The organism is Streptomyces jeddahensis, assembly GCF_001642995.1.
GTDB lineage: Bacteria > Actinomycetota > Actinomycetes > Streptomycetales > Streptomycetaceae > Streptomyces > Streptomyces jeddahensis.
In genome coordinates, this window is sequence record NZ_LOHS01000050.1 from 1 (window position 1) to 57345 (window position 57345).

At 70.2% G+C, this 57345-nt stretch carries 48 protein-coding genes, 1 tRNA gene and 3 pseudogenes; 25 read left to right on the forward strand and 27 right to left on the reverse strand.

Annotated features, from left to right (window positions below; genetic code table 11):
- Positions 1–1042 precede the first annotated feature (1042 nt).
- The 3 genes from STSP_RS06805 to STSP_RS06815 all read right to left on the reverse strand — a co-directional run bounded on the left by STSP_RS06805 (position 1043) and on the right by STSP_RS06815 (position 3913).
- On the reverse strand, positions 1043–1615 hold the full coding sequence (locus tag STSP_RS06805; RefSeq protein WP_067273491.1) for an FMN-dependent NADH-azoreductase: 573 nt from the start codon (positions 1613–1615) through the stop codon (positions 1043–1045).
- A gap of 91 nt (positions 1616–1706) precedes the next feature.
- The gene (locus STSP_RS06810; RefSeq protein WP_067273494.1) at positions 1707–3017 is read right to left on the reverse strand and encodes an FAD-binding oxidoreductase; all 1311 of its coding nucleotides are present in this window, start codon (positions 3015–3017) and stop codon (positions 1707–1709) included.
- Positions 3014–3913 (reverse strand): LLM class flavin-dependent oxidoreductase, encoded by a 900-nt coding sequence (locus tag STSP_RS06815; protein WP_067273499.1) that lies wholly within the window; start codon positions 3911–3913, stop codon positions 3014–3016. The genes STSP_RS06810 and STSP_RS06815 overlap by 4 nt, the downstream gene beginning before the upstream one ends.
- A 64-nt stretch (positions 3914–3977) precedes the next feature.
- Between STSP_RS06815 and STSP_RS06820 the strand changes: the two genes are divergently transcribed.
- Positions 3978–4298 (forward strand): winged helix-turn-helix transcriptional regulator, encoded by a 321-nt coding sequence (locus STSP_RS06820; protein ID WP_067273500.1) that lies wholly within the window; start codon positions 3978–3980, stop codon positions 4296–4298.
- On the opposite strand, the pseudogene STSP_RS40000 reads toward STSP_RS06820, so the two are convergent.
- Positions 4295–4525: pseudogene (locus STSP_RS40000) on the reverse strand (IS5/IS1182 family transposase); the annotation flags it as partial. The gene STSP_RS06820 and the pseudogene STSP_RS40000 overlap by 4 nt on opposite strands.
- Before the next feature lie 57 nt (positions 4526–4582).
- Positions 4583–4810 (reverse strand): annotated as a pseudogene (locus STSP_RS40005) (IS110 family transposase); the annotation flags it as partial.
- A gap of 971 nt (positions 4811–5781) precedes the next feature.
- On the opposite strand from STSP_RS40005, the gene STSP_RS06825 reads away from it, so the two are divergent.
- Positions 5782–6360 carry a hypothetical protein gene (locus STSP_RS06825; RefSeq protein WP_067273502.1) on the forward strand — a complete coding sequence of 193 codons (579 nt, stop codon included), beginning with the start codon at positions 5782–5784 and terminating at the stop codon, positions 6358–6360.
- A 223-nt stretch (positions 6361–6583) separates the two neighbouring features.
- On the opposite strand, the gene STSP_RS06830 is transcribed toward STSP_RS06825, so the two are convergent.
- The gene (locus STSP_RS06830) at positions 6584–6946 is read right to left on the reverse strand and encodes a helix-turn-helix domain-containing protein (protein WP_232789543.1); all 363 of its coding nucleotides are present in this window, start codon (positions 6944–6946) and stop codon (positions 6584–6586) included.
- Between the two features lie 197 nt (positions 6947–7143).
- On the opposite strand from STSP_RS06830, the gene STSP_RS36720 reads away from it, so the two are divergent.
- The 3 genes from STSP_RS36720 (at position 7144) to STSP_RS06840 (ending at position 8679) form a co-directional block, all read left to right on the forward strand.
- Positions 7144–7389 carry a hypothetical protein gene (locus STSP_RS36720; protein WP_078066941.1) on the forward strand — a complete coding sequence of 82 codons (246 nt, stop codon included), beginning with the start codon at positions 7144–7146 and terminating at the stop codon, positions 7387–7389.
- A 31-nt stretch (positions 7390–7420) separates the two neighbouring features.
- On the forward strand, positions 7421–8395 hold the full coding sequence (locus STSP_RS06835) for a hypothetical protein (protein WP_067273504.1): 975 nt from the start codon (positions 7421–7423) through the stop codon (positions 8393–8395).
- Between the two features lie 208 nt (positions 8396–8603).
- Positions 8604–8679: transfer RNA gene (locus STSP_RS06840), tRNA-Arg, on the forward strand.
- Positions 8680–8782: 103 nt separating this feature from the next.
- On the opposite strand, the gene STSP_RS06845 is transcribed toward STSP_RS06840, so the two are convergent.
- The 3 genes from STSP_RS06845 to STSP_RS06855 form a co-directional block, all read right to left on the reverse strand.
- Complete coding sequence (locus STSP_RS06845) at positions 8783–9727, reverse strand: fumarylacetoacetate hydrolase family protein (RefSeq protein ID WP_067273507.1); 945 nt, start codon at positions 9725–9727, stop codon at positions 8783–8785.
- Positions 9724–11322 carry an MFS transporter gene (locus tag STSP_RS06850; RefSeq protein WP_067273508.1) on the reverse strand — a complete coding sequence of 533 codons (1599 nt, stop codon included), beginning with the start codon at positions 11320–11322 and terminating at the stop codon, positions 9724–9726. The genes STSP_RS06845 and STSP_RS06850 overlap by 4 nt, the downstream gene beginning before the upstream one ends.
- Positions 11323–11410: 88 nt before the next feature.
- Positions 11411–12349 (reverse strand): MBL fold metallo-hydrolase, encoded by a 939-nt coding sequence (locus STSP_RS06855; RefSeq protein WP_067273511.1) that lies wholly within the window; start codon positions 12347–12349, stop codon positions 11411–11413.
- Between the two features lie 141 nt (positions 12350–12490).
- Here STSP_RS06855 and STSP_RS06860 point away from each other — a divergent pair, with 141 nt between their 5' ends.
- Positions 12491–13138 (forward strand): TetR/AcrR family transcriptional regulator, encoded by a 648-nt coding sequence (locus tag STSP_RS06860; RefSeq protein ID WP_067273512.1) that lies wholly within the window; start codon positions 12491–12493, stop codon positions 13136–13138.
- Between the two features lie 365 nt (positions 13139–13503).
- Here the strand turns inward: STSP_RS06860 and STSP_RS40010 are convergent.
- The 5 genes and pseudogenes from STSP_RS40010 to STSP_RS06885 all read right to left on the reverse strand — a co-directional run.
- Positions 13504–14470: pseudogene (locus tag STSP_RS40010) on the reverse strand (ATP-binding protein); the annotation flags it as partial.
- Positions 14471–14724: 254 nt separating this feature from the next.
- Complete coding sequence (locus STSP_RS06870; RefSeq protein WP_067273515.1) at positions 14725–15423, reverse strand: response regulator; 699 nt, start codon at positions 15421–15423, stop codon at positions 14725–14727.
- Complete coding sequence (locus tag STSP_RS06875; protein ID WP_067273625.1) at positions 15420–16574, reverse strand: sensor histidine kinase; 1155 nt, start codon at positions 16572–16574, stop codon at positions 15420–15422. Before STSP_RS06875 ends, STSP_RS06870 begins: the two co-directional genes overlap by 4 nt.
- Before the next feature lie 27 nt (positions 16575–16601).
- Entirely contained in the window at positions 16602–17390 is a 789-nt protein-coding gene (locus STSP_RS40015; protein ID WP_232789544.1) for a hypothetical protein, read from the reverse strand.
- A gap of 220 nt (positions 17391–17610) precedes the next feature.
- Positions 17611–18270, reverse strand: coding sequence for a hypothetical protein (locus STSP_RS06885; protein WP_067273519.1), 660 nt, complete (start codon positions 18268–18270; stop codon positions 17611–17613).
- Positions 18271–18416: 146 nt separating this feature from the next.
- Here STSP_RS06885 and STSP_RS06890 point away from each other — a divergent pair, with 146 nt between their 5' ends.
- On the forward strand, positions 18417–18683 hold the full coding sequence (locus tag STSP_RS06890; RefSeq protein WP_067273522.1) for a hypothetical protein: 267 nt from the start codon (positions 18417–18419) through the stop codon (positions 18681–18683).
- Positions 18680–19126: a hypothetical protein gene (locus STSP_RS06895; protein WP_067273523.1), complete on the forward strand. Its 447-nt coding sequence runs from the start codon at positions 18680–18682 to the stop codon at positions 19124–19126. Before STSP_RS06890 ends, STSP_RS06895 begins: the two co-directional genes overlap by 4 nt.
- A gap of 73 nt (positions 19127–19199) precedes the next feature.
- Here the strand turns inward: STSP_RS06895 and STSP_RS06900 are convergent, their stop codons facing one another.
- Positions 19200–19508 (reverse strand): hypothetical protein, encoded by a 309-nt coding sequence (locus STSP_RS06900; protein ID WP_067273526.1) that lies wholly within the window; start codon positions 19506–19508, stop codon positions 19200–19202.
- A gap of 194 nt (positions 19509–19702) precedes the next feature.
- Positions 19703–19894: a DUF1059 domain-containing protein gene (locus STSP_RS06905; RefSeq protein ID WP_067273527.1), complete on the reverse strand. Its 192-nt coding sequence runs from the start codon at positions 19892–19894 to the stop codon at positions 19703–19705.
- 187 nt (positions 19895–20081) lie between these two features.
- Between STSP_RS06905 and STSP_RS06910 the strand changes: the two genes are divergently transcribed.
- Positions 20082–20807: a class I SAM-dependent methyltransferase gene (locus STSP_RS06910; protein ID WP_067273530.1), complete on the forward strand. Its 726-nt coding sequence runs from the start codon at positions 20082–20084 to the stop codon at positions 20805–20807.
- A gap of 59 nt (positions 20808–20866) precedes the next feature.
- Here STSP_RS06910 and STSP_RS06915 read toward each other — a convergent pair whose 3' ends face one another.
- The 4 genes from STSP_RS06915 to STSP_RS06930 form a co-directional block, all read right to left on the reverse strand.
- A complete protein-coding gene (locus tag STSP_RS06915; RefSeq protein ID WP_078066942.1) occupies positions 20867–22135 on the reverse strand; it encodes a DegT/DnrJ/EryC1/StrS family aminotransferase in 1269 nt (422 codons plus the stop codon).
- A 127-nt stretch (positions 22136–22262) separates the two neighbouring features.
- Positions 22263–23396 carry a GNAT family N-acetyltransferase gene (locus tag STSP_RS06920; protein WP_067273536.1) on the reverse strand — a complete coding sequence of 378 codons (1134 nt, stop codon included), beginning with the start codon at positions 23394–23396 and terminating at the stop codon, positions 22263–22265.
- Between the two features lie 207 nt (positions 23397–23603).
- Positions 23604–24479, reverse strand: coding sequence for a polysaccharide deacetylase family protein (locus tag STSP_RS06925; RefSeq protein ID WP_067273539.1), 876 nt, complete (start codon positions 24477–24479; stop codon positions 23604–23606).
- A 39-nt stretch (positions 24480–24518) separates the two neighbouring features.
- A complete protein-coding gene (locus STSP_RS06930; protein WP_408646239.1) occupies positions 24519–25025 on the reverse strand; it encodes an ATP-binding protein in 507 nt (168 codons plus the stop codon).
- 85 nt (positions 25026–25110) lie between these two features.
- Between STSP_RS06930 and STSP_RS06935 the strand changes: the two genes are divergently transcribed.
- From STSP_RS06935 to STSP_RS06945, 3 genes are read left to right on the forward strand one after another with little or no spacing between them, the layout of a single operon-like run.
- Entirely contained in the window at positions 25111–25935 is an 825-nt protein-coding gene (locus STSP_RS06935) for a helix-turn-helix domain-containing protein (protein ID WP_067273541.1), read from the forward strand.
- Positions 25935–26174, forward strand: a complete 240-nt coding sequence (locus tag STSP_RS06940) for a DUF397 domain-containing protein (protein WP_067273544.1) — start codon at positions 25935–25937, stop codon at positions 26172–26174. Before STSP_RS06935 ends, STSP_RS06940 begins: the two co-directional genes overlap by 1 nt.
- 35 nt (positions 26175–26209) lie before the next feature.
- On the forward strand, positions 26210–26755 hold the full coding sequence (locus tag STSP_RS06945; protein WP_198547281.1) for a glutathione peroxidase: 546 nt from the start codon (positions 26210–26212) through the stop codon (positions 26753–26755).
- Positions 26756–26798: 43 nt separating this feature from the next.
- On the opposite strand, the gene STSP_RS06950 is transcribed toward STSP_RS06945, so the two are convergent.
- Positions 26799–27107 (reverse strand): trypco2 family protein, encoded by a 309-nt coding sequence (locus tag STSP_RS06950; RefSeq protein ID WP_067273545.1) that lies wholly within the window; start codon positions 27105–27107, stop codon positions 26799–26801.
- A gap of 186 nt (positions 27108–27293) precedes the next feature.
- On the opposite strand from STSP_RS06950, the gene STSP_RS06955 reads away from it, so the two are divergent.
- Genes STSP_RS06955 through STSP_RS06975 form a run of 5 tightly spaced genes read left to right on the forward strand, consistent with a single transcriptional unit; the run spans position 27294 to position 35971 of the window.
- Complete coding sequence (locus STSP_RS06955; RefSeq protein ID WP_198547282.1) at positions 27294–29165, forward strand: S1 family peptidase; 1872 nt, start codon at positions 27294–27296, stop codon at positions 29163–29165.
- Positions 29162–31747, forward strand: coding sequence for a tetratricopeptide repeat protein (locus STSP_RS06960; RefSeq protein ID WP_067273550.1), 2586 nt, complete (start codon positions 29162–29164; stop codon positions 31745–31747). Before STSP_RS06955 ends, STSP_RS06960 begins: the two co-directional genes overlap by 4 nt.
- Positions 31660–33309 carry a VWA domain-containing protein gene (locus STSP_RS06965; protein WP_078066945.1) on the forward strand — a complete coding sequence of 550 codons (1650 nt, stop codon included), beginning with the start codon at positions 31660–31662 and terminating at the stop codon, positions 33307–33309. The genes STSP_RS06960 and STSP_RS06965 overlap by 88 nt, the downstream gene beginning before the upstream one ends.
- Positions 33310–33326: 17 nt before the next feature.
- Complete coding sequence (locus tag STSP_RS39515) at positions 33327–34580, forward strand: hypothetical protein (RefSeq protein WP_232789545.1); 1254 nt, start codon at positions 33327–33329, stop codon at positions 34578–34580.
- Positions 34577–35971: a type 2 periplasmic-binding domain-containing protein gene (locus STSP_RS06975; RefSeq protein ID WP_232789546.1), complete on the forward strand. Its 1395-nt coding sequence runs from the start codon at positions 34577–34579 to the stop codon at positions 35969–35971. The genes STSP_RS39515 and STSP_RS06975 overlap by 4 nt, the downstream gene beginning before the upstream one ends.
- Positions 35972–36064: 93 nt before the next feature.
- Here the strand turns inward: STSP_RS06975 and STSP_RS06980 are convergent, their stop codons facing one another.
- Positions 36065–37810, reverse strand: a complete 1746-nt coding sequence (locus STSP_RS06980) for an MFS transporter (protein WP_408646240.1) — start codon at positions 37808–37810, stop codon at positions 36065–36067.
- A gap of 405 nt (positions 37811–38215) precedes the next feature.
- Positions 38216–41194 carry a serine hydrolase gene (locus STSP_RS06985; RefSeq protein WP_067273635.1) on the reverse strand — a complete coding sequence of 993 codons (2979 nt, stop codon included), beginning with the start codon at positions 41192–41194 and terminating at the stop codon, positions 38216–38218.
- A gap of 206 nt (positions 41195–41400) precedes the next feature.
- Here STSP_RS06985 and STSP_RS06990 point away from each other — a divergent pair, with 206 nt between their 5' ends.
- The 3 genes from STSP_RS06990 (at position 41401) to STSP_RS07000 (ending at position 43875) form a co-directional block, all read left to right on the forward strand.
- On the forward strand, positions 41401–42144 hold the full coding sequence (locus STSP_RS06990; protein WP_067273555.1) for a GOLPH3/VPS74 family protein: 744 nt from the start codon (positions 41401–41403) through the stop codon (positions 42142–42144).
- Between the two features lie 386 nt (positions 42145–42530).
- Positions 42531–43388 carry a helix-turn-helix domain-containing protein gene (locus STSP_RS06995; protein ID WP_067273558.1) on the forward strand — a complete coding sequence of 286 codons (858 nt, stop codon included), beginning with the start codon at positions 42531–42533 and terminating at the stop codon, positions 43386–43388.
- A 277-nt stretch (positions 43389–43665) separates the two neighbouring features.
- A complete protein-coding gene (locus STSP_RS07000; protein ID WP_067273560.1) occupies positions 43666–43875 on the forward strand; it encodes a DUF397 domain-containing protein in 210 nt (69 codons plus the stop codon).
- Positions 43876–44025: 150 nt separating this feature from the next.
- Here STSP_RS07000 and STSP_RS07005 read toward each other — a convergent pair whose 3' ends face one another.
- Positions 44026–44901, reverse strand: coding sequence for a hypothetical protein (locus STSP_RS07005; protein WP_067273563.1), 876 nt, complete (start codon positions 44899–44901; stop codon positions 44026–44028).
- Between the two features lie 94 nt (positions 44902–44995).
- Between STSP_RS07005 and STSP_RS07010 the strand changes: the two genes are divergently transcribed.
- Together STSP_RS07010 and STSP_RS07015 are read left to right on the forward strand one after the other, a co-directional pair.
- On the forward strand, positions 44996–45778 hold the full coding sequence (locus STSP_RS07010) for an SDR family oxidoreductase (protein WP_067273565.1): 783 nt from the start codon (positions 44996–44998) through the stop codon (positions 45776–45778).
- Between the two features lie 349 nt (positions 45779–46127).
- The gene (locus tag STSP_RS07015; RefSeq protein WP_067273567.1) at positions 46128–47693 is read left to right on the forward strand and encodes a sodium:solute symporter family protein; all 1566 of its coding nucleotides are present in this window, start codon (positions 46128–46130) and stop codon (positions 47691–47693) included.
- A 20-nt stretch (positions 47694–47713) separates the two neighbouring features.
- Here the strand turns inward: STSP_RS07015 and STSP_RS07020 are convergent, their stop codons facing one another.
- A complete protein-coding gene (locus STSP_RS07020) occupies positions 47714–48832 on the reverse strand; it encodes an ADP-ribosylglycohydrolase family protein (RefSeq protein WP_067273570.1) in 1119 nt (372 codons plus the stop codon).
- 267 nt (positions 48833–49099) lie between these two features.
- On the opposite strand from STSP_RS07020, the gene STSP_RS07025 reads away from it, so the two are divergent.
- Entirely contained in the window at positions 49100–50515 is a 1416-nt protein-coding gene (locus STSP_RS07025) for an FG-GAP-like repeat-containing protein (RefSeq protein ID WP_067273573.1), read from the forward strand.
- A 66-nt stretch (positions 50516–50581) separates the two neighbouring features.
- On the opposite strand, the gene STSP_RS07030 is transcribed toward STSP_RS07025, so the two are convergent.
- Positions 50582–53209, reverse strand: coding sequence for a bifunctional FO biosynthesis protein CofGH (locus STSP_RS07030; protein ID WP_067273637.1), 2628 nt, complete (start codon positions 53207–53209; stop codon positions 50582–50584).
- A 266-nt stretch (positions 53210–53475) separates the two neighbouring features.
- On the opposite strand from STSP_RS07030, the gene STSP_RS07035 reads away from it, so the two are divergent.
- A complete protein-coding gene (locus STSP_RS07035; RefSeq protein WP_067273575.1) occupies positions 53476–54984 on the forward strand; it encodes a CehA/McbA family metallohydrolase in 1509 nt (502 codons plus the stop codon).
- A gap of 54 nt (positions 54985–55038) precedes the next feature.
- Here STSP_RS07035 and STSP_RS07040 read toward each other — a convergent pair whose 3' ends face one another.
- Positions 55039–56598, reverse strand: a complete 1560-nt coding sequence (locus tag STSP_RS07040) for an APC family permease (protein WP_067273578.1) — start codon at positions 56596–56598, stop codon at positions 55039–55041.
- 376 nt (positions 56599–56974) lie between these two features.
- On the opposite strand from STSP_RS07040, the gene STSP_RS07045 reads away from it, so the two are divergent.
- Positions 56975–57313, forward strand: a complete 339-nt coding sequence (locus STSP_RS07045) for a DoxX family protein (protein WP_067273580.1) — start codon at positions 56975–56977, stop codon at positions 57311–57313.
- The last annotated feature ends 32 nt before the right edge of the window (positions 57314–57345 follow it).

Here is a 57345-nt window from a genome sequence, read left to right on the forward strand (position 1 = left end):
CCAGGTCGACGTCGGCCTCACCACCGAGCGCCACCCGTCCGGACACCTCGCCGGTCGCGGGGTCGGTCAAATCGACGACTGCGCCGTCGAGGGGCTCGCGCCAGGCGCCGTCGATGTACAGCTTGGTGTAGTCACGCATGTTGTCTCCGTCAGAGTCGCGGTTCGCTACATGGGCGGCCATGTGGCGGAGGCGGCCTTTCGTGTGCGAAGGCGCCTTGCGGAATCCATCGTCGTGACAGAGAGCCCTGGCATACAGGGAGGCCTTTTCCTGGGCATCGGTCCCTGGGAAAACCAGTACCAGGCACACCGAGCAGGCTGGACGAACCCTCGAGAGCAGGGCCGACAATGTGGCACGACGAGAGCCCGAACGACAGTCCGAACCGTGCCGGTGAGCCCCGAAGGACAATGGCCCAACCGTGCCGTGCCTCGACGAAAGGCAGCAAGCGTGCGTCATGTCGGCTTCCGAGCGGACGGGGAGATCTTCCTGGCCGCGGGCCGAGCACGGTAAAACATCAGCGGTTCGCCGGATTCACCGGCATCGAGCGGCGATGGAGGTGTGTCGCGGCCTGACGGCCTGCTGCACCCCTTGGACGCAGGAAGCCGACCCGTCGACCACGGTACCGGCGGCCGAAGCCGCCTCCGGATGCAGGCCACGGATGGTCGAGCAGTACGGCCACGTGCTCCCCACCACGGACCAGCGGCTCGTAGACGCGTTCCTACCCCGCCGCCCAGTCCCGCAGCGGGTCGTGCACCCGCTTGGACAGAGATCTTCGCTGCCCACGCCATCACCGGGGTCGGGGGCCCTGCGGTATGCAGGGCCCCCGACCCCGAAGTCACGAGGCGCAGAAAGTAGCCACCAAGCCATCTGCTGACGGCACGTGCCGGGTCAGCTCACGAACTTCGGGATGCTTGTCACGTCACTGACCTGGCCCGTGAAAGCGGCGATGTTTCCTTCCTCGCGCTCCCGCCTTGTGAAACGCCCCGTGAACCGCAGCTAATTAGGCCGACGGGCCTCTCTTTCCTGCCGGAATTCGGGGGCTGCTCATGCGGCGAGGCCCTCGGCGAGGGCCTTGGCTTTGGTGGCCGCGTCCTCAAGGGCGCGGTCGCGGGAGGCCTCAAAGAGCGGGATGAGTTCAGCCATGGCCGGGTTGTGCGGAGCCATGGTCAGCTCCGGGACGATGAAGTCGATGTCGAGGTCGAGCATGTCGGCGAGGGTCGCCGTCAGGTAATTCTGGACGGCGGAGGGGGTCTCTCCTGAGGTGCGGCCGAAGAGGATCACGTTGTCCAGCCATGCCTTGAGGGTCGACGGGATCGCGTAGTTATACATCGGGGCGCCGATCAGCACCGCGTCCGCCTGCTCCAACTCTTCAACGAGCCGCACGCGTTCAGCGAAGGCGGCGGCCTGCTCGGGCGTGCGGCCATGCGGATCGGCGAAGCCCGCGGTGTGGGCGTCGGCGGTGATGTGCGGGACGGGGTCGACGGAGAGGTCGCGGTAGATCACCGTGCCCTCCGGGTGCTGCTCCTCCCAGGTCTTGCGGAAGGTCTCCGTAACGGCCCGGGAGGCGGAGGCGCCGCTCGGGAACACGGAGGATTCGATGTGCAGCAACGTGGCCATGAAGTATCTCCAGTAAGGGTGACATGGAAGAGTGGGCGCGCGCGGCGGCTGCCGCGGGGCTCGTGGTCGGTGAGGCCGATGGGGCGGGCGGTCAGGCCGGCGGCCGAGGGCGCAGGACGCCGTCGGGGTCGTAGCGCTTCCACAGGTCGGTGACGCGGGTGCCCGCCAGTCCCGGATAGGCACGGGCGAACGTCGCCTCGTCCGGGGCGCTCTCGAAGTTCACGTACGCACCGTCGGTGTGCGGGGCGATGCGCGCCCAGGCAGCGGCCAGCGTGGCGCGGTCGTCCGGCGGAAACGCAGAGGCAATGACGAGGGTGTTCTGGTGACGGTGTGCGAACGCCGTGGCCGACGCCGCCGGGTCATGGGTCGCGCCGCCGAGTGAACGCAACTGGGCCAGGACCGGGTCGGGGCCGGCCGACGCCGCTACCAGGGCGCGGGCGGCGTCCGGGGTCATGCCGGTGAGCAGTCCGTTGGTCGTGCTGGAGGGCATCTGCCCGGTGTTGGCGTGTAGGTGGAGCGGTGGGACCAGCTCCGTGTAGGGGACGACGTGGGCCTGCTGGGCCCTCACATCGCCAATGCGGAGCAGCGGTTCGACGGAGTCGCGGATGACGGACGTACTCTCCGAGGCCACGATGGCGGTGATGAACGCGGCAGTGGTGGCGCCCTGCGAGGACAGCATCACCGCCGTCGACAGCTCGCGCGGCGCCCGCGCCATGACGTCGGCCCAGCGCCGCAGCGTCTCCCCGGCCGGGTCCACCACCACGACCAACTGGGCGTAGCCGACGTCGCGAAGCTCCATGGCCTCGATCTCGAAGGCCAGCGCGATCCCGGCACCCGCGCCGGCCCCGCGCATCGCCCACAGCAGGTCGGGCTCGGTCTCCGCGTCGGCGCGTACCGCCGTTCCGTCAGGCAGGACGACCTCGACGGCACGGATGCGGTCGATAGTGAGCCCGTACTGCCGTACCAGCCAGCCGACACCTCCCCCGGTGGCGATGCCGCCGACGCCGACGTTGCCGTGATCGCCCGAACTGATGGCGAGCCCGTGCGGGGCGAGCGCCTGGGCGACCTGGGCCCAGCGGGCGCCCGCCTCGACACGGACCAGGCGGGAGCCGCGGTCGAGGACGTCGACCCGGTGCAGCGCGCTCAGGTCGATGACGAGCCCGCCGTCGTTGGTGCCGCTGCCGGACAGGCCGTGTCCGCCGCTGCGGACGGCCACCCGAAGGCCCGTCTCCCGCGCGAGCCGCAGCGCCGCCGCGACGTCGTCCGCAGACTCGGGCAGGACAACGGCGGCCGGCTGGCCGACGGTGGTATAGGTGGAGCGCAGCAGCCGGTAGCGGCGGTCGTCAGGCGTGACCACCTTGCCGACCAGCTCGGCCGGCAGGGTGCCAAGGACACCGTTCATCGCCCGCTCCGGAGAGCGTCTACGCGCTCGCGCACCGCGGGCACGACCTCGTCGGCGAAGAGCGCGAGCTGCCGCTCGGGATCGCTGGCGGGCCAGAAGACGAAGGTGTCGAAGCCAAGTTCGACGGCCCACTCGGTGAGGGTGTCCACCCACCGCCGCACATCGCCGACGAGTCCGGGCCCCTCGCCGTGGGCGCCGATCAGGCCGATCACGTTGTAGATGCGCCGCAGCGTCCTCGGGTCGCGGCCCGCGCCGGAGGCCGCCTCGTCGATGATCCGCTGACGCGAGGGCACCTCCTGCGGCGGGACGTAGATGTTCAGCGGAGAGATCCAGCCGTCGGCCAACCGGCCGGTGACGGCGAGCATCCGCGGCTTCTGGGCACCCAGCCAGAGCTCGACGGGCTTCGGGGGCACAGGGCCGGCGCGGTAACCGTCGACGGCGTGGTACGGGCTGTGCAGTTGTACGACGCCCCCGGCCATGGCCGTGCGCAGCAGCCCCAGGGACTCCTCGGCGAACGCCACCATGTCCTGGCCGCGTCGCGCCGGGCCGCCCATCGAGGCAATGGCATCGGGGATTCCGCCGCCTCCGACGCCCAGCTGGATCCGGCCATCGGTGAGCACGCTCAGCGACGCGGCGGCCTTGGCGAGCATCACCGGCACACGCAACTGCAGGTCGGCGACATCGGTAAAGAAGGAGATGCGGTCGGTGGCCGCGGACAGATGCGTGATCAGGGTCCAGGCGTCGAGGTGGCCGGGCTGGTAGGGATGGTCCTGGACGGCGAGGTAGTCAAGGCCCGAGTCCTCCGCCGCCCGCGCGAGACGCCGTGTCTGCGCGCCGGCCCCGGCGGAAGGATCAAGACTCACTCCGAAGGAGAGTGGGCGTCGGTAGTCGGTCATGCGTCCACGGTGCGGCGAAACACCTCACCAGCAAAACGGCGGGTAAGGCGCTAATCTTTTATAAGTGGACTCCATTCATGACGACACCTGCCCACGCTTCGAGGACACCCTGGAACTGGTCGGACGCCGCTGGACCGGTTCGGTCCTGCAGGCTGCCGGCCGAGGAGCTCGGCGCTTCGGCGAGTACCGGGCGATGATCGACGGCATCTCCGACCGGCTACTCTCCCAGCGCCTGAAGGAACTCGAGGCCGCGGGCCTCATCGAACGCACGGTCATTCCCAGTACGCCGGTACAGATCCGCTACCAACTGGCCCCGGATGGCCGGGCACTGGTGGACGCACTGGTGCCACTCGCCCAGTGGAGCATGCGACGCTCCAGCACCTAGGTCAGGCTGAGGAAGGCTTCGTGAATGTCGTCGCGGATCTCTCGGCGGATGCGCAAGCGGCGGAACCAGTGCAGTAGTGCGATGCTCTGCTCGGCGACCCAGCGGTGGACGCCGAGTCCTGAGCCGTGTTCGGTGCCGCGGCGGGCGATGACGGGGGTGATCCCGACGGCCCGGACCTGTCTGCGGTGCTTGTCTTGGGCGTAGCCGCGGTCGGCGTAGAGGGAGCGGGCCGGGCTACGAATCCATGAGGTGCCGGTCGACTGGGTCGACGACCCCGGCAGCCACGGATTGATGGCGTAGACGGGGCGGCCCGTCGCCCGCAGCAGGCGACGAGAGCGGCGCGGGGGATCTCGATGGCCACCGGGATGGGATCTGCGGGCTATCGCCAGGTTCGGCGAGCATCCGGAGCAGTCGGTCGAGCCCGTCCGCGGTGTTATCGATGCGAGCCGAGCCAGCAGCGAGCCTGTCTCGTCGACGACGGCTATGTCGTGATGGTCGCTGGCCCAGCCGATGCCGCAGAACGCTCATCGCCTCACGCTTTCTCATAAGACCTGTGTTGTGGCTGGTCACAGCCATGCAGGGCATGCGTCTTTCTAATGAAAGGGCTCAATGGCCCGACATCCGATTAACCGTTCATGACCCCAGCGACCTGCGGGGCCCTCGGTCTGGACTGGAGCTGGTGGCTCGCGAGCACGTAGGGGTGATCCCCGCAGGGGGCTTGGCCCACGATCATCATCGGTGATCAAGCGGTCGCTCTCGACGCCGACTGCGAGCGTCACCACACGTCAGTCTTTGAGGGCTCGAAGGCCCGGATCAACCGGAGGACGTCGTCCTGACACCGGCGGTCGGCGTCAAGGAAGCGCCTTCAGTGGCTCCAGCTGCCGCCCATTAGATCAATTGGCCGCAAGCGGCACGTCGTAGCGGGGCCCTCGCCGGGCCTCTCGGCGGATGCCCCCAGTTGTTCGCCCTTCTGGCCGCCGTGTCCCTCCTCGCAGCAGCCCTCGCACGCACGGCTTCAGCCCGCTGAGCCCCAGGACCGAAACTGTGTGCGCAGGCGTGGGCGACAGCGGATGGGATCAGGCGCTCCACCGACGGCGACTGACGCTGAAAGTGGCTTGGCCGACTGGGACGAGGCGGAACGAGCAGAGCTGACGCCATGGAGGCATAGATCGCGGCTCCTGGGGCGTCACCAGCACTCCTTCCGCACCGCCCATATGGATGGAAGGGACTTTGGCAATGACCAAGTCTCTCGACAACCGGGCTGCGGTGGGGCCCAGCAGGCGCCTGCAGAGGCGTCTTGGGATATCTGAGAGCCCGTAACGCCTGGTCAGAGCCCGCACCTAAAGGCCTGCGTCACCTAAGGGACACATCGCGTCGCGCTCTTAGCGTTGCCGTCCAGATGGTCACAGGGCATCAGCCCACGACCTGACCTGCCGTCAAGCGCGCTGGTCGTGCGCACCTGTGGTGGCCGGGTGACGCCGCGTTGGCGGAGCACGACGCCAACCTCGACCGGCTGACGTCGGGTATGGCGATGCTGGAAGCCGAGATGGCAGCTGTGCGCTCCAGGCGCGAGCAAGTGATGGCCTCCCGCGAGCAGGCACTGCGCGTGCAGGAAGCCCTGTTCGCGGCGGCACGGGCCGGGGCCGCTCTTCGGGACTTGCAGAGCCGCGAGGAAACCAGGCTCACGGTCGTGCGCGATCTCGATGAGCGGGAGACCGTCGGCGACGCCAAACCATCAGCGGACGACGCAGATGTGGCGGCCGCCCCCGTCGCCCCACAGGGCGAAGATTCCGCTGCAGTTGGCGCGCCTGCGAGGCCGGGCGCCGCGACGCTTGTCGCGCAGGTCCTGCAGATCATCATGAGCGAACCCGATCGGCACTGGACCGCGAAGCTGATCGCCGTACAGCTGGAGGGCCAGGGTGCCGAGAGTGATCAGAAGGCCCACGCGCGGGCCAGGAATCGCCTGGACAAACTGGTACAGAAGAGGCTCCTCCTGAAGAGGCACCGGGACGACGACCGACGCTGTCACTTCGTCGCCGCCTCGACCACGGAGGCCGCCTAGAAGGCAACCCGCCACAAAGACGACCGCCACCCGCGCAAGCAAGGTTCCTAGGCCAGTGCTGCAGCGCGTGGTGGCGGTTCACGACTCTGGGCCGCGCCCCCTACGCTACCCGGTCACCCCCGCGACCAGGGCGGTTCGGCCTGCATTTCCCCCGATCGGGAGGCCAACCCCCATGCGTCAGCCATATCGTCACAGCATCCTGGGCCGTGCGGCTCGGGAGGATCTACCCTTCCTTGCTCCGCTGACGCGGCGGAACTGGCTGGTGACGGGCGCCATCGTCACCCATCGGCCAATCCACGTGACGCGGCCAGAGCATCTCCTCGAGCGCCTCCTCCAGGCTGACCAGCGTAAACATGTCGGGCCATACCGCACCGGCGAGGATGTTGGAGATGACCTGCCGGTTGACACCGGAGATCTCGGCCAGCGCATTGGCCGAAAGCTTTGCGCGCTCCATCGCCTCTGACAGCGCCCGGGCGACGGCCTGCCCCACCTGCGCCTGCCGGACGCTGTCCATCACCGCGTACGGCCAGCAGCCGGACAGGACGTAGTCGCGCGGCTTCCTTCCACGTTTCGTTCCTCCGGGCATGCGGACAGTGTGACGGACGGGGCGCCGACTTGCGCACTCCGCCCGATCATGGTTGCTATCAGAATAGCAACCTGGGCCTGGTCACGTCTTCGTCCCGGTCTTCAAGACAAGAAAGGTGTGGTGTGTACGTGTCGGCTCGTCAGACGAGAACCCCGGGTGCCACCGGCCGCTCAAAGTTGGGGCCCGAGGAGCGGCTGATGCCATCACCCAAACTGCGCGCGGATCAGCAACTGCTGGTCATCCGGGCCGCCTGCGCGGCGGTCAATCCCGTGGGGGCTGCGGAGTTGTGCGCGGCGACGGGCATCTCGGCCAAGAACTGCGGACTGGTCCCGATCTTCGCCATCAAGCCTGAGGGCGACCGGCCCCACCCGCAGCAACTGGAACCACTACTTTCGACGCCACCTCAAGCCCGCCCACGACAAGATCCGCGACATCAGCAGTGATCTGTGGATCGGACAGGCACTGGCCCACGGCATGTTGCGCGACACCAGCAAAAGGACCAGCCGCGTCCGTCCCGAGCGCCATCAGGTCCTCCACGGCGACGCTACGGTCGCAGCACCCCCTTCCCGGCACACCGAGCACAAGACGTTCGACGAGAAGACGGGACTGATCCGGACCCATCGCATCGACGAGGACGCCGGCATCACCGTCGAAGGAGGCGGCCGGCAGGTCTACGGCAACAAGTTCCTCTCCACCGCCGTACGCCTGGACAGCACCCCGCACAGCCGCGTGATCCTCGCCCTGGAATCGATCCGGCACAAGTCCCCCCAAGAAGACCCCGATCGTGCGGCAGAAGGCGTCGCCCTGGTCGCGATGGTCAAGCGCATCCTCAAGCGGGCCCCCGGCCTGAAGGCCGTCACGTACGACGCCGCGCTGCGCGGCACTCACCGAGCCCCGCTGATCGCCAAGGGGCTCGTCGTCTTCACCCCGCAGCACTCCGGGCTCGCGCCCCAATCACTCCTACGTCACAAAGACGGCCCCTGCTCACACGACCTCTACGTCGCCGAGGCCAGGGTGTGCGAACGCCACATCACCGTCGACGGCAAGACGCACTACACCCCTCTCCCCGTCCAGGAGCTCGAGTACCGCGAGGGACAAAGCAGCGCCCGCTTCTACCACCGGATCTCCATCGACTGCCCCATCAAGACGCACACCCTGCGGATCCGCGTAGACGAGACCGAAGAAGACCGGCAGATGGACCCGAAGACGAGAAAGAAGCGCTTCAACCGCACCGAACACCTTCGACAGGTTCCGCCCGACACTCCCGCCGGCCGCCGCCTCAAAGGGTTCCGGCAGGACAGCGAATCCCTCCACTCCCGCTTCGACCAGAGCTACCCTCACAAACGAGTCCCGGCGTACGGCGCCCGAGGAGCCCTGCTGATCTACCTCGGCTACGCCTGGCTGAACAACTCGATAACCCGAGCCCTCAATCACATCACTCGCTCCTGACGGCCCCGACAACCACACTTAGCGATCACCGCCACGGCCCAGCCCAAGGGGCCATCACGAGCAGCACTTCGCAGAACCTCGCGTAGGCCACCCGCTACACTGGCCACGGAGAACTGCCCCTTGGGGCGGCTCACCAGTCTGTCCCAGACATGTCAAGCCGCGATCGTGTACCAGGTCCGGTTTTAGACACGTTTGTCGACAGATCCCCGCCTTCGTAGCTCAGGGGATAGAGCACCGCTCTCCTAAAGCGGGTGTCGCAGGTTCGAATCCTGCCGGGGGCACCAGCCAAAACGGCCCGGACCGATCATGGTCCGGGCCGTTTTGACGGCACCATTTGACGGCAGTCGCCTCTCAGGCGGCTGGCGAACGGCGCTCATCCCACGGTGGTCAGCCCCTGCGGCGGGCGGAGGCCAGCGGCACGGGAGCGGCGCCCTCGACGACGGTGTTGCTGATGGTGCCGATGCCCTCGACCGTCATGGTGACGGTGTCACCAGGCACGAGGGGCGGGGGTTCCAGGGCGCCGCCCCGGCCCCAGAGTTCGGCCAGGCAGCCACCATTGCCGCAGGTTCCGGAGCCCAGGACGTCGCCGGGGCGGATCCAGGTGCCGCGGGAGGCATAGGCGGCCATCTCCTCGAACGTCCAGGCCATGTTCGCCAGTCGGTCGTGTCCGATCGTCTCGGCGTTGACGGCGACGGTGAGGGCGAGGTCGAGGAAGCCGTCGAAGTCGCGGTGGGGTTCGAGTTCGTCGGCGGTGACGAGCCAGGGACCGAGGGTGGTGGCGGTGTCCTTGCCCTTGGCCGGGCCGAGTTTGACCCTCATCTCGCGGCCCTGGAGGTCGCGGGCGGACCAGTCGTTGAGGATCGTGTAGCCGAGGATGTGGTCGCGTGCCTGCTCGGGCGTCAGGTCCCGGCCCGCCTTGCCGATGACGGCGGCGACTTCGAGTTCGAAGTCGAAGCGCCCGCAGCCCGGCGGTATCGGCACGTCGTCGTGGGCGCCGATCATCGCGTACGGGTTGGTGAAGTAGAACGCCGGTGCGGCGTACCACTCCTCGGGGACGGTGTCGCCGTATCCCCGTGCGACTCCCGCGACATGGCTCTCGAAGGTCATGTAGTCGCGAACGGTGGGCGGCTGCAGCGGAGGCAGCAGGCGCGCGTCGGCCAGGGGCACGGGCAGGGAGGCAGTCAGGGCGCGTTCTCCCACCCCGCGCAGGGCCTCCTCGCCCTCCACGATCAGGTCCAGCAGGTCGACGGGGTGTTCGAAGGGGTGGAGCCGGTCGTCGGCGACGACTCCCGACTGCCGTTTCCCGTCGTGGACGAAGCTTGCGAACTTCACGCCGCGCTCCCCTCCGCCTCGGCCGGCGCGGTGCCGCCGCGTCGGAAGCCGACGAAGACGGCGGCGATCACGGCGGCGGTCACGCAGGCGGCGGCGGTGAGGAACAGTCCGTTGTTGTAGCCGTGGGCCAGGGCGTCCGTGGTGTAGGGGGCGAGCTTGGCGCTGAGTGGCCCGAGGTCGGCGGTGTGCAGGGCCAGCGGGCCGCCCTCGTGCAGGACGGCGGAGGCGATTCCGTGCTCCTTCGGGGTCAGTCCGGCATCCGCGAGGCTCCCGGTCAATTGGCCGGCGGCCATGCCGAGGGCGACGGCGCCGACGACGGCCGGGCCGAGGGTCTGGCCGAGGTCGCGGACCAGGCTGGTGGTGGCTGCTGCCATGCCGGTCAGGTTCTGCGGTACGACGTTGACGGCGGCGGCGGTGATCGCGGCGACGACCAGGCCGAAACCGACGCCGTTCAGGATCAGCGGGCCCAGCATGGGCAGCAGAGCGGTCTCGTGGATCGGCAGCGCCCGCAGCCACAGCTGGCCCGCGGCCATCGCCAGGAAGCCGGTGACGAGCATGGGGCCGGGTCCGATGCGGTGCAGCAGACGGACCAGCAGGGGCCAGATGAACGGCGTGCACGCCTGGATGATCATGACCGGTATCGCGGCCTCGAAGGGGCCCTGGTGCTGGATGACACCGAGGCGGATGCTCAGGTCGTACGCGCCGCCGAGGAAGCCCAGCATGCCGATCACCGCCATCGCGGCCGACGCGGCGAACGCCGGGATACGGAAGAGGGTCAGCCGCAGCATCGGTGCCGCGCTGCGGTTCTCCACCACGATGAACGCGGCGATGAAGACGGCGAAGGTGACGAAGGACGCGACGATGGGGGCCGAGCCCCAGCCGTCCGAGGGACCCTGGATGATGCCGTACAGCAGGGCGAGCATGGCCACGGCGATGGTGATCTGCCCCGGCCAGTCCAGCGAGCGGCCCTCCGGGGCGCTGGACTCGGTGGCGAGCAGCCAGGCCGCCACGGCGGTGATCACGGCGAGCACGCCGGTCACGCCGAACGCCCACTGGAAGGGCGCGTGTTCGACGATGCCGCCGGACATGAGCGGGGCGATGAAGGCACCCAGCGACAGGGCTGTGGTCCATGAGGCCAGGCCCCTGGCGCGTGCGGCCGGTGTGGTCGTGATCGCGGTGATCATCGTCAGGGAGGCGGGGAAGAGCGCGGCGGCCCCGATGCCGGAGATCGCCTGGCCGGTGATCAGCTGGGCCGGGGTGTCGGAGGTGGCGGACACCAGGTAGCCGACGGCGGCCAGCAGCGCCGCGCCGACGACGAGTTTCTTACGGCCGTAGCGGTCGCCCACGACGCCGAAGGTCAGGGCGAGGACGGCGGCGGGTACCAGGAAGGCGTCACTGATCCAGGTCAGTTCCGCGCCGGACGTCTGGAGCGTGCGCTGCATCTCGCCGTTGATCGCGGCGGGCAGCACCAGGCCGATCTGGGCGAGGCAGACGGCCAGACAGCCTGCGACGATCGTGCCGGTGTGCCGGGCCGGTGCGGTCGGTGCGGCCTCGGCCGAGGCGGCGGGCGGGTCATAGGCAGGGGTGGAGACCATGTCTCCTCCTTGGGGAGGGGTTGGCGGGTCGTACGGCCCGAGGGGATGGAGGGGAGAGCCGTTGGTGCGGGGAGCGGCGTCAGAGGCTTCAGAGGCTGGGGCACAGCTCGGCCATGCAGCCGAACAGGCCGGGGCCGTCGAGCGGGGGCAGTGAGGGGTCGAGCTCCCGGTAGACGGTGTGCACGTTGACGGCGAGGCGTTCGCTCTCGTCCAGGTCGGCGAAGCGGCCCAGGCGGATGTCACGTGCCGCGTCCATGGCGGGCATGCCGGCGGTGAACCGGGCGGTGGCCTGCTCGTGGACGTATTCGAGGTAGTCGCGGATCCCGCGGACGGCCTGCTTGGTGGTGACGGGGCCGTGGCCGGGTACGACGATGTCGGAGTCGAGGCCCAGCAGCAGGTCGCAGGCGGCGAGCCAGCGGGCGAAGGGACCGTGCCAGACGACCGGCGCAGCTCCGGCGAAGACGATGTCGCCTGTGTAGACCATCCGGGCCTGCGGCACGTGGACGATCGTGTCGCCGGTGCTGTGCGCGGGCCCCACGTCGATGAGGCGGACCTCCGTCCCGCCGATGTCGAGGACGGTCTCGCCGTCGAAGACCCGGTTCGGGAGGACGGGTTCGATGCCGGTGTAGTCGAAGCGGCCGAAGATCCGGCGGGCGAAGTGTCCGGCCGGGCTGTCCATGCCGGTCAGCGCCCGCATCTCGGCGGGGCCCACCTGCCGCATGTCCGCCACGGATCCGCGTGCCGCGATGATCTCGGCGTGGGACACGAGTTGGTTGCCGAACCAGTGGTCGCCGTTGCCGTGGGTGTTGACCACGGTGGAGATCGGTGCCGAAGCGGTCAGGGGCGTCAGCGCGTCGAGCATGGTCTTGGTCAGCCGCAGGTCGTACAGGGTGTCGACGAGCAGCGACGCGCCCCGGCCGGTGATCAGCCCGGCGTTGCTCATGCCCCATCCGACATCGCCCGCGATCCAGGCGTAACAGCCGTGTCCGAGCTGGATACAGCCCGTCCGGGATCTCACGGAAGCCACGTTGCCTCCTTGTCAGCGTCCCGCGATCAGCAGCGCGAGACTCTCATCCATTGCTGGACTGGAGTCCAGCAATGGAGAGGAATCTAGATAGACGCCGGGAAGGGGTCAAGGGTCGTGCGGCCTTGTGTTGTACTGGGGGCCATGAAGATCCGGGACGCGGCAGCCGCCTCCGAGGGCGGCGCGGCCGTCGGACGCCAGGAGCGCAGGCGCAGGAAGCTGCACGACCGGCTGTATGAGACGGCGGTCGGCCTCTTCGTCGCCCAGGGATACGAGGCGACCACCATGGAGCAGATCGCCGAGGCAGCCGACGTCGCCCGGGCCACCGTCTTCAACCACTTCGCGCAGAAGGTCGGGTTCCTTGAGGAGTGGGGAGTCCGCCGCCGCGCCCGCGTCGCTGAGATTCTCGGCGCGGAGCACGCGGAGGACCTGCCGGTCGGCGACCGGTTGCGCCGCTACCTGAAGGAGATGGGCGACCTCAACGTCGCCTCCCGTGCGGAGACCACCGTCCTGATGGACGCCTCAGCGCGGTACGGGCACCTCCTGCAGGACCCGTCCCTGGAAATCGAACTCGCCAGGATCGTCGAGCAAGGGCGGCAACGCGGGGAGATCAGGGCGGGCGTCGACTGCGACCAAGCCGGCCAACTACTGGCCGCCTGCTACTTCTCGACGATCCTGCGCTGGATCCGCGAGGAACCGGCCCCCTTCGACCTGCACGAGCGCCTCGCCGGGGCGCTCGACATCATCCTGCTGGGCCTTCTTGCCGACGAGGCACACGCCGGGGAACACTGACGGTTCCCCTCACCTCACCACTGCCTTGAGGCAAGAGGCCAGCCCCCCATCTCAGCGGTTGAGCAACAGCCGGCGCCCCGTCAGACGGTGGCGGGCAGAACAGATTCAGCACACATGAGGCCGGGAAACCGCGTGAACACGTGAGAACTACGGAGGGGTGTTATCCCAGTTCAGGCCCCCTGCAGCTGGTATTTCCGCAGGTCACAGCCCCGCCCAGGGCAAACTCCACTCGGCCTCGGACTCATCGTCCGGGGCCGTTTGCGTGAGCGGGAGGATGTCACCGTCGCTGTGGGCCGGAGGCTCGGCCGACCCGAGTTGGGGCGACGGGCCATAGACACCTGGCACCCACACGGATTTCGGCATGCTCAGGAGGACCACGCCGCGAGGAGGTCCGCCGGGCCGTACGCAGCGTCGAGCCCCGCGCAGTCGGTCCCGCTGCGCGAGACAGCGATCACAGGCACGGGAGCAGGCGTGAGCGCGGCGCGGTGCCGGTGCAGCGCTGCGAGATCGTGCCGGTCGAACGGGGAGTTCTCCAGCCACTTCACCGAGCCGACGAACAACAGCTCCTTGGCGATCGGCGCGCGGTCCGCTCCCACGACGTCGATCTCCACATCGTTGGTACGGGTCCAGTAACCGCCGATGGCGGGGCGGCGGGGAGGTTCGCGTCGGGCAGCAGCCGTGCCAGCGCCTCGCGCACCAGAGGTTCAATGGCCCTGCCACGCCAGCTGGTCCAGTTTTCACGGATGCGCTGCAGTGTCAGGTCACCCCGGCCCCGCTCGACCTCTTCCATCGCCGGACCCAGGAGCTTCAGCCAGAAGCGGAGGTAGGGATCCGCGACCCGGTAGCGACGATCCTTCGAAGGCCGCGTGGACACGGGAAGCTCCGCCGCGATCACCCGCTTGTCCGCAAGGATCCCCAGCGACCGCTGTAGCGGGGTCGCCCCGATCCCGCCGGCGGCGCGGGCAATATTGGAGAACGTCCGCTCACCGCTGCCGATCGCCGAGAGGACGGTGCGCGCTTGGACCTGCTGGGGGCACTCTGCAGCAAGCGAGCGCTCCGCCGACACCAGCAAGGCCGAGACCGGATCGCTGAGCGCCGCCTGCAGGAACTCCCACATCCCGGCGCCGTGCGTCCACTCCGCACAGATCAGAGAGGCAGTCCACCGGTGATCAAGGCCGCATCGAAGGCCGAGGCAGGGTCGAGGCCGAGCATCTCGCCCACCTCCGCCGGGTTGAGCGGACCCAGCACCATCTCCTGTCCGCGCTGGTGGAACGGGCGTCCATAGCTGTTCAGCGCTTCCATCATCGACAGGTCGGAACCGATGAGAACCAGCTAACATCGCGGTTAGTAACATTGACGTTAGTTACTGGGGGCTCGCGGAGATGATGCTCCCCCGGTGCACCCGGAGAAGATCAGCCTTCCGCACCCCAGCATGGTCCGCTATTGGACGCCCCACGGTCACCGGATGCGAGAGCGGCACGTGAGCGGACTGCGCAACAGGAGCCGTCCTGAGCCGATGGGCCGGCCGTGCCACGCGGCGCTGATCAGGCAGAACAGCACCACGCGGCACAACCAAGCACCACCCGTCAGAGATTCCCTCCATGCCGCCGATCGCCCACGAGCCCGGTTTCGTAGGCGACGATCACGAGCTGGGCACGGTCGCGCGCACGCAGCTTGGCGAGCAAGCGCCCGATATGGGTCTTGACCGTGGCCAGGCTCAGATGAAGGTGCTCCGCGATCTCTGTGTTGGACAAACCCCGCGCGATCAGGCCGAGCACCTCCAACTCCCGGTCGGTGACCCCGTCCAGTGAACGGCTGGGCGGACGCGCAGGCTCCGGACGGCGGGCGAACTCCGCGATCAGGCGGCGGGTCACCGAGGGAGCGAGCAGTGCCTCGCCCGCGGCGACGACGCCGACGGCAGCGAGGACCTCGGTCGGCGGGGTGTCCTTGAGCAGAAAGCCCGCGGCACCGGCGCGCAGGGCGGCGTAGACGTACTCGTCCAGGTGGAAGGTGGTGAGGATGAGGACGCGGACGCCGGACAGGGCCGGGTCCGAGCAGATCTGCCGGGTCGCCTCAATGCCGTCGCAGTCCGGCATGCGTACGTCCATCAGCACGACGTCCGGCCGTTCGCGGCGGGCGAGCTCGACGGCCTCCGCTCCGTTCGCGGCCTCGCCCACGGCTGTCATGCCCGGCGTGTGGTCGACGAGGACCCGAAAGCTGCCGCGCACCATCGCCTGGTCGTCGGCGATCAGCACCCGGACCGGGGTCACGTCGGTCATGGTCATGGGTTCCCTTCGGTGGGCAGGCGGACGGACACCGCGAAGCCGCCCTCCGGCCGGGGGCCCGCCTCGACACTGCCGCCGTACATCATGGCCCGTTCACGTATTCCCAAGAGTCCGTGCCCGCCCGGCAGTTCGCGGACAGGCTGCCCGGGTGCGGACGGTGGTCCCTCGTCCGCGATGTCGATGCGGATCTCTCGTTCGTTCGCCTCTACCGTGACCCGGCAGCGGGTCGGGGCGGCGTGCCGGACCGCGTTGGTGAGGGCCTCCTGGACGATCCGGTAGATGGTCAGCTGGGTTCCCTCGGCCAGGCCCTTCGTGGCGTGCACCGTCAGGTCGACGTCCACCCCTGCCTGGTTCGCCTCCGCCGCGAGTGAGTCGAGGCGGTCGAGGCCCGGTGCAGGCCCCAGGGGTGCGCCCTCGGTGCGCAGTACGCCGAGCGTGCGCCGCATCTCGGCCAGCGCCGAACGGCTTGTCTCCTCGATGACTTTGAGGGCGGCCCGCGCCTCCCGCGGGTCAGCCTCCGCCACATGCCCGGCGACGCCCGCCTTGACGGCGATCAGGCTGAGGTGGTGCGAGACGATGTCGTGCAGCTCACGGGCGATCCGCAGACGCTCCTCGTCCAGTGCGCGCTCCGACCGGCGCCGCTGTTCCCGGGCGGTCTCGGCCCGGCGGCCACGCACGGTGAACCCCACGCCCCAGGCCCCGCCGATCACCAGGAGCACAAGCCCGGCCACCCCGACGGCACTCGGCCAGTCTTCTGCGGGAGTGATCACCGCCTCGCCGAGATACACGGCACCGCACGCCACGGGCAGCGTCACGGCGAGTGCGGGCACGGACCGGCGGGCAGGCTCGGCCGCTCCGACGAGGTAGGCCGCAAGCCCGGCGGCGGCGTATGGCTCACGCGGAATGTCGAGGAGCGACGCCGTGGCCAGGGCGGCCAGGACGGCCACCAGGACCGCGAGCGGCCAACGGCGGCGTACGGCGATCGGCAGGCCGACCGCGGAGGCGATCAGACAGCCGAGCCAGAACGGTCCTGTATAGACGGGTTGGCCGTCGCCGGCGGTCAGCCGGGCGAAGCCGATGTACACGGCGGTCAGGGCCAGGGCCGCGCCGAGGTCTAGGGCGTAGAGATGGCCCTGCCGCTTGGGCTTCATGGTCCGACCGTACTTGGACGTGTGCACTCAACCGGCCTGTCCGAGCAGCATCATCAGTCCGAGCGTCACCAGTGTCAGCGGCACCCAGCGCAGCACCACCGCCCGGCTGGGGCGGGGTGCTTCGCACAGCAGCGCCAGGCCCAGCGGCACAAGTGCGGTGCACAGTCCGGCCAGGGCCACCAGAGACAGCGGGGTGGTCCCCTTGAGTACTCCGAGGGGCAGTGCCGCGGTGAGGCCGAGTGCGGCGGCGCGGACCGGGCCGAGCACCCGGGTGCGCCAGGCGCCGAGGGCAACGACAATCCACCCAGCGACAATCGCGAGGTTCAGCGTGGCGAAGACGTGGAAGGCGCTGTAGCCGGTCGAGACGGTTTCGGTGGCCGGCCCGCCCCCTTGAGAGCGCACCAGCTGAAAGGCCAGGTGGTCCACCCCCGCGTGGAAGGCGCGGGCGAACAGCCCGAACATCACCAGGACCCCGCCCCACAGGCCCCAGCCGGCACTCAGCGCGCCGATCCTTGCGGCCAACACCGCCACAGCGGGCCAGAGCAGCAGGCTGCCTGCGGCCAAGAGGCCGTAGGCGGTGGCCATCAGGGTGGGGTGCCGCTCGTACGCGGCGAGTTGATCGGGGAAGAAGAAGTGGAAGCGGGCCCGCAACAACGCGCCGGTCAGCATCAGGAGTGGGCCGAGCACCATGGCAGTGCCGCCCACCCAACGTCCGGGGAAGCCGGTGGCCTCCCACCGCTCCACAGGCAGCGCGCCACGCAGTCGGACACCGATCGTTGTGACCGGGGTGGCCATGGATGTCGTCGGGTTCGTCATGCTGACGACGATGCCTTCACCGTCCCTGCGGGGCGTCGAACCAGGAGCTGAACTGCAGGGTCAGACCTGGGTATGACCCGTCGGGCCGCCTGAACAAGCACCGCTTCCAGCCCGCCGCATGAGCAATTGACGCCTTGCCAGGAAGGCATCTCTGCGGAACACATTCGGCACACACGAGGACGGGAAACTCTGACCGCCGGTACGGCGTGGCATTGCCGCTCTACCGCTCGGCGGTGCCGTCCTCACCGTCAATCTCGTAGATCCGCCCTTGAAGCCGTTCACCGGCCCAGTCCAGCCCGACGCCCAGGTCAAACCAGTGCCGATCCTTGCGGACCTCGGGCGGTGAGAGGTTCACCGCCGCCCAGGAGAACACCCCCAGCAAGATGGAACGCCCGTGCGTTGTGCGCACGGACAACGCAAACGGCGCGGCGAGTGCCGCCCGAGTGACCAACATGAGCTGTTCGTCCTCAGAATGTCGACGCCCACCCGTGAGAAACCGGGGCGTTTCAAGGATCTTGACCCACTCGACCACTGCGTCTGCCACCTGGGCGCGCAAGGAATCTTCGATGCCCTTCCGGACGGCGGTCGCGGGATCATCGCCGAGCCAGCCAAGCCAGTGATCAGGATCAGTGAGCTTGCTGAAGTCGTCCTGTGGCACTCCGTGACGGGGATTCTCCTGGTACTCACCTGTCAGTTTCCCGCTGCTATCCACCAACCACGCGCCGCGGATTGCCTCGGGAGGTACGTAGCCGTTCGGGTCGTCGATATACGTCGGGTCGATCTCGGCGACGCTGCCACCGGGATTCTCAGCAGCCGCAGCCAGTAGCGCCGGCTCGTTCGGTATGCCCTTACGTCGGTTTCGCGAGCCAAAACGCCCCACGTTCCCACCCCCACCGTTGCCCGCCCAGTTGACCGCATTGTGCCGCACCGGTCAGGGCCGCATGAGGCGGGTGTGGGTGACGGCGACGGGTGGGTGGGGAATCTCAGAAGAGTATGCCACGCCACACAGCGTGGCATACTTAAAGTATGGCAACCCGGAAGATCACCATCACCGTGCCGGAAGAGCTGGTGGAATCGATCAAGGAGCGCGTCGACGCACGCGGGGTGTCCGGCTACATCGCGGCCGCCGCCGCTCATCAGGACGCCATGGACCGACTGCGCGAGTTGGCTGAACGCCTCGAAGAAGAGCATGGCGCCGTGACGGATGACGAGCAGCAAGCAGCGCTGGACCGCATCGCCGCCATTGACGGCTGGCATGACGAGAAGCGATCAGATTCGGACGAGGCCGCGTGAGCCGTACCGCCCAAGCGAAGCTGCACCGGCCACGACAGCGCGTCTTCGTGTTCGACTCCGAGGCTCTCTCCAAGGCGGTTCAGGGCGATCGGGAGCTGACTGCGCTGATCAAGACGGCTCCGCGGCTCGACATCCCGATCGTCACCTCGGCGCTCACGACCTTGGAGGCATGGGACCCTCGCGAAACGTCGGGGCAGGCACTCTGGAACGGGACACTGTCCCGGATCCGCGTCGTGCACACGGACGACCAGGTGATCGCCATGGCGCGCGACATGCTGAAGGCAGCCGGCCTGCATGGGCATGAGTACGCCATCGACGCCATCCTGGCAGCTCTGGCTGGGCGGGAAGCCGCGCGGGGAGCTCAGGCAACCGTCTTCACCTCCGACACCGACGACATGAATCAACTCCTCGCGGGGCACTCCGTGCGAGTCGAGAAGGTCTGACGAGACGCGGCCGCACCTCACTCCGACCACTCGCTGGCTCCCCGTGCATCTGGGGAGCGCGCCGCGCGTCGGCCTAAATCCACACCCGTTGGAACTCCGCAGCCGTGGTGACCTCCAGCGGATCCTCTTCAGGAACGATCGGTTGGTCCGTCAGGAAGCCGTGCTCGTCCTCCAGGTGCTCCCAGCTATATCGGTAGAGCGCACCGCCAGAGGTGAGTTCCGCTTGCTTGACGACGATCAAGTCACCGCCGTCAGGCACAGCCTCGAAGTACCACAAGCCGCCTTCCTCGTCGGCGTGGCGAAAGTGGTGCCGCTGGGTGGCGCCCTCATCGAGTGCTCGGAAGTACGCCACGGTCTCTGCTTTGATGCGCCCGAGGTCCACGTACGCATCGTGCCAGCAGGCACGCTCCAGCTGTACTCGCCTGACATCACCAGCTGACATCAACAGCAGCCGACCACGGCGGTCGCAAGCGAACCGAGGTGGCTACGTCTCCGCCAGGTTGGGGGGCGGTTCAGTCGCTGGGGTGACGGGTCCGGAGGCCGGCGTCGGGCCGGTCCGGGCCCGTCCGTGTTCGGTCAGGTGGTGACCTTTTCGTCCTCCAGCATGCCGCGGATCTGTTCGCGCAGTTCCGGGCTGTCGGTGTGGCCGTGGACGGAGACCGCGTGTGCCACGGCGGTCTTGAGGACCTCGTCCTCCTCACCCGAGATGGTGAGCGTGCAGTCCACCTCGCTCGGGAACTTGCGGCAGTCGGCAACTTTCCTGGTCATGACGACCTCCTGTGCTCGCACCTCGGCCGCTCCCCCTCCATTCCAGAATAGTTCCGGGTCCGGCTTCGGGTCCGGGGCCGGGGCCGGGGCCGGGGCCGGGCTGGGTCTGGGGCCGGGCTGGGGCTGGGACGGTTCGGCCGCGAAATCCAGCAGCGGCCGGGCGTCGTCCCCGTATAGCTTCGGCCGCATGGCGGACGAGTGCTTCGGACATCCGCGGCTCGCCGCGATCTATGACCCGCTCGACCCTGATCGCAGCGATCTCGATGCGTACGTGCGCATGGCGGAGGAGTTCGGGGCGCGTCAGGTGCTGGACATCGGGTGCGGTACCGGTGTGCTCGCGCTCATGCTGGCTGATCGCGGGATCGAGGTCGTCGGTGTCGATCCCGCCCGGGCGTCCATCGACGTGGCCCGGGGCAAGCAGGGCAGCGAGCGGGTGCGCTGGATCTGCGGTGATGCGACAGCGCTGCCGCCGCTGCGGGTCGACCTCGCGACCATGACGGCGAACGTCGCCCAGGCCATCGTCGAACCGCAGGCGTGGCAGAAGACGCTGCGCGGGGCCTTCGAAGTACTGCGGCCCGGCGGACGTCTGGTGTTCGAGACCCGGGATCCGGCGAGGCGCGCCTGGGAGGAGTGGAACCGTGAGGCTTCGCACCGCGTGACGGAGATCCCGGGCGTCGGGACGGTGGACAGCTGGGTCGAGGTGATCGAGGTGAGTGGGCCGCTGGTGACGTTCCGCTGGACCTACGTGTTCGCGGCGGACGGGCAGGTGCTGACCTCGGATTCGACGCTGCGTTTCCGCGAGCGGGACGACATCGAGAGCGAGCTGCTCGCGCAGGGGTATGTCGTGGAGGACGTTCGCGATGCGCCCGACCGTCCGGGCCGGGAGTTCGTCTTCGTCTCACGGCGTCCATGAGCCGGCCAGGGCGGCTCAGGCTGAGTGCCGCGTCGGAAGTCGGAATATGGCGCAACGCATCACTGGCCCAAGGGTGCCGGTGGTGGCGTGATGTCCGGGACGGGTGTCGGGGCCGGGGTCGGATTCGCGGTCGGAGTCGGAGTCGGAGACGGGGGGTGCGCGGCCGTCGCCGCCTCCTTCATCAGGGCGTTGGCGACCTTGCGTGCCAGGAGTGGATCGGCCGGAAGCACGTGCGAGGCGAACCAGCGGGCGGCCGACGGGTCAGGAGACGGCTCGACGAACTCCTCGCCCGCGTAGTCGTCGAGCGGAGGGTCGTAGACGTACCCGGCGACCACGCCGTGCCGCACCAGACGCTCTATGAGGGCGTCGCGGTCGTGGACCAGGAGCGGAACCCGGAAGAGGGCAAGCCGGCCGTCGCGCGCGGCCCGGTCGCGGAGGGCCGGGGAGGCCCAGGCGGTACCCGAGAGCAACGAGACACCGGCCCTGCGCCGCACGAGGTCGCCGTCAAGCGCGGCCATCCGCAGCGCCAACGGCCCGTGGACCAGGGCCCCGTGGCGGGACCGGAAGCCGTGCAGGTCGACGCGGACCCACGGCTCGTACGCGGCCAGGCTCGGCGCCTCGCGCGCGGAGGCGGAGAGCCGCGGCGCGTGCAGGGGCATGCGGTAGTCGTCGCGCTCCAGCAGCCCGAGGCGCTGCATCGTCCGCCACACGGGACGCACCAGGTGGAGGGTGCGTACGGCTGAACGCGCCAGTGGCCGCAACGTCGTGGCCAGGTCGCCGTGGAGGCGGCGCGGCACCAGCAGATCGTCGCGCAGCAGTTCCAGCTCCCGCCGGGTGCGCGCGTCCTCGACGGCGAGGAAACCGCCGGCCATCGCCGCCACGTGCTTGGACAGGCTGAATGCCGCCGCCGTCCCGAACGTCCCGATCGGCTGCCCGTCCACGTGCGTGCCGATCGCGTGCGCCGCGTCCTCGATCAGCGGGATCCCCAACTGGTCGCAGCGACGCCGGAGTTCGACGACGCGGTCCGGCACCCCGTACAGGTTCGTGGTCAGGACGGCGTCCACGCTCCGCCAGGTCGACTCCGGTACGGCGGCCGGGTCGATGTTGCCGTCCCATACGGACACGGGGGCGAGGACCGGGCGCAGTCCCGCCGCGAGGACCACGAAGAGGATCACGTCGTCGTTCACCGGCGACATCAGTACCCGTGCGCCCGGCCGGCACCAGCGCCGCAGCGCCAGGTACAGGGCCAGCCGCGCCGAGGGCATGTAGACGCATTCGCGTCCGAGTCGCCGTGTCATCATCGCGGCGAGCCGCGATCCGTACGGCATCGTCACCTCTTCCGTCGAAGGGGTCGAAAGGTCAGAGGACCGGAGGGTCGGAGGACCGGAGAGTCGGAGGGTCAGAGGACCGGAGGACCGGAGGGTCGGAGGACCGGAGGACCGGAGGGTCGGAAGCTCAGCGTGCGTGGGGTCGCGCCCGGCCGGACTCCACCCGGCCCGACGTGCGCAGCGTGCCGACCGTCTTCAGCAGCCGGTCGGCCGGATCCCGCAGCGTGGGATGGGCCAGGACCGTGTTCCGCAGGCCGCGCACCGGTCGGCGCCACAGCCGGTGCGCCGCCGCGACCGGGTGGGGCCGGGTCGCGAATCCCTCGCCCACGCGCAGCTCGCGGGTCTTGAGCCAGTCCTTCCACTCCTTCTCGCCGCGTCCCAGATCCATGAGCCGCACGCCATCGCGGCCCGCGGCCTCGGCCATACGAAGGTGCATGATCAGCCCGGGCGAGTAGTAACGGAGCTCGGGGTCGTACGCGGTGAACCAGGCCGCGAACACCGTGCGCGATGTCGGTCCGAAGTGCGCGGCCACCGGCCGGTCACCGGCGTACAGCACGGACAGCACGCCGGTGAAGTGCTCCTCGCGGACGCGGAACAGGTGGTCCACCAGGTCCACGATCCACGGCCGCGCGAACCGGTCCATCCGTCCCGTCCTGCGGTACTGGGCGGACTTCCACCGCATGAGCGTGTGCAGAACCCGCGGGTCGCGCTCGTCGTAGACGAACCGCATCTCCCCCAGGTCGCGCGCCAGGCGTCGCTCCTTCTTCAGCGTCGTCTTGGCCAGCCCCGGGTACGCGCCCCGCAGCCACTCCGCGTAGCTGCCGTGGCCGCCGCCGACCTTCAGGTCGATCACCGGTGAGGGGAACGTCCCCGTGACGTATCTGCCGAAGGGCTTCTGCTCCTCGACGAGATGGTCGAACTCGAAGACGGACAGCCCGCAGGCCCGCAGCAGTTCCGAGATGTCCCAGGTGATCCCGGGGCGGCTCACGAGTCCCTGGCAGTCGGAGAGACCGAGGCCGATGGCCCGGCCGACGCCCAGGGCATTGCGCTCGTACGGGAAGAACCCCACGGGCTCTCCGCCCTCGTGCAGGACCGCCACCTGCGCCCCGCCTCGGTACCTGCCGATCCCTGCGGCGAACTCCGGCGCCAGGAACGGATTGGCGTTGGCGTTGGCGTGATCGGGCGACTCGTCCATCGCCCGGTGCCAGGCCCCGCGAAGGGACGTGCTCAGGTCCTCCGGTCTGTGGATCGTGATGTGCATGGGCGACCGCTCCCCCCGTTTCCCCCCGACGCGCTGTCCGCGTCCTTTCACCGCGTGGACGTCCCCACGTCCACGCGGTGTACGCACTCGTGCCACGGTCGACTCGTGCCACGGTCGACGACCGACGACCGAGACTCGAACCTTTCGGCAAGGGTCAAACGTCGCGAAGCAGCACGCACGCTGTCAAGGGTGCCTACCGCTTCGGGTTCAGAGGTAGTCGTCCAGTCGCGCCACTGTGAAACCCTGTTCCTGGATGCGCCTGAGCATGGTCAGTGTCATCTCGGTCAGCGTGGTTCCTCTGAGCTCTTCCGGTCCCCGGAAATGGGCGAGAATGATGTCGCCCGGGTGCAGCTTTCCGTCGCCCCGCTGATATCGCATGTTCGCGATCTGCATGGTTTCGCGCCACAGAACGATGGCTTCGATACCGCACGTTTTTGCGGCCGCGCGCGTGTCCTCATTCCAGTTTCCGTACGGCGGGCGGAAGAGTCGCGGAGACGTTGCGTATTCCTCGTTCAGTCTCCTTTGCTGACCACAGATCTCGTTCACCTGAGCCGGGTACGAGAGGGTGAGGAGATCGGGATGGGTCAGCGTGTGGTTCTGGATGCTGTTTCCGAGGGACTGCAGGGGCTTGAAATACGGGTAGCCGTTTCTGATGGCCGCGTCGGTGAGGAACATGGTGAAGGGGACGCGCAGCTCCCGCATCATCCGGAGGAACTCGGGGTCCTTCTCGGCACCATCGTCGAAGGTGAGAAAGACGACCTTGTCCTTTACCGGGATGTCACGGATCACCGGGACAGAGCCGAGAGCCAGCTTCACCGGCTTGGCCTGTGGCGGGGTGGGCGGCGCAGGCAGCGGTTCGAGTCCCCACTTACGGAAGGCGACTGCCCTGTGATTCTGGCCGGGGCCGGGCAAGGGCTTTTCCGAATCGGGTGAATCGGGTACGGACGGTGCTGAGGCTTCCCGTGTCGCAGCCGTAGTCGTAGTCGTCCGCGCCTTCTTCGCCGGCTGGCTCGACTCGCACCCGGACATGAGCATGCACATGGTTCCCACGGCGAGGAGAAGTACCGCTGCTCTGGCGCGCATGAGCGGACCGTATCGATTTCTGGAACGATGCGTCTCCGCTCAGCGGTTCCGACGTGGATCACCATCCCTGAAGGAAGTATTTTCCCTCATAGCATTCCACCCGATGCATTCCCACCGATCCCCCGGCCGATCGACGGCGAACTCACACCACACGATCTTGCCGGGGTCCCTTTCCGCCACACCCCACTTGTCCGCCACGGACGAGACGAGCAGCAGGCCGCGCCCCGACTCGTCCCCGGGCGCCACGACCCTCGGGTACCCGTCGCCACTGTCGTGGACCTCGATCCGCAGCACCTCTCCGTACGGCAGCAGGCGCAGCTGAAAACCACGGCCGGGCGGGACGCCGTGCAGCAGCGCGTTAGTGGCCAGTTCGCTGACGCACAGCAGGATGTCGTCGTACGTCCCGCCACGCACGCCCCAGTCGGCCAGCGCCGCCCGCGTGAATTCCCTCGCCGCAGGCACGGATTGGCGTTCGCGCCGGTAGAAGCGCTCACGCGCCGGTGGATTCTCGCTGTTCATGGAGCGAGGGTGACGCTCCGTGGTCATCATGGGGCAGTGAGCGAGCCCGTACGGATTTCTCGTACGGGTTCACAGCGGTGAACGTACGTCCTGTGGTGGGGAGTTGGTCGTCATGGACCCCAGGAAGCGCCCGCGGAAGAAGAATGCGTCGGCGATGAAGATGCTCGGTGCGCAGGTCGCCGCCTTCCGCAAGGCGGCCGGTCTCACTCAGCGTTCACTCGCCGAGCGCGCCCTCGTGGACGAGGAGACCATCGCCTCGATCGAGCAGGGCAGACGGCCGTTGAAGGAGGACCTCGCGGCACACCTGGACGAACTCCTCGATACCAGGGGTGTGTTGTCGGTTGCGGTGGAGAACATGCCCGAGGTGGATCTCATCCCGCGGTGGGCTGAGGAGTTCGTCGATCGCGAGCGGGAGGCGATCGCGATCTCCTGGTACGAGGGCCTGGTGCTGCCTGGCCTGTTGCAGACGGAGGCGTACGCGCGCGCCGTTTTCCGCAGCCGCATTCCCGTTTACGACGAGGACGAGATCGAGCAGCGCGTCGCCCGGCGTATGGAGCGGCAGCAGATCCTGCATCGCAAGGTGCCGCCGACCACCAGTTTCGTGATCTGGGAGCCGGTGCTCAGGGACCGTCTGGGCGGGACGGAGGTCTACGTAGAGCAGCTGCGTCGCCTGCGCAAGTGGGCCGAACTGCCCGGCCTCGCCCTGCAGATCCTGCCGCTGGGACGCAGCACCCACGCCGGGCTCGCTGGCCCGTTCGTACTGCTGGAGACGCCCGATCACCAGCGTCTCGCCTACACGGAGACCCAGCGCGGCAGTCAGCTCGTCACTGACCCGAATGAGGTGGCGATCCTGGCGCAGAAGTATGCGATGCTGCGGACGCAGGCTCTCAACTCCGAGGACACCATGGGCCTGCTGGACCGTCTGCTGGGGGAGTAATGAGCAGCGCACTGCACTGGTTCAAGTCGAGCTACAGCAGCGACGAGGGTGGCGCCTGCATCGAAGTCGCCTATCACTGGCGCAAGTCCAGCTACAGCGGCGACGAAGGCGGCAACTGCGTCGAGGTCTCCACCCACCCCACCGCCATCCACATCCGCGACTCCAACAACCCCGAAGGCCCCGTCTTCACCGTCCGTCCTGACGCCTGGACCGCGTTCGTGGGGCTCGCTCGTCGCTGAGCTCATGTCGTGCCCGGCGGAGTTAGCATCCGGGCATGACTGCTGACAACACCATGGAACACGCCGGATCCGTCGACGGATCCGGCTCCGTTTACGACGTCGAGATCGGGTCGCTGCAGGGCGGTTCCGCCGATCTCGGGCAGTACCGCGGGAAGGCCGCGCTCATCGTGAACGTCGCGTCGAAGTGCGGGCTCACGCCCCAGTACGCGGGGCTCGAGCGGCTGCACGAGCAGTACGCCGGACGCGGGTTCACCGTTCTCGGGGTGCCGTGCAACCAGTTTATGGGGCAGGAGCCGGGGACCTCCGAGGAGATCGCTGAGTTCTGTTCCGCGACGTACGGCGTGACGTTCCCGATGACCGAGAAGGTCGAGGTCAACGGGGAGGGACGGCACGCGCTCTACGAGCGGCTCGTCGGGTTCGCCGATGAGGAGGGGCACAGCGGGGACATCCGATGGAACTTCGAGAAGTTCCTGGTCTCCGGGGACGGTTCCGTGGTCGCGCGCTTCTCGCCGCAGACCGAGCCGGAGTCGGCGGAGGTCGTGGCGGCGATCGAGAAGGTGCTTCCCCTCTCTGCTGCCTGATCGCTCTCCCGTCTGGTCGGGTCCGGGGGCGGGGGCGGGGTGATCAGTCCCGCCCCACATCCAGCGTCCGGCCGTCCCCTCGGCGCGGCTGCAGCTCCACCTGGATGCGGTGCACCGTGTCGCGGGACAGCGTGCCGCCCGCTCCCGCCGTGACCACGCCGATGCGCAGGCCCGCCCGGCCGGACCCCTCTCGTCGTACCTGCACGGCGAACTCGAGGCTGACCCGCTCCACGTTGAAGCGCACCGGGCTGTCGGCGCCTCTGCGCTGGGCCTCCTCCAGTTCCTCGCGAATCTGGCTCATCACGTCGGCCAGACCTGCCACGGCCGCGTCGTCGTCGGTCCCGTGCCCCATCGCACTACCTCCCCATGCCCCTGCCTCATGCAGCTCAGGAGTCATTGTCCGACCCCGCACCTATCCTGAGGAAGCATGGAGGGGGAAGCGGACGAGGGCGTCCCGGGTGGCAACACCCTTTACGGTCATGGTGGTTGGCATCTTCACAGTCACAGCAGCTGGCGGGTGCGGCTGCGCCGCGGAGGCGTGTCCGGCAGCGGCAACGTGCTCGGGGCCGGCGTGCTGTTGGGCTCCGACCGGGTGCTGACCTGCGCCCATGTGATCCGCGACCCGGAGACGGGACAGCGCCCCGGCCGGGTACAGGTCGACTTCCCTCTGCTGCAGGGACTGCCGCGGACCGAGCGCCGCACGGCGACCGTGCTCGACGGTCACTGGGTGCCGCCGTTCGGGAAGGCGCAAGGAGATCTCGCGCTGCTCGTGCTGGACGAGCCCGCCCCGGTGCCGTCACCGGTCACCCTGCACCGGACACTGGACTACCGGGGCGCGCCCGTCCTCATCGACGGTTTTCCGGAGCAGCGGTCCGGCGGGCAGTGGCTCACGGGTGCCTGTATGGGGCCGGGCGGGCACGGGGACGAGCGGGTCCAGATCGATGTGGCGGATCCGCACGAGCCGGGGCGGCGGCTGACGGGCGGGTTCAGCGGGGCGGGCGTCCTGGAGGAAGGTACCGGCCGTGTCCTGGGCATCGTCGTGCAGGCCGATGAGCGCGCTGGATACGCCTACATGATTCCGGCGGCGACCGTCGCCAAGTACTTCCGCGACGTGGGCAGGGCCTATGTCACCGGGCCGCCCGCGGTCCCCGCCCGGCACACCGTGTCCCCGGACGCCGCCCGCGACGCCCGGCCGCACGGTCTGCAGCGCACCGTCATGCGCTGGCTGCACGAGGAGCCCGGCTGCTGGGACATCGAGGTGCTGTTCCTGCGCGATGACGACACGCGGGCGCGGGAGGCCCTCCACGTCGTGCTGAACATGGCTGACCGGGAGCAGTCGCCGCAGCTGTCGATTCCGCCGGTTCCGCCCGGTGGTCCGGCCACCGGCCCGACCACCGGCCCGGCCGTCGGCCCTGCCATCGACTCGGCCGTCGGCCCCGGTACCGGCGCTCCGCACCTGTCGCAGGCCGGGATCGAGCCCCGGGCGGGCAGCATCAGTCTGGTGCTGGACGTGACGGGTGCGTCGCTGGTGCGCGCCGAGCCGGAGCATCCCGCGGTCGGCGAGGCCCTGGCCGCCCTCCGGCACGAGCTGGCGCACTCGCGGCAGCGCGGCGCCCGCCCCGCCGTCGCGGTCCTCGGCGCCGACCTGTCCGCCACCGAGCCGGTCGCGGCCGTGCACGCCCTGCGGGAACTGGCCGACCGTGGCGCCCGATTACTGCTGGTGGTGCGCGACAGCGGCGACGGCGGCGGGAGCAGCGAAGGAGATGACGGTGGCGGTCTCAGGGGGCGCGGATTCGCGTACGAGCTGGCGCACCGGCTGCTGCCGGACGACCGCGCCGAGCGCTGGCTGGCGCGGATCGTCGACCGCGCCTCGCTGCTGGCCGCCACCGAGGAGCGCTCCAGGGAGGTGTACCGCCGGGTGGAGCGCCGCGTCGTCGATCCGCCCCGCCCGACGGCGTACGGGGCACGGGCCCGGCTGTGGACGGTGCAGCTCGCGAGTGAGGCGGGCACGGAGGTCCTTGAGAAGCTCTCGTACGCCGAACAGGCCGTGGAGACCTATCTGCTACGCGCCGAACGCGCCGAGCGGGAGCTGCGCGGCGTACTGGACGCGCATCTACGGCTACGCGGCCTGCTCGCCGCCCACCAGGCACGTCTCGACGGGCAGGGACTGGCCGAGCACCCCGACGCCGTCCGCGCCTTCGGCAGGGCGCAGCAGTTGCTGATGGGCGGCCCTTGCCCGCTCACCGACGCGGAGAGCGCGGTGGAGGCGTTCACCCGGATGGTACGCGGGCTCACGCGGGATGCGGCGCCGCGGGATGCCGCGCCGCGGGAGGCGGCTCCGCGGGAGGCCGATGCCGCCGATGCTGCGGATGCCGGGTCATCGGCGCCCGACAAGGCTGGTGAACCATGACGCCGTGTCCGCACCCCGGTTGCCCGGGCACGGTCACACCGTCCGGGTACTGCCGGGTCTCCGGCGAGCGCGTCGACCCCGTCGCCGGGCTCCACTCGTCCGCAGCGGTCCCGGGACGCTCAGCGGCGCTGGGACCCTCGGCGGCCCGGGCGACCAGCTCCTCCACTGTGCCGGAGCCGGACGGACCGGAGCAGTCCGAGCAGTGGTACGTCGTCCCCGGCCGCACCGCCGACGTCGAGCTCCCGGACGAGAGCCCGGATCCCACGCTGCTCCCCGAGATCAGACCGCGGGACGGGGCGGCACCCCCGGGCAAACCCGGCAAACATGGCACGCCTGGCACGCCCCGCACGCCTGGTACTCCCGGCGACCCGGAGGCCCAAAGCCCGCCGGACGCCCAAGGCCCCCGGGACACCCAAGGCCCCCGAGACGCCCCCGGCACCGGGGACCCGCTCAGCGGGCAGCTGCTCGCCGACCAATACCGCATGGTCAGGCTGCTCGGCCACGGCGGCATGGGCGAGGTCTATCTGGCCCTCGACACCAAGGTCGACGACCGCGAGGTGGCCGTGAAGTTCCTGCGGCCGGTGCAGGCCGCGGTCCCTCGGGGCGCGCTCGAGAAGGAGCGGCAGGCCTTCGCGGACCTCAACCACGAGGGCATCATCCCCGTGTTCAACTACGGGCATCACGAAGGCGTCGGGGACTTCCTCGTCCTGCCGTACGTGGACGGGCTCAACCTCGAAGAGGTGCGGGCGCTGGCGAGCCGGGAGCCCGAGCGGTTCGGGGGCGCGCGGTTTCACGAGTTCGTCCTCGCGTACGGAGTCCGCGTACTGTCCGCGCTCGAGCATCTGCACGCGCCCGAGCGGAGGAAGGTCTACGGCGATCTGAAGCCGCAGAACGTGATGCACGACGGCACCACCACCAAGCTCATCGACGTGGGCAGCATCCGGGGCGAGGGGGCGCCCGGCCTCACGACCACCGGTTATCGCGCGCCGACCGTGCCCACCGCGACAGGGGCGTCCACCAGCCAGGACGACCTGTTCAGCCTCGGCGAGACGCTGCGCAGCGTGTGCGGCCTTGGTGAGTCGCGGCTCGATCTCGCCGCGCTCGGCGCCCTGGACCGGCTCGCCTCGTCCGGCCCCGACGAGGTGACGGCCCGGGCCGCCCTCCGTATGACCACTCCTGCGCCCCAGGGCCTGGGGCTGGTCTCGCTCGCCCGGGTGCTGGCGCGCGCCACGCGCGAGGAACGGGCCGACCGGTTCGCGACGGCACGGGAGATGGAGGAGCAACTCCGGGGAGTCTTCCGGGAGTTGCGGTCGCTGCGGACGGGACTCGAGACGTTCGAGCCGTCGCCGCTGTTCCTGCAGTCGCCCTACGCCCTCGAGGGCGCGCTCGGCGTCGCGCCGCGGCTGTCGCGGTGGGCGGCTCCACCCGAGGACGACGGGCCGCGGGCGCCCCTGCACGCACCGCCCTCCGCGGCGGATGTGGCCCAGCGGCTGCCGGTGCCGCGGCCGGATCCGGACGACGCGCACCATGCCGAGCTCAGCCGTCTCTCCGACGCCGATCCGGCGGCGTTGCTGCAGCATACGAAGGGGTGGGCGGGCTCTGCGGAGGTTCATCTGCTGCGGTGCCGACTCGAGTTGAGGGTGGCGCTCCGGGCACCCGACTCGCCCGCCACGGAGGCCCAGTTCACCGAGCCCGATCTCGCCGACGCCGAACGCGAGTTGCGGCTTGCCGTCGAGGCCATCGGCGCCCGGCGTGCTCGGCACGACTGGCGTGTCGACTGGCATCACGGGCTGCTCGCGCTCGCGCGGGACCAGGTCGAGGATGCCCGGGACCTCTTCGACCGGGTCTACGCGGCGATCCCCGGCGAGTACGCGCCGAAGCTCGCCCTCGGCTACTGCGCCGAGCGGCTGGGGCGCCGCCATGAGGCGCTGACGTTCCACGAGGCGGTACGGCTGCGCAATCCGTCGCTGGGCGGCGCGGCGTTCGGCGTGGCGCGGGCCTGGCTGGCGCAGGGCGGTCCGAAGGCCGAGCAGCACGCCGTCGAGGCGCTGGACGCGGTGCCGCAGCACTCACGGCACCGCACAGCCGCCCGTACCGCCGCCGTGCGCATCGGGGTCAGCAGGGCGGAGGACGCCGGGCAGCTGGGCGCGGTGCTCCGGCGCCTCGCGCGGCTCTTCCACGAGCACGGCCTGACGGACGAGCAGGCCCGGGTGCGGATGAAGGCGGAGGTCTGGGAGGCCGCGCAGGACCTGCTGGCGCGCGACGCCATCGACGCGCGGCAGCTCGGTGCGCTGTCCGTCGCCCCGGACGCCGCACGGATCGGTTTCCCGGGCGACGAACGGCAGTTGCGCAAGGATCTCTCCCGGTTCTACCTGGGCCTCGCCCAGCAGGCGGCGCGCTCCGCCGCACCGGACGGTGCGCAGCTCGCCGAGCGGCTTCTGGACCGGGCCTACCAAGTCCGCCCGTACGCCTACCGACACCACAGGGACAGCCCATGGTTGGGGAAGAGGATCAGCAACTGGCTGCGGGCCGCGGCACGCACCCCGCCGAAGGTCCGGCCGCCACGATCGGACTCGAGGTGAGCCAGGTCGTCGAACTGCCGAGACCCAGACGGGCCTCCCCGCCACCGGCGGCGGCCCGGCCGGGGACGGCAGGCAGGGCGGGCCCGACGGGCGCGCCGGACGGCCTGCACGGGACGGGCACGGCGGGCCCGACGGGCACACCCGACGGCCCGCACGGGTCAGGCACGGCGGGCCCGACGGGCACACCCGACGGCCCGCACGGCACAGGCACGAGGCACGCGCCCGAGGCGCAGGACACCGCCCGTATGTACGCGGTGATCACGGTCTCCGTACGCCGTCGCCCCCGCGCCGCCCGACCTGCGCAGCACGCCGCGCCGCGTCTGGCCGAGGTGCTGCTCATCGACCACTCCTCCTCGATGGTCAACCCGCCGAGCCGGCTGGCCGCCGCCCGTGAGGCCGCGGCGGCCGCGCTCGACCGCATCCCGGACGGCGCGCGCTTCGCGGTCGTCGCCGGGCGGGACCGGGCCGCCATGATCTACCCGCAGCGGTTCGGGCTCGCGGTCGCGGACGCCCGCTCACGGGCCGACGCACGGATCGCCCTGCACGCATGCACCCCGGGCGGCGGCACAGCGATGGGCACCTGGCTGGAGATGGCGCGCCTGCTGTTCCGCGAACTCCGCGATGTGCCCGGCAAGGACGCCTTCGTACGGCATGCGCTGCTGCTCACCGACGGCCGGAACGAACCGGGATACGAGTCGCAGGACAAGCTGCGCGAGCGGGTCGAGACCTGTGCGTCGGAACCGTCGGAGTTCACCTGCGACGCCGTCGGCATCGGGGACGCGTGGGACACCGACGAACTCCTGCTGATCACGCGCGAGCTGGGCGGCCGGGCGAGCGCCGTGGGTGATCTCACCCGGCTGTCCGGCGAGTTCGCGGCGCTCACCGAGCGGGCCGCGGAGCGCGACATCACCGGGCTGCGGCTGCGCCTGCACCACCGGGCCGACGTCACACTGCACTCCTTCGAACAGGTGCATCCGACACGGCTCGCGCTGCGGCCGGTGCATGTCGACATGTCCGCGGTGGAGTCGGGGGCGGGCGGACCGATCGAGGAGTACGCCACAGCGGCATGGGGTGAGGAGACCCGCGACTATCTGGTCTGCGTCAGTGCTCCGTACCGCCCCGGGCAGCTGGGCAAGGTGCTCTTCCTCACCGAGGTGGAGGTCGACGTCGCCGGGCCCGGGGCGGACGACATCGAGCTCCCCGAGTCGGCCGCCGTGTTGATGCGCTGGTCGGACGAGGCGGATCTGTACAGCAGACTCGATCCGCGGGTCGCCCACTACCTCCACGAGGAGGAGTTGCACCGTACGTTCGAGCAGGGCTGCACCGCGCTCCGCACGGGGGACAGGGCCGCCGCCGAGGCCCACTTCGCCCGCTCCTGGACCCTGGCGACCCGCACCGGCGACACGGCCATGCAGGACCAACTCCGCAAACTCGTCGACGTACACAGTGGCGCGGCGGGCCCGGCCGTCCGGCTCCGCCCCGTCATCGAACGGTTCGACATCGAGGCGGCCCGCATCCAGGCGAGCACGAGCGTCCTGCCGGCAGTGGAGCAGGACCGGTGAGCGGTGGAGCAGGACCGATGAGTGGTGCTCACTGGAGGAGGGTCCTACAAGCCGCCGACACCGTCGGTGCCATCGGTGCCGTCGGTGCCGAGATGGGCAGGCGCCTCTGGCGGTACGCGTGGCCGTCGCCAGCGGTCCGCAGCAACCGGGCCTATCTGCGGGACAGGTTGATCGCGCTTCCGCTGCTCTCGGTCATCGCCTTCGGCGCGTTCGGCTGGGCGTACGCCGACGTCCGCGGGGACTCCGCGTACCTCCGGGACCACATCGCGCCCGCGCTGGTGGATCTCGCCGACGCCAGGGTGTCGCTGCAGATCGCTCAGGGCGAGGCCGGCAGAGACCTGCTGGACGAGGACGGCGCCGTGGAGCTCAGCGGGCTCAGCGAGCGCTACCGGACGCGGATGAGCCGGGCCACACAGAGCCTGAGCCAGGTAGGGCAGCACGGGGCCCTCACCGTGTCCGAACAGCAGAACCTGAGTGTGATCTCGGGCCTCCTCCTGGGCTACAGCGACTGGATCAACCAGGCCCAGGCGGACGGCGACCGCACACTCCGCAAAGCCGAACTCACCTACGCCCAGAGCATGCTGTGCGACACAGGACGGGCAGACGCCACGGGACCGGGATACGACGCGGGAGACGGCACGGGCGGCGACGCGGGAGACAGCACGGGCGACGACACCCCGTACCCGGAGTGCCGCAGGTCGACCGGCTCCGCGGCGACCGCGACCACGATCGTGGACCGGATCTCGGCCCTGGAGCAGCGACTGCGCGGCCGGCTGGAGGCGCGCGCGGCATGGGGCGGGGGCGTCCTGGCCGCCCTGGCCGTCTCGGCCGTCGCCTTCGTCCTCCTCGCCGTCGGGCTGGTCCGCACGGTCGTCTTCCTGCGCCACCGGTTCCGGATCCGGCTGAGCCTGCCGCTCGTGGTGGCCGCGCTGCCGCTCGCGGCGGTGCCGCTGCTGGCGGCCGACGCCGTACTCGCGTACGACGCGCAGCAGCAGGTGGTGCCGAGCGCCGACGTCCTCTCCGACCGGACGTCGCCGGACACGGAGGTGCGCGCCGAGGACCAGTGGGGCGGACGTCCCGACCCGCTGGCCATCGGCGCGCTGGAGTCGTCGGTCAACGGCGAGCTGGCCGCGGGCCGCCTCTCCTTCCTGGACGGCGTGGCGCCGTTCGTCATGCCGGTGGGGGTGGTCGGCGCGGCCGTCATCGGCGGCGCGCTGCACACGTACCGCCGCGAGTACCTCCTCCTCGCCCGCCCGGGAGCCGCTTCGTGAACCGCCCCACGAGCCGCCTCGTGAACCGCCTCGCGAACCGCCGCCTGCGCCCGAGCCGACGCCTGCGCGCGACCCGCCACCCGCACCCGAGCCGCCCTCGCCCGGTCCTCCGGGTGGTCCTGGCCTGCGCCCTGTTCGCCCTTGCCGCGCTCTCCGGCGGCTGCGCGGAGGGCGGCAGGGACACGCTGGTCGTCCTCGGCCCCTGGACGGGACCGGAGGGCAAGGCGTTCGAAGCGATGCTGAAGAAGCTCGACGACGACACCGGGTACACGTACGCGTACGAGGGGACCAGCTCCCTGCGCGAGACCCTCGTCGCGCAGCTCGAGGCGGACGCCCCACCCGATGTGGCGATCCTCAACAGCATCGGCGAGCTCACCGAGTACGCACACAGAGGCAGGCTCAAGCCCCTCGACAAGGCGGCCGAGCGCGCCTTCGCGCCCTGGGCGGGCGCCCTGCGGGTGAAAGGCCGGCTGCACACCTACTGGGTGCCGTTGAAGGTGGACCTCAAGAGCCTGGTGTGGAGCAAGAAGGGCTCGTCCGGTGCCACGTCCGCACCGAAGTGGTGCATAGGCCTCGCGTCCCAGGCCACGTCCGGCTGGCCGGGCACGGACTGGATCGAGGACATCCTTCTGCACCAGGCCGGCCGCACCACGTACACGGACTGGGCCACGGGCAGGCTGAGCTGGCAGAACAGTGCCGTGGAGCGGGCCTGGAAGACCTGGGCGGCGCTGCTCGGCCCCCGCTCGCCCGACTCGGTCGAGCAGTCCCTCGAGACCTCCTTCCTGGGTACGACCGACGAGAACGGCGCTTCGCGCGGGCTGCTGAACTCGCTGGACTGCACCCACGAGCACCAGGGCGCGTTCGTCCGCTACCTGTACGCCGGCGACGACGTCCGTGTCGAACCGTCTGCCCACTTCCTGCGGGGCAGCAGCGAGTTCAGGAACACGTACGAGGTGTCGGGCGACATGGCCGCCGTGTTCAGCGACAACCCCGACGCGCAGGAGCTGGTCGAGCGGCTCTCCGGCCCGAGAGCGCGCGAAGTGTGGCGGGACATGGCCGGCAAGGTGGCGCAGCCGGAGCCCCAGCCGCTCTTCCCCGCATCGGACGATCCGCAGCCGACCGACCCGATCGGCCGGAAGATCGCCGGCATCCTGACCGACCAGGCGAACATGCTCTGCTTCGACGCCTCCGACGTCATGCCGCCCTCCCTGCGTGACGCCTTCCACCGCGCCGTACTGGAGTACTTCCGCAACCCCACGGACCAGCGCCTCAAGGGCCTGCTCAAGAAGCTGGACTCGGTACGGGAAGCAACGGCCGGCTCGTCATCGGGCGAGACACAGGACGACACGACCCGCCCACCGGAGGGCATCTGCGCGTCACCGGTGGGCTAGGGCGCCCCCGAAGGGGCGCGGGGAACTGCGCGACCAGCCACGATGGCGCCGCAGCAAACCGACGGCACATCGCGGCCCATCCCAGCGGAGCGCCTAGCGCAGCTCCTCTGGGCAAGGCGTGCCGCGAGGCAACTGGTAGGGCGCGGCAAGCCGGTAGACGCCGGGGCGCGGGGCGAGCAGTTCGGTCCACTTGTCGCCGGCCGCGTCCTCCTCGGTCTCCATCAGACAGCCGTTGTCGTTCCGGTACGTCTTCGGGGTGCCCTCCTCGCGCTGCTTGGACGCCTCCGTCTCCTTCGGCGGCTCGACGCCCTTGCCCTCGGCGTCGACGAGGCCGAGCCACGGCGAGTACGGAATGCGGATGAGCACCCGCCCGGCCTGCTTCACCTCGATGGTCAGCTCGCCCTGCTCGGCGCGGTCGACGGTGGCGTTGGGCTCGGCGAGCGGTGTGGGGTCCTTCACGGCGAACAGCCGCCAGTTGGCGTCGGCCCATACCTGCTCGAGGTACGGCTGTCCGCGCAGCACGAGCTCGCGCTCCCGCTCGCCGCCGTGCCCGTCCGGCTGGTCCTTCGGCAGGACGACGTAGTGGACGGCCCAGCGTTTGAGCCAGTCCTGGTAGTTCGCGGAGTTCAGGGTGTCGTCGTAGAAGAGCGGGTTGCGCTCCATGTCGGCCTGCCGGTTCCAGCCGCGGGCGAGGTTCACGTACGGCGCGAGCGCGGACGCCTCGCGGTGCGAGCGGGCCGGGACGACCTCGACGCGGCCCTTCTCGGCGCCGACCACCTGCAGCTGGTTGACGAGCGGGGCGAGTTCCCGGGCCCAGGACGCGGCGGGCGTCGTGTTCACCACGTCGTCGACGGCCTTGAAACCGATCCAGGCGACGGATCCCGCGAAGGCCACGACGATCGCGTACCACTTGCGCGTACGCGGCTCGGCGAGCGGCAGCGCGGCGAGCAGCACCGCCCCGGCGAACAGCATCGCGAGCCGGGTGACGTTGGAGCCGATCTGGGAGCTGATCAGCCAGACGAGCAGCACGGTGAGCGCGTACACGGCGGCGGTCAGGCGTACGGTCGCCCACTCCTTCGGTACGAGGAAGAAGACGAAGCCCGAGAACACCAGCGGCAACACGGCCGACCCGAACCCCATCGGCTGGGTGCCGGAGAAGGGGAACAGCCAGGCGCTCAGGGCGACGACGGCGGTCGGGGCGAGCCCCAGCGCGTAGGCGCCCGGGCGCCGCTTCTGCAGGAACAGCGCGACGGCGACGAGCCCCACGAAGAGCCCGGCGACGGGCGACGAGGCGGTCGCGAGACCGGCGAGCGGCGCGGCGACGGCGGCCTTCGCCCAGCGCTTGTACCGCCAGCGGTAGGGCCAGCAGAACACGGCGGCGACCGCCGCGAGCCCGAACATCGTGCCAAGGCCGTACGTCACGCGACCCGACGCCGCGTTGCACAGCAGCGCGAAGACCCCGCCGGCCGCGGCCCACAGCGGCCGCCGCACGGCCCGACTGCGGATCAGTATCAGCGTGACCAGCCCGGCGGAGACCGTCCCGGCGATCATCATCGTCGTCCGCACCCCGAGCACGGACATCAGATACGGCGACACCACGCTGTACGACACGGGGTGCATGCCGCCGTACCAGGCGAGGTTGTACGCGGAGTCGGGGTGCCGCCCGACGAACTCGGCCCAGGCGTCCTGGGCCGCGAGATCGCCCCCACTGTTCGCGAAAGCGAAGAACCACACGATGTGCAGGACGGCCGCGACGGCGGTCACGCAGGTCACCGGGTGGCGGAGCAACGGCAGCAGCCGCGGGGGCGCTTGAGAGGCGGATGGCAGAGGTTGGGGCATCTGGTCGGATGCGGCGGCGCGTTGTTCACGCCGCTGTGCGGGCAGCGCTATTCGCTCACCCTTTCCGTCATCCGGCTCGGCGCCGTCGGCCCGCGTCGGCTCCGCAGTGGCCACTCAAGACACTCCCCGTACGTGTGTAGTCCTCGTTCGGGGACCCGGGGTCCGTCCGCCCCGGGCAAGCCCCGGCACCCGTCCCGATCCCCGCGACGCTAGCACGGGGGCATCTCACGGACAGCTCGAGTTCACTCTGGAGACATCATCCCTGGGGTGAGGCCATGGCGGCCCGCGGACAGCCGGACGGGCTTCGGGCGCAGCCCGACCGGGTTCCGCCGGACGGGCTGCGGGGGCCGGCCCGGCTGGGCTGACCGGCGAGCCCGGTCAGCCCAGCCCGGTCAGCCCAGCGGGTCAGCCCAGCCGGGTCAGCCTGGCGCCGAAACCGGGCTCCTTGAGTTCGTCCTGGAGCGCGATGGGGACCTCGATGGCGGTGCCCGAGCCGTCGCCGACGCTCAGCACGCCGACCTTGGTGCCGGCCTTCGCCGTGTGCGGGACGGCCGTGCCGTCGTCGCCGAGCTTCAGCTGCACCGTGAGCCCCGCCCAGCCGACCGCGGACACGTCCTGCGTGACGACCACCGGCGTGTGCCCGCCGAGGCTGTCGTCCACGTACCCGACGACATCGCCCTTCTTCAGGATCGTCTGTCCCTTCAGCGCCGCCTGGGCCGCGAGCATCGCCGTCTTGCTGACCGCGTTGACGGTGTCGATGATCGGCGGGGTGTGCTGGCCGAGCACCGCGCCGACGACGGTCACCGTCTCGCCGCCGACCTCCTTGGTGGCGGCGAAGAGGAGGTTGCCGCCGGCCTTGGTGGTCGAGCCGGTCTTGATGCCGATCGCGTTGTCGTACGGCACCAGGCGGTTGTAGTTCTGCCAGACCGTGCCCGAGGGGTCCTTCCAGGTGGGCAGCCTGGTGATGTCCGTCAGCGCCTTGATCTTCACCAGCTCGTTGCCGAGCTTCACCTGGTCCTCGGCGGTGGAGACGGTGGTCTCCTTCAGCCCGGAGGGGTCGGTGTAGGTGGTGTTGGTCATGCCGAGCTTCTTGGCGGTGGCGTTCATCTTCTCGACGAACGCCTCTTCCGAACCGGCGTCCCAACGGGCCAGCAGCCGCGCGATGTTGTTCGCAGACGGAATCATGATGGCCGCGAGGGCGTCCTTCTGCGAGAGCTGGTCGCCCTCCTTGACGGTGTTGAGCGTCGACTCGCCGCCGGCGTCGTAGCCGCCCTCCTTCTCGGCCAGCGCGTCGACCGTGATCGACGGGCCGTTCGCGCCCGGCTTGAGCGGATGGTCCTGCAACACGACGTACGCGGTCATGGCCTTGGCCACGGAGCCGATCGGTACGGGCTTCTGCTCGCCGAAACGGTCCATGGTGCCGAGGCCCGTGACGTCCATCCAGCCCTGGCCCTCCTCGGGCCACGGCAGCGACACCTTGCCGCCCTCGAAGGCGTACTCCGAGTCGGCCGCCAGCGTGAGCGTCGGCGTCGGCAGCGGGCGCACGGCCTGTACGACCGCGAACACGATGGCGAGCAGCACCACCAGCGGCGTCCAGATCTTGACCCGCCGCACGGCGGTACGCAGCGGGGTCTCCGGAGGCGGAGGCGTGTTCGTCAGCTCGGCCAGCAGGTCGAGCGGCGGCTTGGGCGGCAGAGGCTGCTGCGCGGTCCGCTCGGGACCGGCGTTCCCGGGGACAGCGGGAGCCGGGGCGGCGGGCGCCGCGGACGCCGCCGGTGCGGGCGCGCCGGGCTTGTTGGGCGCGGCCGGCTCGTCGAGCGGCTTCAACGCAACGAACTTGCTGGTCCGCTCGTCATCGGACGCGTCCTTGCGCCGCCCGGCGCCGCGGGCCGCGTCCCCGCTCCCGGACTCGCCGGTACCACCGTCCTTACGGTCAGCCGGGGCGCCCTGAGCCGCGTCGGCACCCTTCGGGTCGCCGCTCGGCTCCTTCTCGCCGGGCTTCCGGCCACCGATCTTCAGCATGGTCGTCGGCTGATCGACGGCAGGCCGAACGGCCCGGAACACGGCGGTGGCCTGGTCGACAGCGGAACCGGAGTCACCACGGCCACCGTCACCGTCTTCGGCGTCGGCGTCTTCGGCGTCGGCGTCGGCGTCCCCGGCGGAATCGGGGTCGGCCGCGGCCGGAGGCTCGGAGCCGACAGGCTCAGTTCCCGTCGTGGACGTGGCTGCAGAGCCGGACGTCGGTCCGGCTTCAGCATCGGGACGCGTGTCTGCGTTCTGCGCGGACTCGTCCGCAGCCGCAGCCGGTGCCGCAGGACCGGCATCCACAGGCGACTGCTTCGGCTCGTCGTCGGCGTCGGCGTCGGCCTCGAGTTCCGCCTGGTCCGCGTGATCCTCCTGGTCCGCCTGCTCCACGCCGATGGCCGTACCGTCAGCTCCCGACGCGGACACGCCCTCCTCGGCGCCCTGCTCTGCGGGCCGTGCCCGGCCGGCGGGCTCGGCTTCGGACGGCGAAGCCGCCTCCGGATCCTCACCCGGGCCTGAGCCCGACTCCGAGCTCGAGTCCGAGCTGGAACTCGAATGCGAGGACGCGTCCGCGCTCGAGTCCGGGCTCGTCCTCGAATCCGATCTCGAGTCCCCGCTCCCGTCCACATCCGACTCAGCGTCAGAACCCGAGCCTCCGGCACCCGCGCCCGCGCTCCCCCGGGCGTGCGAGTCCAGGTCCACGTCCCCGTCCACGTCCGCGACCGCGTCCAGGCCCTCGTACGCGTCTGCGCCCTTGTCCTCATCCGCGTCCGCGCCCACGTCCGGCGCATCCTCACCGCCGCCCGCCGAAGCGGCATCGCCAGGCGCCGAAGCGGCATCGCCGGACGACGGGCGTCCTCGGTCCGCCGTGTCGTCCGCCGTTTCGACGGCCGCCTTGGCGTCCCCGCCCGTCACCCAGGCGGCCACAGCAGCACGCAGCCGCGCGTCCCCGGCCGCATCCGCGGCATCGGCGGCATCCGCGGCATCGGCGGCCGCGGCATCGTCAGCCCCCCTCGCCCCTTCGGAAACCCCGGCGCCCCCGGCGCCCCCGGAGCCGCGAGAGCTCTCGTCGCCCGCCCCCGCAGCGTCCTCCGACCCGCCCGGCGCAACCGCTTCGGTGTCCGTCGGCGTCTTCGTGTTCGAGGAAGCCGCCGCGTCCGCCCTCTCCGTCGCAGACGACGCCTCCCCGCGCGTCCGCGTCGCGAAGACCGCCGTCGGCTGGTCGACGCGGATGGAGACCTCGCGGACGACCGCGAGCCGGGGGTCGCCCCCGCCCGAGGACGGCGCCGGAACCGGCGCCGCGGCCGGATCCCCCGACGACTTCTGCTGCTCCGACATGTCGGGGGACTCGCCCGCCACCGATGCCTCCTTCATACGCCAGCGCTCAACCGCTCAGTTGCCGAACTCGCTGTCCGAACCATGTACCAGTGTCCTGTGTGAGGGCTTGACCCTGGTGCTAGACGAGAACGACATACCTACCGGTTCCCTTACGAACCGGTCACGCACCCTCGACAGACCATTGTGAGAGGGGTCACCCTGTCATTCATCCACGCGGGGAGGCATGGATGGGCAGGAGCCGCAGAACTATTCCGGAGGAGCTACTGCTTCTCGCTCTGGACCCGGCCACGGGTACCACAGCGCAGCCGCAGTCGCTCGACCTCGGTCTGGCCGGAGCACAGCTAGTGGAGCTGGCGCTGGCCGGACGTATAGCCCCAGACGGGGATCGTATCGCCGTGGTGGTACCACGGCCGACAGGAGATCCGACACTGGACTCCGCACTGGAGCTGCTGCGCAGGCGCGGCGCTCCGGTCCGGGCCGTCCACTGGATCGGCGGGCCCCGGCTGGGGCTGCGCCAGACGTATCTCTCGCATCTGGAGCGGTGCGGCATGGTGCATGCCGTGCCGGGACAGATGTGCGGGGTGCTGCCGACGACTCGCTACCAGGCGACGGAAACGGCAATCAGCCGGGAGATCAGGGCCCGGCTGGATTCGGCGATCCGTACCGGCGTGCCGCCGGACCCACGGACCGCCGCGCTCGCCGCGCTGGCCCACGCGGTCGGACTCGGCAAGCACCTCTACCCGGGGAACGAGGGCCGCTCGTCGCGCTCCCGCCTCCGGGACCTGATCAGGCACGACCCGATGGGCGGCCTCGTGGCGCACGCCGTGATGGACGTCCAGAACGGTGTGGGGGCACAGCCCCGCCGGGGTGCGGCCGCTGCCGGCGGCCGCCAGGGCGGCAGGGCGGCGGAGCCCGGCAGGGTTCCGATGCAGACACGCCACGGGTCCATGGCACGCGCCGTGGCCCACTGAGCAGCACCGTCCGCACCACCGCGGCACGGCAACACCGCTGTGGCACCCCGGAGGCGACCGAACCAGAAAGAGCATTCCCCTGACCCGGTTCGGGAGCCGCTGGACCGCGCGGGGCAGTGACGCCGGACGTCAGGACGACGACTCGGCGCACCGCCCCGCGCGGCCGTGTTCAAGGCCCGTCATCGAGGCCCGTCATCGAGGCCGTCAACGGACGCATCGCCAGCCCCGGGACTCGCACAGGCCGATGCGGGTACTGCAGACCCGTACAACTGACGCGTATGCGCCGCATATCCGCTGTTTCCCAGCGGTAGGAAGCCCGTTGGTGGCAATCTGCTGAGCACCAGATACGCAAAGTTGACAGGCCCGCAGCCGGAGGTGCACGTCCCGTGGCGTCCAATGTCAATCCCACCGTCAGGCGACGCCGGCTGGGACAGGAGCTGCGCCGGCTCCGAGAACAGAAGGGCATGACCGCCGAAGAGGTCGCGGAGCGGCTGCTGGTGTCGCAGTCGAAGATCAGCCGCCTCGAGAACGGCCGCCGCTCCATCAGCCAGCGCGATGTCCGCGACCTGTGCGGTGTGTACGAGGTCGAGGACCACCGCATAGTCGACTCGCTGATGCAGATGGCCAAGGACTCGCGCCAGCAGGGCTGGTGGCACTCCTTCGGCGACATCCCCTACAGCGTCTACATCGGCCTGGAGACGGACGCGGCGTCCCTGCGCGTGTACGACCCGCAGGTCGTGCCGGGCCTGCTCCAGACCCGGCCGTACGCGGAGGCGCTGATCGCCGGCGCGCTGCCGGAGACCGCGCCCACCGACATCGACAAGCGCGTCCAGGTGCGGATGCGCCGTCAGGAGCGGATCTCCTCGCCGAGCAACCCGCTGCGGCTGTGGACCGTGCTGGACGAGGCGGCGCTGCGCCGGGTCGTCGGCAGTCGCAACGTGATGCGCGACCAGCTCGAGCACCTCGTGGAGCAGTCACAGCTGCCGCATGTCACGGTGCAGGTCATCCCGTTCGACATGGGCGCTCACCCGGGCCTCAACGGCCAGTACGCCATCCTCGAGTTCCCCGACGCGGCCGACTCGAGCGTGGTCTACATCGAGGGCGTCACCAGCGACCTGTACCTGGAGAAGGCGAACGACGTCCATAAGTACAGCGTCATGTACGAACATCTGCGGGCGCAGGCGCTGAACGTGGAGCAGTCGCGGCAATTCATTGCGAAGATCGCCAAGGATTACGCCAGCTGACGAAAAGCCCCTAAGAGTCCCGAAGAGGACATGGATCCGCCCGAAACGGGGAGGTGCCGGACAGTACACCTTCGCCACATCAGGGCGGAAGCCTCCAGTGGAATATGCCATCCGGTCGAGTGAATGGCAGCTTCGGCCCCGGATGTTGGCGGGTAGCGTCGATCACGCCATCGTGCAAGAACGTTGGCGCATACCGCACAGTCCAGAGGGCGTTGGTCTCGTCCAGCATCCTCACGGCACTGCGGGAGCAACTCGACAACTGGCAACCGGAGCAAACATGGCAATTCAGCAGGGCGCCACGGATACGTGGGTCAAGTCCTCGTACTCCACGGGAAACGGCGCATGCGTCGAGGTCAAGTCCCCGGTTCTGCACGCGATCGCCGTGCGGGACTCCAAGGTTCCCGAAGGCCCCGCCCTGGGCTTCGCGCCTGACTCCTGGAACACGTTCGTGTCCGAGGTGAACCGGGGAGCCTTCGACCTCGGCTGATTCCTCCATTGCCTTAAGGGCATGGGAGGTACCCACATCGCACACACCGGAACACAGGAACGACCGACAACTGCACAGCACCACCCGACAGCCCTCTCGACTGGCCCGCCGTCCCGGCCGAGGGGGCGCTCCCCTTTTCAGGACCAGCGATCAGCGCAAGCTGTCCACGTACTTGTCCGTCCCCGGCACCGTCGGAATGAACGGCGCCACCAACTCCACCTGGCCCAGCCCCGACTCGGCCACCTCGGCACCGAGCCCCCTGAAGTGCTCCTCCCAGCACTCCCTCGGGTCCGACTCCAGGAACCACAGCAGCGTCAGCCGCGTGTCGACGCCCTCCACCTGCTTCACGTACGTCATCCGGTCGCCCGGCAGCGGCGTCGGGCGGAAGACCGTGACCATCGCGGCCGGTGAGCCCGCCAGCCGGTTCGGCAGATGGCGCGACCTCAGCCACTCCAGCAACTCCGCCCGCCGCCCCGGCCCTTCCGTGTCGATGACCTCCACGACCAGCCCGGCATACGGGTGGTCGAGTGCATGGAAGTCACGCGGGCCGGCCGCACCGTCCCGGTAGACCGTCGCCTCGTGGTCCTGGAACGCCGTGAAGACGTGCGTGCGCTCCCGGTAGACCCGGCCGTCCCTGTTCAGGCGCTTGTTGATGCCGACGGTCCACTTCATGTGCTCGTCGTAGCGGCCCTCGGTGACCCAGTACACCGAGATGTAGCAGCCCGCGGTCACCGGCTCGGCGACCGCCGACTTCTCCGGGTAGCGCAGGAGCTGCAGATCACGCGTGGCGACCCAGCGGCGGCCGGCGTACATCCAGGGCATCGCCATCGCGCCCGCGTAGAAGTGGTCGTCCTCGTACCAGCGGTTGTAGGCGTACTCGTGACCCGGGTGCGGTTCCACCATGGTGATCAGGGCGTGGCCGGGGTGCACGCCGTACGGCCCTACGGCGGCCAGCTCCGCGTACACCTCGCTGCCTGTGCCCGCGATCGCCTCTGCGGCGGTGCCTGCGGCCGACTCCTCGTTCATGGCTGTCCCCTTCCTTCCTCCGCCGGACGCCCCTAACCTGACCCCCGCCACTCTGACGTCCCGTCAGAAAATCCACCAGACCCCGGAGGCGCATGTGTTGCTTGAGGGGAAGACCGTCATCGTTTCGGGCGTCGGCGCCGGGCTCGGGCACCGCGTCGCCGCGGCCGTCGTACGCGATGGGGGCAATGCCGTGCTCGGGGCGCGCACCGAAGCGCATCTCGCCAAGGCCGCGGCCGAGATCGATCCGGACGGCACCCACACCGCGTATCTGCCGACCGACATCAAGGACGAGGGGCAGTGTGTGGCGCTCGCGGCGCTCGCGCAGGAGCGGTTCGGGCGGATCGACGCGGTGGTCCATGTCGCGGCATGGGACAGCTACTTCGGAGGTCTCGAGGACGCGGACTTCGCCACCTGGCAGGAGGTCCTGGACGTGAACCTGCTCGGGACGCTGCGGATGACGCGGGCGTGCCTGCCGGCCCTGAAGGAGCGCGGCGGGTCGGTCGTCATCATCGGTACGCAGTCGTCGGTGGCCGCACCGTCGCAGGTGCGGCAGGCGGCGTACGCGGCGTCCAAGGGCGCGCTGACATCGGCGATGTACTCGCTGGCGCGCGAACTCGGCCCGCACCGGATCAGGGTCAACACGGTGCTGCCCGGCTGGATGTGGGGCCCGCCGGTCGAGGCGTACGTGCGCATCACGGCCCAGAGCCACGACGTGCCCGAGGCCGAGGTGCTGCGGCGGCTCACCGGCAGGATGGCGCTGCCCGAGCTGGCCACGGACGGGGATGTGGCGGACGCCGCGGTGTTCCTGGCGTCCGACCGCGCGCGGGCGATCACCGGTCAGTCGCTGCTCGTGAACGCCGGGGAACTCATGCGGTAGCGCAAGGCGTTCGCGTCACCTCCTTCCCTCCCGGCCGCACGGAACCCGCATCCCGCGCGGTCGTACGTCTGTGCCCTCGTAGCCCTTGCAACTGCGCGGCGCCTGACGAAGCGCCCGCTCATGGTGTGCGTCCCGTCGCGCACACGACAACGCTTCGATGGGTCAAGAACAGGCAAAATGGTTCGGCTTACTGTTCCTTGTTCACGTCCATGACCGAAATGCCGTCTTGACCGGTCCGTCGGACCGGGAGTTGAATCCCCAAGTCCCCAACTCCCGCACGGGGGCGCCCGCTGAACGGACGTACTGACGAAGAGCCGCAACGTTCACAAGGCGGACCCCTGGAGGGGACATGAACGGTCTCGACTGGGCCGTGCTCATCGGCTACTTCGGCGTGATGATCGCGATCGGGCTGTGGTCGCACAAACGCGTAGACAACGTCAGCGACTTCTTCACGGCCGGCGGGAAGATGCCGTGGTGGCTGTCCGGCATCTCCCACCACATGTCCGGCTACAGCGCCGTGATGTTCACCGGCTTCGCCGGTATCGCCTACCAGTACGGCGTCACGTCGTTCGTCACCTGGTCCTTCCCCATCGCCATCGGCATCGCGATCGGCGCCCGGCTGTTCGCGCCCCGGCTCAACCGGCTGCGGTCCAAGCTCGGGGTCGCCTCGCCGCTGGAGTACCTCAAGGACCGCTACAACATCGCCACGCAGCAGGCGCTCGCCTGGTCCGGCGTGCTGCTGAAGATCGTGGACGTGGGTGCCAAGTGGGCCGCGATCGCGACCCTGCTGTCCATCTACACGGGCATGTCCATCACGCAGGGGATCTTCATCACGGGCATCATCACCGGCATCTACTGCACGGTCGGCGGCCTGTGGGCCGATGCGCTGACCGAGATGGGGCAGTTCGTCATCCAGTTCTTCGCCGGTATCGCGATGCTGGTGGCGGTGCTCGTGGAGCTGGACGGCGTCTCCACCTTCTGGACCATCTGGGACAAGCTGCCCGAGGGGCACGGGGAGCCGACGGCCGGTCCGTACACGGTGACGTTCTTCGTCGCGATCACCTTCATCAAGACTTTCGAGTACAGCGGCGGCATGTGGAACCAGGCCCAGCGCTACATGGCCACCGCATCGGCCCGTGAGGCGACCCGGTCCGCGCTCCTCTCCGCGGCTCTGTGGCTCGTCTGGCCGCTGGTCCTGTTCTTCCCGATGTGGTGCGCCCCGCTGCTGGTCGAGGCCCAGAAGCCGGACGCGTCCGACGCCTACGCGCTGATGACCGAGCAGCTGCTGCCGCACGGCCTGCTGGGGCTGGTCATCGTCGGATTCTTCTCGCACACGATGGCCATGTGCTCGTCCGACGCCAACGCCATCTCCGCCGTCTTCACCCGGGACATCGCCCCCGCGCTGGCGAAGAGGGCGCGCACCTGGTCCGAGAAGGCCGGCCTGATGGCCGCCCGCTGGTCGACGATCACCTTCCTGCTGCTGTCGATGGCGATCGCGACGCAGGTCAACTCGCCCACGTTCAAGGACATCATCACCGTCGTGCTGAAGTGGGTCGCCGGACTGATGGGACCGATCGCGATCCCGTTCATGCTCGGCATGCTGCGGCCGTTCCGCAGGTCGGGCCCGACGGCCGCACTGACCAGCTGGGCCGCGGGTCTGCTCGCGTTCTTCCTCATCAACTACAACCTGGACTTCTCCCAGCGGGAGGGCGTGCCGCTGCAGTACCAGGTGTCCGTGCCGCTGGCGATCTCGCTCGTCCTGTACATCGTGATCGGTTTCGTGAAGCCCGAGAACACACCCGAGCGCGACGCGATCATCGACCGCATCGATGTGGACGGCGACTCGGCGGCCGCGGCGGTTCCGGCGCCCGCGGGTCCGGTGGAGGACCAGATGGGGGCGCGCGCGAAGGACTGAGGGGGTGCGGGGCCGCGCGCTCAGCCGCGCGGATACCGCGCCAGCCAACCGGGAGACGACCCGGCAGGCCCGTGCAGGGCGGGCCCCTGGGTCATCTCCATCGCGAAGTCGTCGGCGAGTTCGAGAAGCGTCGGACGGCCCTCCAGCTCGGCGAGCCAGCCGGGCGGGAGGGCCGTCTCGCCGTGCAGGGCGCCCAGCAGCCCGCCGGTCAGCCCGGCCACGGCGCGTGAGTCGCCGCCGTGGTTGACGGCCAGGCACAGCCCGTGCCGTATGTCCTCGGCGACGAGCGCGCAGTAGACGGCGGCCGCGAGCGTGCCGTCCGCCGTACCGGGCGGGCCTGCCAGCTCCTCCACGCGCGCGGGCGTGGGCATGCCCTGCCGCACCGCGCCCAGGGCGTGCTGCAGCCCGTCGGTGACGGGCTGGTGATCCGGCCGGGCGGCGAGGAGGGAGAGGGCCCGCTGCACGGCGGCGTCGAGGGTCTCACCGCGGGCCAGCGCATGCACGATCACCGCGTACGCGCCCGCCGACAGATACGCGGCGGGGTGGCCGTGCGTCTGGACGGCGCACTCGAGGGCGAGCTGTGCGACGAGCCCCGGTTCCCAGCCGACGAGCAGGCCGAAGGGCGCGGACCGGAGGGCGGCCTCGGCGCCCCGTTCCGCGGGGTTCTTCGGCGTCTCGAGGGTGCCCATGATGTCGTCGCCCAAGCCGGTGAGGCAGGCGCGGGACGGGTCGCGGCGAGCGTAGAGCCACTCCTCGCGGGCCAGCCAGCCGTCGTCCTTGCGGCGCTCGTCGGGGCCCCAGTCGCTCTGCGTCGCGGCCCAGCGGCGGTAGGCGCGGTGCAGGTCGGTCGGCGGATGCCAGGCGCCGGTGTCGCGCCGGACCTGGGCGCGGATGAGCCCGTCCACGGTGAAGAGGGTGAGCTGCGTCGTCGCGGTGACGGCGCCGCGGCGGCCGTACGCGGGGGCGAGATCGGTGAGGCCTTCCGTGCCGTGCTCGGCACGGATGCCCTCGAGGGAGAGGCCCGTCACGGGTGCGCCCAGGGCGTCGCCGACGGCGACTCCGAGGAGCGTGCCGCGGACGCGGCTGCGGAAGTCCTGCTGTTCGGCACGGCCCCAGACGGCACCGACTGCTGCGCTCATCGGGCCCTCCTTCCTGCCCTCCCGCGTACGGCTGACTGCGCAGCACTGTAATCGAACGAGAATCGGGGGGTTCAGGTCCTTGATCGGTATCCGGGGCGCCACCGAGCCGGGTGGCGCGTACACCACAACCCGGTGGCGCGTACACCACAACCCTTCATCGGTGTTGACAGTCAAGGTGAACGACTGCCGTACACAGGCCCAACTGCCGGTGCCCCAAGCGCTGTGCCGCCGGCGAACCGACGTACTGACGCACTGGAGAAGACATCGATGTCCCAGCCCACCCGACGCCGGGCCGTCGCCCGGTGTGCCGCCGTGGCCGCCCTGCTGACCGCCCCCTGGACGGTGTCCGGCGGTCTCGCCGCACCGGCCCTGGCCGCCACCGTGTCGACGCCCGTCGTCGACTTCAACGGAGACGGATACGCTGACCTGGCCGTATCCGCGCCCAACGCCACCGTCTCGGGCATGTCCCAGGCCGGCTACATCTCGGTCGTGTACGGCTCGTCGGCAGGCGCCGACACCGCCCACGCCCAGCTGATCACGCGCGCGACCGCGGGCGTGCCGGGGCATGTCTCGCAGTACGACGCCTTCGGCCGCAGCACGGCCGCTCGCGACTTCGACGGGGACGGCTACACCGACCTCGCCGTGGGCCACTTCTCAACCCCGGTCGTGCTCTGGGGCTCCGCACACGGCCTCAGCGGCGGCACCGTACTGACCACAGCCTCCTCCAGACTCGCTGCGGGCGACTTCAACGGCGACGGCTACGGGGACCTGGTGACCGACAGCGACGTCGGTCTTGAGGTGTCCTATGGCCCCATCTCCCGCACCGGGGCGCCCGCCTCCACGGACACGCTCCCCTTCGAGGAAGAGGTAGACCCCCGGGCCATAACCGTGGGCGACATGACGGGTGACGGCGTCGACGACATGGTCACGACCCACAGCTTCGAGGAGATGCAGCACAAGTCCCGCTTCTGGGCAGGCGGGAAGGACGGCCTCAGCCACACCTTCAAGACCACCGGCTACTACACGGTCGGCGGGGTCATCGCCGATGTGAACAAGGACGGCTACGGCGACTTCGTGGCCCTCCAGGTCGACCAGGTCTCGGAGATGCGTGCCTACGACGCGGGCGCGATCCGCGTCGTCTACGGCTCGGCATCCGGCCCCTCCACCCGGACGGTGAAGATCACCCAGAACACGGCGGGCGTCCCCGGCGTGAGCGAAGCGGGTGACAACGAGCTCAACTTCGGCGACCAGTTCGGCTACTCCCTCGCGGCCGGCGACGTCACCGGCGACGGTTACCCGGACATCGCCGTGGGTGTTCCCGGCGAGGACGTCGGCTCGGTCCGCGACGCGGGCGCCATCGTCCTGCTCAAGGGCAGCGCGTCGGGCCTCACCGGCAAGGGCGCGCAGGCCTTCAACCAGTCGACGTCCGGCGTCCCCGGCATCTCGGAGAAGGGCGACTACTTCGGCCGCAGCGTGCACCTCGCCGATGTCAACGCCAACAACCGCGCCGACCTGGCGGTGGGCACACCCTCGGAGGACGGCACCTACGCGGACTCGGGCGCGGTGTGGGTCCTGCGCGGCTCCAAGGCGGGCCTGACGACCACCAACATCACGTCGTTCGGGCCGCGCGCGCTGGGCGCACCGGAGAAGGAGGCGCGCTTCGGGGACAGCATCGCGCGGTAGGAGAAGGCCCGCATACGCCTGTCAGCGCTGCCAAGGCCCGTCCCGGTGAACCGGGACGGGCCTTGGTCAGTCCAGCACCGGCAGCAGCTCCGGCAGATGCCCGTCCGATGCCGCCGCCGCCCCCTGCCGCTCCTCCGGGACCTCCCCGTACAGCGTCGTCCGGGGGCGGCCCGGGCGGCCCGCCGCCTCGGCGATGGCGACGAGGTCCTTGATGGAGCGGTACGAGCCGTAACTCGAGCCCGCCATACGGGAGATGGTCTCCTCCATCAGCGTGCCGCCCAGGTCGTTCGCCCCGGAGCGCAGCATCTCCGCCGCACCCTCCGTGCCGAGCTTGACCCAGCTGGTCTGGATGTTGGGGATGTGGGGGTGGAGGAGGAGGCGGGCCATGGCCGTGACGGCCCGGTTGTCGCGGGTCGTCGGGCCGGGGCGGGCGATCCCCGCCAGATACACCGGGGCGTTGGTGTGGATGAACGGCAGCGTCACGAACTCCGTGAAGCCGCCGACGCCCTTGGACAGCGCCGCCTCCTGGATGCGCGACAGGGTGCGGAAGTGGCCCAGCCAGTGGCGCGGCTGGTCCACGTGGCCGTACATCATCGTGGACGAGGAGCGGATGCCCAGCTCGTGTGCGGTCTCGATCACCTCGATCCAGGTCGACGTCGGCAGCTTGCCCTTCGTCAGGACCCAGCGGACCTCGTCGTCGAGGATCTCCGCCGCCGTGCCGGGGATCGAGTCGAGGCCCGCCTCCTTCGCGGCCGTCAGCCACTCCCGTATCGACATGCCGGTGCGCGTCGCGCCGTTGACGACCTCCATCGGCGAGAAGGCGTGCACGTGCATGCCCGGTACGCGGGCCTTCACGGCTCGGGCGATGTCGAAGTACGCCGTGCCGGGCAGGTCGGGGTGGATGCCGCCCTGCATGCACACCTCGACCGCGCCCACGTCCCACGCCTGGGCGGCGCGGTCGGCGACCTGCTCCAGCGAGAGCGTGTACGCGTCGGCGTCCGTGCGGCGCTGCGCGAAGGCGCAGAAGCGGCAGCCCGTGTAGCAGACGTTGGTGAAGTTGATGTTCCGCGTGACGATGTACGTCACGTCGTCGCCCACGACCGACTTGCGCAGGTCGTCCGCGACGGAGCACAGCGCGTCCAGCGCCGGGCCGTCCGCGTGCAGCAGCGCCAGCGCCTCGTCGTCCGTCAGCTTCGTCGGGTCGTCGGCGGCCGTGGCGAGTGCGGCGCGGACGTCGCCGTCGATGCGGGACGGCACCATCCCGGGCGCCGCCTGCTCGCGCAGCGCCTCCCAGTCGCCGTAGACCTCGTCGAAGTCGTCGCGCCGGTCGGACGTGCGCCCGTCGGTGTCGATGGTGCGGTGCAGGTCCGTACGGCCGGTGGACACGAACCCCTCGTCGGGCTCCTGCCAGGGGCGGCCCACGACCGGCGCGTCCGGGTTCGCCAGGCCCGTCTCCGGGTCTGCCAGCGCCCGTACGTGCGGCAGGAGCCGCGGGTCCAGCCAGGGCTCGCCGCGCCGCACGAACTCCGGGTAGACGCAGAGGCGTTCCCTCAGTTCGAAACCGGCGGCCGCGGACCGCTCGCGCAGAAGGTCGATCTGCGGCCACGGCCGTTCGGGGTTCACATGGTCGATGGTCAGCGGGGACACCCCGCCCCAGTCGTCGATTCCGGCGCCGATCAGCCGCTCGTACTCCGCGTCGACCAGGTTCGGCGGCGCCTGCAGGCAGGCCGACGGGCCCATGATGTGCCGGGCGACGGCGACCGTGGCGACCAGGTCGTCGAGCTCCGCGTCCGGCATGCCGCGCATCGCCGTGTCCGGCTTTGCGCGGAAGTTCTGGATGATCAGCTCCTGGATGCCGTGGTAGGAGCGGGCGATACGGCGCAGCGCGAACAGCGACTCGGCACGCTCCTCGTATGTCTCGCCGATGCCGATCAGCAGTCCGCTGGTGAAGGGGACGGAGGAGCGGCCCGCGTCCTCCAGGACGCGCAGCCGGACCGCGGGCTCCTTGTCGGGCGAGCCGTAGTGCGGCCCGCCGGGCTCGGACCAGAGGCGTTCCGCCGTCGTCTCCAGCATCATGCCCATGCTCGGCGCGACCGGCTTGAGCCGCTGGAAGTCCGTCCACGACATGACGCCGGGGTTGAGGTGCGGCAGCAGGCCGGTCTCTTCGAGGATGCGGATCGCCATCGCCCGGACGTACGCGATGGTGTCGTCGTATCCGTGCGCGTCCAGCCATTCGCGGGCCTCCGGCCAGCGGTCCTCCGGCTTGTCGCCGAGGGTGATCAGGGCCTCCTTGCAGCCCATTTCGGCGCCGCGGCGGGCGATGTCGAGGACCTCGTCCGGGGACATGAACATCCCGTGGCCCGCGCGCCGCAGCTTGCCCGGCACGGTCGCGAAGGTGCAGTAGTGGCACTTGTCGCGGCACAGGCGCGTGAGCGGGATGAAGACGCTCTTCGAGTAGGTGATGACGCCCGGGCGTCCCGCGGCTTCCAGGCCCGCGTCCCGTACGCGCGCCGCGGACGCCGCGAGGTCCCGCAGATCGTCCCCGCGCGCCTGCAGCAGCACCGCCGCCTCGGCGACGTCCAGCGCGACGCCGTCCCGCGCCCGCCTCAGCGCACGGCGCATGGCGTTCGCGGTGGGGCCGGCCCCGCCGGCGGGCTGGGTTCCGAGCGGCTGCGCAGGCTGCGGATCAGTCATGCCCCGAGCATACGAGCGCGCGCCGACATCGTCTGCGACGCGTCCCGTGCTGCTGATCACGCGGTTTCCTGTGCCAGTTCATGTTTCGTCTCGCTCCCGGGCGTCGGCGGCCATACCGCGCGACGCCGCCCGCCGTCGGCTTTCAGCCACCCGGGGACGACCGCTGGGCGAAATCCGCCGATCGCCTTCCCTTACAAGGGAGTTCACGGCTCACTACCAGGGTTGCCCGCACGACCCACCGTCACCGACGACCCCTGGGAGCCGGCATGTGCGAGGACCACGACATCCGCAGACGCGCGCTGTTCGTGACGGGAGCTGCCGCCGCCCTTACGTTGGGCAGCGTGAGCTTCGCGAGTGGCGCCACCACCCCCACGGCGACACAGGAGAAGAAGACGGTGCGCGGCACCTTTCCGACCGGTTCGCCCGACTTCGTCTATCTCCCTCTGGACATCCCCGGCGGCGTGAGCGAGATCCACGTCGCGTACACCTACGACAAGCCGGCCGTGCCCGCCGGCACCCAGGGCAACGCCCTGGACATCGGCATCTTCGACGAGCGCGGCACGGATCTCGGCGGCAGGGGGTTCCGCGGCTGGTCGGGCGGGGCCCGCAGCGAGTTCTTCATCCGCGCGGACGACGCCACGCCCGGCTACATCCCGGGGCCGATCCGCGAGGGTACGTGGCACATCGCCCTCGGCCCCTACACGGTGGCGCCGCAGGGCCTGACGTACGAGGTTGCCATCACGCTCACCTACGATGAGCCGGGCGAGACGCCGAAGCCGGTCTACCCGCCGGAGCGGGCCAAGGGCCGCGGCCGCGCCTGGTACCGCGGCGACTGCCATCTGCACTCCTGGTACTCGGACGGCAGGCGCACCCCCGCCGAGATCGCGGCGCTCGCACGCGCGGCCGGTCTCGACTTCATCAACACGTCGGAGCACAACACGCACGCCGCGCACGCCCACTGGGCCGACCAGGCGGGCGACGACCTGCTGATTCTGCTCGGCGAGGAGGTGACCACACGCAACGGCCACGTGGTCGCGCTCGGCACCGACCCCGGCACGTTTGTCGACTGGCGCTACCGCGCGCGGGACAACCGCTTCGGCAAGTACGCCCGCGAGATCCGGCGGGCCGGCGGCCTTGTCGTCCCCGCGCACCCGCACGCCACCTGCATCGGCTGCAACTGGAAGTTCGGCTTCGGCGACGCGGACGTGGTCGAGGTGTGGAACGGCCCCTACACGCCCGACGACGAGGTGTCGCTGGCCGACTGGGACAGCATGCTCGTCGCCTCCGTACGCTCCGGCCGCGCCTGGATCCCGGCCATGGGCAACAGCGACGCACACCGCGACCCCGACCCGGTCGGCACCCCGCAGACAGTCGTCCTCGCCGACGATCTGACCCGCGAGGCGATCCTGGACGGCCTGCGCGCGGGCCGCTCGTACGTGGCCGAGTCCAAGTCGGTCTCCCTCGCCTTCACCGCCTCCGGCAGCCGGGGCGAGCACGCCGGCATCGGCGAGCGCCTGCCGGTCGACCCGGATGCCCCGGTGACGGTCCGTCTGGAGGTGACGGGCGCCCCCGGCTGCACGGTCCGCTTCGTCACCGACCAGGGCGGCCTGTTCACCTCCCCCGCGCTCCCGGCCTCAGGCTCGGGCACGGCGGAGTGGCGTACGACGGCCTCCTACGCGGCATACGTCCGCGCCGAGGTCCGGCACGCACCCGTGGTGACGGGCCTGCCGGGACCGCTGGCGGCGTTCACGAACCCGGTCTTCCTGGGCCGCTGAGGAGGCCGGAGAGGGCCGTAGACGGAATGGTGCGGAGAGACGGAAGTGTGCGGATCAGTCCGCGACCACCAGTGAGGGCGTCTCCTTCGTCAGCACCTCGCCGCGGAAGAAGGCCGGACTGCGGCGCTGCATCACGCCCATGATCACCACGCCCAGGAGCAGCAGGCCGACGCCGATCACGAAGACGGAGCCGACGCCGAAGACGGCGGAGCCGGAGCCGTAGGCCGGATCCCACATGTCGTACAGGGTCTTGCCGAAGACCGCGGCCAGCAGGATTCCGCCGAGGACCGGGAAGAGGCCCTTGAAGGCGAGGTCACGGGCCGACCGGCGCAGCTCCGCGCGGAAGTACCAGGCGCAGGCGAAGGCGGTCAGCGCGTAGTAGAAGCAGATCATGAGGCCGAGCGCGTAGATCGTGTCGACGAGGACGTGCTCGCTGACCAGCGTCATGACGGTGTAGAACGCGCCGGTGGCGGCGCCCGCGACGACCGTTGCCTTGCCCGGCGTCTTGAAGCGGGGGTTGACCCGGGCGAAGGAGGCGGGCAGGGCCTCGTACGCCGACATCGCGAGCACCGTGCGGGCGACCGGGATGAACGTCGTCTGAAGGCTGGCGGCGGCCGAGGCGAGGACGGCGACGAAGAGCGCGATGCCGAGGACCGGGCCCATCACGGGTCCCGCCAGGGCGGCGAAGACGTTGTCGGAGGTGTCCGGGTTGGCGAGGCCGAGCCCCTTGTCGCCCGAGCCGACGGCCATCTGTGCGGCGACGGCGGTGGCCAGGTAGGAACCGACCAGCACGACCATCGCGATGAGTGCGGCGCGGCCCGGGGTCTTCGCGGAGCCGGTGGTCTCCTCGTTGCTGGACAGACAGGCGTCCCAGCCCCAGTACATGAAGATCGAGAGGGAGAGACCGGCGGTGAAGGCCGCGAAGGACTGGACGGCGAACGGGTTCATCCAGGACCAGGAGAAGTCGACGCCGGTGTCGAAGGCGCCGCTGCCGGCCTTCTGCAGGGCCAGCACGACGAAGACGGCGAGGACGACGAGCTGGAGGCCGACCAGGGCGTACTGGACTCCCTTCGTCGCCGTCATGCCGCGGTAGCTGATCGCGGTGGCGACGGCGATCAGAGTGAGGCAGGTGAGGATGTGGACGGCCTTGTTGCCGTCCAGCGCGGCGACCGACTCACTGCCGGTGATCTCGCCGGCCAGCAGCCAGAAGTACGAGGTCGCGACGCCCGCGAGGTTCGAGAGCACGATGATCGTCGCGATCACCAGGCCCCAGCCGCACATCCAGCCCACGCGCGGCCCGAACGCCTTCACCGTCCAGGTGAAGGAGGTGCCGCAGTCCGGCATGGCGCGGTTGAGCTCACGGTAGGCGAAGGCGACGAGCAGCATCGGCAGGAAGCCGGCCAGGAACACAGCCGGCATCTGCAGTCCCACCTCGCCTGCGGTGGAGCCCAGGGTCGACGTCAGGCAGTAGACGGGGGCGACCGTCGAGACACCGATGACGGCACTGCCCAGGAGGCCGACGGAGTTCCCCCCGAGCCCCTTGGTCCGGACGCCCCTGTCAGGGCGTCCCCTTACCGTGTCTCCGACCTGGGGCCGGCTCTCCAGCTGAGTCATGAAGAGGACGGTAAATGCTGCGGTTTCCACATCCGGAGGATCGCGATCCGCCGCCCGATTCTTGCATTCCATGGCCGTGCTGTCCACACGCCATCTTTAGCTAGGTCTGCTACGCCTGCCAGCCACCCAACGCAAGGCGAACACGGGACCGTCCGATATTCGGTAATCGCAGCGAGGCCCGATTTGTCCCTGCGGAGACTTTCCATGTGGCGTGGATCACGCGACCTCCGGTGCCGCTCCCCGGCGACCGGTCGGTCGAGCGGCGAGGGCCGTCATGTCACATTCGCGCGCCGCTCCTCGTCGGAACCATGACGGACCACCGCACCCGGCCGTAGCCACCCGCAGCCGCGGCCCTTCCCGACAAGGAGCTGTGCCGATGTCCACCACGTACGTCGTCGTGACCGTCCTGGCCGCCGTCATGGCGGGCTTCTCCGCCGTCGCCGGCTGGGTTCCCTTCCCGTTCGTCGCGCAGGCCCTGGAGCGCTACGGCGTCCCCCGTTCCTGGTGGCCCTGGCTGAGCGCGGCCAAGGCGGCGGGGGCCGCGGGGCTGCTGATCGGGCTGTTCGTGCCGGTCATCGGGGTCATGGCCGGGATCGGCCTGCTGCTGTACTTCCTGCTGGCCGTCGTCACGGTGGTCCGGGCGCGCGCTTACACGCACATCCCGTTCCCGCTCGTGTACGCGGCGCCAGTAGCCGCCGCTCTGGCCTTGATGTGAACCGCCTGAGCCCGGGAGACAAGAGAGCCTGT

What these genes read in the sequence shown, in the direction of transcription:
- STSP_RS06950 (WP_067273545.1), bottom strand. Translation starts at nt 27,107, where the DNA reads ATGGGGCACGGGACCGACGACGACGCGGCCGTGGCAGGTCTGGCCGAC.
- STSP_RS06875 (WP_067273625.1), bottom strand. Translation starts at nt 16,574, where the DNA reads ATGAAGCCCAAGCGGCAGGGCCATCTCTACGCCCTAGACCTCGGCGCG.
- STSP_RS06925 (WP_067273539.1), bottom strand. Translation starts at nt 24,479, where the DNA reads ATGCGCGCCAGAGCAGCGGTACTTCTCCTCGCCGTGGGAACCATGTGC.
- STSP_RS06860 (WP_067273512.1), top strand. Translation starts at nt 12,491, where the DNA reads ATGAAGATCCGGGACGCGGCAGCCGCCTCCGAGGGCGGCGCGGCCGTC.
- STSP_RS07040 (WP_067273578.1), bottom strand. Translation starts at nt 56,598, where the DNA reads ATGACTCAGCTGGAGAGCCGGCCCCAGGTCGGAGACACGGTAAGGGGA.
- STSP_RS06935 (WP_067273541.1), top strand. Translation starts at nt 25,111, where the DNA reads ATGGACCCCAGGAAGCGCCCGCGGAAGAAGAATGCGTCGGCGATGAAG.
- STSP_RS39515 (WP_232789545.1), top strand. Translation starts at nt 33,327, where the DNA reads ATGAGTGGTGCTCACTGGAGGAGGGTCCTACAAGCCGCCGACACCGTC.
- STSP_RS06835 (WP_067273504.1), top strand. Translation starts at nt 7,421, where the DNA reads ATGTTGCGCGACACCAGCAAAAGGACCAGCCGCGTCCGTCCCGAGCGC.
- STSP_RS07020 (WP_067273570.1), bottom strand. Translation starts at nt 48,832, where the DNA reads ATGAGCGCAGCAGTCGGTGCCGTCTGGGGCCGTGCCGAACAGCAGGAC.
- STSP_RS06920 (WP_067273536.1), bottom strand. Translation starts at nt 23,396, where the DNA reads ATGCACATCACGATCCACAGACCGGAGGACCTGAGCACGTCCCTTCGC.
- STSP_RS07015 (WP_067273567.1), top strand. Translation starts at nt 46,128, where the DNA reads ATGAACGGTCTCGACTGGGCCGTGCTCATCGGCTACTTCGGCGTGATG.
- STSP_RS07005 (WP_067273563.1), bottom strand. Translation starts at nt 44,901, where the DNA reads ATGAACGAGGAGTCGGCCGCAGGCACCGCCGCAGAGGCGATCGCGGGC.
- STSP_RS06945 (WP_198547281.1), top strand. Translation starts at nt 26,210, where the DNA reads ATGACTGCTGACAACACCATGGAACACGCCGGATCCGTCGACGGATCC.
- STSP_RS07025 (WP_067273573.1), top strand. Translation starts at nt 49,100, where the DNA reads ATGTCCCAGCCCACCCGACGCCGGGCCGTCGCCCGGTGTGCCGCCGTG.
- STSP_RS06990 (WP_067273555.1), top strand. Translation starts at nt 41,401, where the DNA reads ATGGGCAGGAGCCGCAGAACTATTCCGGAGGAGCTACTGCTTCTCGCT.
- STSP_RS40015 (WP_232789544.1), bottom strand. Translation starts at nt 17,390, where the DNA reads ATGACGAACCCGACGACATCCATGGCCACCCCGGTCACAACGATCGGT.
- STSP_RS06960 (WP_067273550.1), top strand. Translation starts at nt 29,162, where the DNA reads ATGACGCCGTGTCCGCACCCCGGTTGCCCGGGCACGGTCACACCGTCC.
- STSP_RS06930 (WP_408646239.1), bottom strand. Translation starts at nt 25,025, where the DNA reads ATGACCACGGAGCGTCACCCTCGCTCCATGAACAGCGAGAATCCACCG.
- STSP_RS07030 (WP_067273637.1), bottom strand. Translation starts at nt 53,209, where the DNA reads ATGACTGATCCGCAGCCTGCGCAGCCGCTCGGAACCCAGCCCGCCGGC.
- STSP_RS06805 (WP_067273491.1), bottom strand. Translation starts at nt 1,615, where the DNA reads ATGGCCACGTTGCTGCACATCGAATCCTCCGTGTTCCCGAGCGGCGCC.
- STSP_RS06830 (WP_232789543.1), bottom strand. Translation starts at nt 6,946, where the DNA reads ATGCCCGGAGGAACGAAACGTGGAAGGAAGCCGCGCGACTACGTCCTG.
- STSP_RS06850 (WP_067273508.1), bottom strand. Translation starts at nt 11,322, where the DNA reads ATGGTCTCCACCCCTGCCTATGACCCGCCCGCCGCCTCGGCCGAGGCC.
- STSP_RS06910 (WP_067273530.1), top strand. Translation starts at nt 20,082, where the DNA reads ATGGCGGACGAGTGCTTCGGACATCCGCGGCTCGCCGCGATCTATGAC.
- STSP_RS06810 (WP_067273494.1), bottom strand. Translation starts at nt 3,017, where the DNA reads ATGAACGGTGTCCTTGGCACCCTGCCGGCCGAGCTGGTCGGCAAGGTG.
- STSP_RS06870 (WP_067273515.1), bottom strand. Translation starts at nt 15,423, where the DNA reads ATGACCATGACCGACGTGACCCCGGTCCGGGTGCTGATCGCCGACGAC.
- STSP_RS06965 (WP_078066945.1), top strand. Translation starts at nt 31,660, where the DNA reads ATGGTTGGGGAAGAGGATCAGCAACTGGCTGCGGGCCGCGGCACGCAC.
- STSP_RS07000 (WP_067273560.1), top strand. Translation starts at nt 43,666, where the DNA reads ATGGCAATTCAGCAGGGCGCCACGGATACGTGGGTCAAGTCCTCGTAC.
- STSP_RS07045 (WP_067273580.1), top strand. Translation starts at nt 56,975, where the DNA reads ATGTCCACCACGTACGTCGTCGTGACCGTCCTGGCCGCCGTCATGGCG.
- STSP_RS06915 (WP_078066942.1), bottom strand. Translation starts at nt 22,135, where the DNA reads ATGCCGTACGGATCGCGGCTCGCCGCGATGATGACACGGCGACTCGGA.
- STSP_RS06905 (WP_067273527.1), bottom strand. Translation starts at nt 19,894, where the DNA reads ATGACCAGGAAAGTTGCCGACTGCCGCAAGTTCCCGAGCGAGGTGGAC.
- STSP_RS07035 (WP_067273575.1), top strand. Translation starts at nt 53,476, where the DNA reads ATGTGCGAGGACCACGACATCCGCAGACGCGCGCTGTTCGTGACGGGA.
- STSP_RS06940 (WP_067273544.1), top strand. Translation starts at nt 25,935, where the DNA reads ATGAGCAGCGCACTGCACTGGTTCAAGTCGAGCTACAGCAGCGACGAG.
- STSP_RS36720 (WP_078066941.1), top strand. Translation starts at nt 7,144, where the DNA reads ATGCCATCACCCAAACTGCGCGCGGATCAGCAACTGCTGGTCATCCGG.
- STSP_RS06890 (WP_067273522.1), top strand. Translation starts at nt 18,417, where the DNA reads ATGGCAACCCGGAAGATCACCATCACCGTGCCGGAAGAGCTGGTGGAA.
- STSP_RS06980 (WP_408646240.1), bottom strand. Translation starts at nt 37,810, where the DNA reads ATGCCCCAACCTCTGCCATCCGCCTCTCAAGCGCCCCCGCGGCTGCTG.
- STSP_RS06815 (WP_067273499.1), bottom strand. Translation starts at nt 3,913, where the DNA reads ATGACCGACTACCGACGCCCACTCTCCTTCGGAGTGAGTCTTGATCCT.